This window comes from Christiangramia qingdaonensis, from assembly GCF_048381525.1.
GTDB lineage: Bacteria > Bacteroidota > Bacteroidia > Flavobacteriales > Flavobacteriaceae > Christiangramia.
Genome location: NZ_JBLWIM010000012.1, coordinates 294,196 through 351,866, shown reverse-complemented (window position 1 = coordinate 351,866; position 57,671 = coordinate 294,196). Strand labels below are relative to the sequence as shown.

The 57,671-nt window shown below is 39.9% G+C and carries 54 protein-coding genes and 3 pseudogenes (1 of these 57 running past the window's edge); 30 read left to right on the top strand and 27 right to left on the bottom strand.

What is annotated here, in order from left to right:
• The 4 genes in view from lolB1 to ACNI3T_RS06455 are tightly spaced (at most 52 nt apart) and all read left to right on the top strand, a layout consistent with a single transcriptional unit that may run on beyond the window.
• Positions 1–663: the 3' portion of a lipoprotein insertase outer membrane protein LolB1 gene (lolB1, locus tag ACNI3T_RS06470; RefSeq protein ID WP_418227126.1), read on the top strand. It extends 111 nt beyond the left edge of the window; the window shows 663 of its 774 coding nt (coding positions 112–774); the start codon falls outside the window, past its left edge; the stop codon is at positions 661–663.
• Between the two features lie 5 nt (positions 664–668).
• A complete protein-coding gene (locus tag ACNI3T_RS06465) occupies positions 669–1,883 on the top strand; it encodes a murein hydrolase activator EnvC family protein (RefSeq protein WP_418227866.1) in 1,215 nt (404 codons plus the stop codon).
• A gap of 52 nt (positions 1,884–1,935) precedes the next feature.
• Positions 1,936–2,637: a hypothetical protein gene (locus tag ACNI3T_RS06460; protein ID WP_418227125.1), complete on the top strand. Its 702-nt coding sequence runs from the start codon at positions 1,936–1,938 to the stop codon at positions 2,635–2,637.
• The gene (locus tag ACNI3T_RS06455; RefSeq protein WP_418227124.1) at positions 2,621–3,241 is read left to right on the top strand and encodes a hypothetical protein; all 621 of its coding nucleotides are present in this window, start codon (positions 2,621–2,623) and stop codon (positions 3,239–3,241) included. Before ACNI3T_RS06460 ends, ACNI3T_RS06455 begins: the two co-directional genes overlap by 17 nt.
• On the opposite strand, the gene ACNI3T_RS06450 is transcribed toward ACNI3T_RS06455, so the two are convergent.
• Together ACNI3T_RS06450 and ACNI3T_RS06445 are read right to left on the bottom strand one after the other, a co-directional pair.
• A complete protein-coding gene (locus tag ACNI3T_RS06450; RefSeq protein WP_141876468.1) occupies positions 3,238–3,753 on the bottom strand; it encodes an acyl-CoA thioesterase in 516 nt (171 codons plus the stop codon). The two genes, ACNI3T_RS06455 and ACNI3T_RS06450, sit on opposite strands and share 4 nt — an antisense overlap.
• 61 nt (positions 3,754–3,814) lie before the next feature.
• Positions 3,815–4,744: an HU domain-containing protein gene (locus ACNI3T_RS06445; protein ID WP_418227123.1), complete on the bottom strand. Its 930-nt coding sequence runs from the start codon at positions 4,742–4,744 to the stop codon at positions 3,815–3,817.
• A gap of 99 nt (positions 4,745–4,843) precedes the next feature.
• On the opposite strand from ACNI3T_RS06445, the gene dprA reads away from it, so the two are divergent.
• Positions 4,844–5,947, top strand: a complete 1,104-nt coding sequence (dprA, locus tag ACNI3T_RS06440; RefSeq protein ID WP_418227122.1) for a DNA-processing protein DprA — start codon at positions 4,844–4,846, stop codon at positions 5,945–5,947.
• A gap of 2 nt (positions 5,948–5,949) precedes the next feature.
• Here dprA and trpS read toward each other — a convergent pair whose 3' ends face one another.
• The gene (trpS, locus tag ACNI3T_RS06435) at positions 5,950–6,918 is read right to left on the bottom strand and encodes a tryptophan--tRNA ligase (RefSeq protein ID WP_322301640.1); all 969 of its coding nucleotides are present in this window, start codon (positions 6,916–6,918) and stop codon (positions 5,950–5,952) included.
• Between the two features lie 73 nt (positions 6,919–6,991).
• Here trpS and ACNI3T_RS06430 point away from each other — a divergent pair, with 73 nt between their 5' ends.
• Positions 6,992–7,735: a lysophospholipid acyltransferase family protein gene (locus tag ACNI3T_RS06430; RefSeq protein WP_418227121.1), complete on the top strand. Its 744-nt coding sequence runs from the start codon at positions 6,992–6,994 to the stop codon at positions 7,733–7,735.
• Here the strand turns inward: ACNI3T_RS06430 and ACNI3T_RS06425 are convergent.
• From ACNI3T_RS06425 to recA, 4 genes are all read right to left on the bottom strand, one after another.
• Positions 7,732–9,291, bottom strand: a complete 1,560-nt coding sequence (locus ACNI3T_RS06425; RefSeq protein WP_418227120.1) for a hypothetical protein — start codon at positions 9,289–9,291, stop codon at positions 7,732–7,734. The genes ACNI3T_RS06430 and ACNI3T_RS06425 overlap by 4 nt on opposite strands.
• The gene (locus ACNI3T_RS06420) at positions 9,288–9,830 is read right to left on the bottom strand and encodes an RNA polymerase sigma factor (RefSeq protein ID WP_418227119.1); all 543 of its coding nucleotides are present in this window, start codon (positions 9,828–9,830) and stop codon (positions 9,288–9,290) included. The genes ACNI3T_RS06425 and ACNI3T_RS06420 overlap by 4 nt, the downstream gene beginning before the upstream one ends.
• A gap of 21 nt (positions 9,831–9,851) precedes the next feature.
• The gene (locus ACNI3T_RS06415) at positions 9,852–10,286 is read right to left on the bottom strand and encodes a hypothetical protein (RefSeq protein WP_418227118.1); all 435 of its coding nucleotides are present in this window, start codon (positions 10,284–10,286) and stop codon (positions 9,852–9,854) included.
• An 84-nt stretch (positions 10,287–10,370) separates the two neighbouring features.
• Entirely contained in the window at positions 10,371–11,387 is a 1,017-nt protein-coding gene (recA, locus tag ACNI3T_RS06410) for a recombinase RecA (protein ID WP_418227117.1), read from the bottom strand.
• Between the two features lie 198 nt (positions 11,388–11,585).
• On the opposite strand from recA, the gene trhO reads away from it, so the two are divergent.
• The 6 genes from trhO (at position 11,586) to ACNI3T_RS06380 (ending at position 18,266) form a co-directional block, all read left to right on the top strand.
• Entirely contained in the window at positions 11,586–12,617 is a 1,032-nt protein-coding gene (trhO, locus tag ACNI3T_RS06405; RefSeq protein ID WP_418227116.1) for an oxygen-dependent tRNA uridine(34) hydroxylase TrhO, read from the top strand.
• A 205-nt stretch (positions 12,618–12,822) separates the two neighbouring features.
• Positions 12,823–13,998 (top strand): PSP1 domain-containing protein, encoded by a 1,176-nt coding sequence (locus ACNI3T_RS06400; protein ID WP_322301647.1) that lies wholly within the window; start codon positions 12,823–12,825, stop codon positions 13,996–13,998.
• Positions 13,991–14,473, top strand: a complete 483-nt coding sequence (locus ACNI3T_RS06395; RefSeq protein WP_418227115.1) for a gliding motility lipoprotein GldH — start codon at positions 13,991–13,993, stop codon at positions 14,471–14,473. Before ACNI3T_RS06400 ends, ACNI3T_RS06395 begins: the two co-directional genes overlap by 8 nt.
• Positions 14,474–14,487: 14 nt before the next feature.
• Positions 14,488–16,797 carry a penicillin-binding protein 1A gene (locus ACNI3T_RS06390; protein WP_322301649.1) on the top strand — a complete coding sequence of 770 codons (2,310 nt, stop codon included), beginning with the start codon at positions 14,488–14,490 and terminating at the stop codon, positions 16,795–16,797.
• A gap of 107 nt (positions 16,798–16,904) precedes the next feature.
• A complete protein-coding gene (locus tag ACNI3T_RS06385) occupies positions 16,905–17,606 on the top strand; it encodes a CoA transferase subunit A (protein ID WP_418227114.1) in 702 nt (233 codons plus the stop codon).
• A gap of 3 nt (positions 17,607–17,609) precedes the next feature.
• On the top strand, positions 17,610–18,266 hold the full coding sequence (locus ACNI3T_RS06380) for a CoA transferase subunit B (RefSeq protein ID WP_418227113.1): 657 nt from the start codon (positions 17,610–17,612) through the stop codon (positions 18,264–18,266).
• Between the two features lie 48 nt (positions 18,267–18,314).
• On the opposite strand, the gene ACNI3T_RS06375 is transcribed toward ACNI3T_RS06380, so the two are convergent.
• The 11 genes and pseudogenes from ACNI3T_RS06375 to hemA all read right to left on the bottom strand — a co-directional run bounded on the left by ACNI3T_RS06375 (position 18,315) and on the right by hemA (position 27,966).
• Positions 18,315–19,463: a serine hydrolase domain-containing protein gene (locus ACNI3T_RS06375; protein ID WP_418227112.1), complete on the bottom strand. Its 1,149-nt coding sequence runs from the start codon at positions 19,461–19,463 to the stop codon at positions 18,315–18,317.
• A gap of 18 nt (positions 19,464–19,481) precedes the next feature.
• Positions 19,482–19,953: pseudogene (locus ACNI3T_RS06370) on the bottom strand (methylated-DNA--[protein]-cysteine S-methyltransferase).
• Positions 19,934–21,064: a CNNM domain-containing protein gene (locus ACNI3T_RS06365; protein WP_418227111.1), complete on the bottom strand. Its 1,131-nt coding sequence runs from the start codon at positions 21,062–21,064 to the stop codon at positions 19,934–19,936. The pseudogene ACNI3T_RS06370 and the gene ACNI3T_RS06365 overlap by 20 nt, the downstream one beginning before the upstream one ends.
• Positions 21,065–21,183: 119 nt before the next feature.
• Positions 21,184–21,654 carry a hypothetical protein gene (locus ACNI3T_RS06360; RefSeq protein ID WP_418227110.1) on the bottom strand — a complete coding sequence of 157 codons (471 nt, stop codon included), beginning with the start codon at positions 21,652–21,654 and terminating at the stop codon, positions 21,184–21,186.
• An 80-nt stretch (positions 21,655–21,734) separates the two neighbouring features.
• The gene (locus ACNI3T_RS06355) at positions 21,735–22,079 is read right to left on the bottom strand and encodes a hypothetical protein (protein ID WP_418227109.1); all 345 of its coding nucleotides are present in this window, start codon (positions 22,077–22,079) and stop codon (positions 21,735–21,737) included.
• A gap of 62 nt (positions 22,080–22,141) precedes the next feature.
• Positions 22,142–23,110 (bottom strand): porphobilinogen synthase, encoded by a 969-nt coding sequence (gene hemB / locus ACNI3T_RS06350; RefSeq protein WP_418227108.1) that lies wholly within the window; start codon positions 23,108–23,110, stop codon positions 22,142–22,144.
• Positions 23,111–23,149: 39 nt separating this feature from the next.
• The gene (gene hemF / locus ACNI3T_RS06345; protein WP_418227865.1) at positions 23,150–24,052 is read right to left on the bottom strand and encodes an oxygen-dependent coproporphyrinogen oxidase; all 903 of its coding nucleotides are present in this window, start codon (positions 24,050–24,052) and stop codon (positions 23,150–23,152) included.
• 52 nt (positions 24,053–24,104) lie between these two features.
• Complete coding sequence (hemE, locus tag ACNI3T_RS06340) at positions 24,105–25,130, bottom strand: uroporphyrinogen decarboxylase (RefSeq protein WP_299152541.1); 1,026 nt, start codon at positions 25,128–25,130, stop codon at positions 24,105–24,107.
• Positions 25,127–25,792, bottom strand: coding sequence for a uroporphyrinogen-III synthase (locus tag ACNI3T_RS06335; RefSeq protein ID WP_418227107.1), 666 nt, complete (start codon positions 25,790–25,792; stop codon positions 25,127–25,129). Before ACNI3T_RS06335 ends, hemE begins: the two co-directional genes overlap by 4 nt.
• Positions 25,793–25,795: 3 nt before the next feature.
• Positions 25,796–26,713 carry a hydroxymethylbilane synthase gene (gene hemC, locus ACNI3T_RS06330; protein ID WP_418227106.1) on the bottom strand — a complete coding sequence of 306 codons (918 nt, stop codon included), beginning with the start codon at positions 26,711–26,713 and terminating at the stop codon, positions 25,796–25,798.
• A complete protein-coding gene (hemA, locus tag ACNI3T_RS06325) occupies positions 26,710–27,966 on the bottom strand; it encodes a glutamyl-tRNA reductase (RefSeq protein WP_418227105.1) in 1,257 nt (418 codons plus the stop codon). The genes hemC and hemA overlap by 4 nt, the downstream gene beginning before the upstream one ends.
• A gap of 199 nt (positions 27,967–28,165) precedes the next feature.
• Here hemA and ACNI3T_RS06320 point away from each other — a divergent pair, with 199 nt between their 5' ends.
• From ACNI3T_RS06320 to ACNI3T_RS06270, 11 genes are all read left to right on the top strand, one after another.
• The gene (locus ACNI3T_RS06320; RefSeq protein ID WP_418227104.1) at positions 28,166–29,056 is read left to right on the top strand and encodes an AraC family transcriptional regulator; all 891 of its coding nucleotides are present in this window, start codon (positions 28,166–28,168) and stop codon (positions 29,054–29,056) included.
• A gap of 87 nt (positions 29,057–29,143) precedes the next feature.
• On the top strand, positions 29,144–30,181 hold the full coding sequence (hemH, locus tag ACNI3T_RS06315; protein WP_418227103.1) for a ferrochelatase: 1,038 nt from the start codon (positions 29,144–29,146) through the stop codon (positions 30,179–30,181).
• Positions 30,181–31,521 carry an MATE family efflux transporter gene (locus tag ACNI3T_RS06310; RefSeq protein ID WP_418227102.1) on the top strand — a complete coding sequence of 447 codons (1,341 nt, stop codon included), beginning with the start codon at positions 30,181–30,183 and terminating at the stop codon, positions 31,519–31,521. Before hemH ends, ACNI3T_RS06310 begins: the two co-directional genes overlap by 1 nt.
• A gap of 61 nt (positions 31,522–31,582) precedes the next feature.
• On the top strand, positions 31,583–34,681 hold the full coding sequence (locus ACNI3T_RS06305) for a VPS10 domain-containing protein (protein WP_418227101.1): 3,099 nt from the start codon (positions 31,583–31,585) through the stop codon (positions 34,679–34,681).
• Positions 34,682–35,230 (top strand): CopD family protein, encoded by a 549-nt coding sequence (locus ACNI3T_RS06300; protein WP_418227100.1) that lies wholly within the window; start codon positions 34,682–34,684, stop codon positions 35,228–35,230.
• A gap of 41 nt (positions 35,231–35,271) precedes the next feature.
• On the top strand, positions 35,272–36,726 hold the full coding sequence (locus ACNI3T_RS06295) for a sensor histidine kinase (protein ID WP_418227099.1): 1,455 nt from the start codon (positions 35,272–35,274) through the stop codon (positions 36,724–36,726).
• A gap of 5 nt (positions 36,727–36,731) precedes the next feature.
• Complete coding sequence (locus tag ACNI3T_RS06290) at positions 36,732–37,514, top strand: enoyl-CoA hydratase/isomerase family protein (protein WP_418227098.1); 783 nt, start codon at positions 36,732–36,734, stop codon at positions 37,512–37,514.
• Between the two features lie 106 nt (positions 37,515–37,620).
• Positions 37,621–38,694, top strand: coding sequence for a PA0069 family radical SAM protein (locus tag ACNI3T_RS06285; protein ID WP_418227097.1), 1,074 nt, complete (start codon positions 37,621–37,623; stop codon positions 38,692–38,694).
• A gap of 62 nt (positions 38,695–38,756) precedes the next feature.
• Positions 38,757–40,307 (top strand): hypothetical protein, encoded by a 1,551-nt coding sequence (locus ACNI3T_RS06280; RefSeq protein WP_418227096.1) that lies wholly within the window; start codon positions 38,757–38,759, stop codon positions 40,305–40,307.
• Between the two features lies 1 nt (position 40,308).
• A complete protein-coding gene (locus tag ACNI3T_RS06275) occupies positions 40,309–40,866 on the top strand; it encodes a DNA-formamidopyrimidine glycosylase family protein (protein ID WP_418227095.1) in 558 nt (185 codons plus the stop codon).
• Between the two features lie 11 nt (positions 40,867–40,877).
• Complete coding sequence (locus tag ACNI3T_RS06270; protein WP_418227094.1) at positions 40,878–41,633, top strand: PoNe immunity protein domain-containing protein; 756 nt, start codon at positions 40,878–40,880, stop codon at positions 41,631–41,633.
• A 5-nt stretch (positions 41,634–41,638) separates the two neighbouring features.
• Here the strand turns inward: ACNI3T_RS06270 and ACNI3T_RS06265 are convergent.
• A pseudogene (locus ACNI3T_RS06265) lies at positions 41,639–41,829 on the bottom strand (HD domain-containing protein); the annotation flags it as partial.
• 195 nt (positions 41,830–42,024) lie between these two features.
• Here ACNI3T_RS06265 and ACNI3T_RS06260 point away from each other — a divergent pair.
• Both ACNI3T_RS06260 and ACNI3T_RS06255 read left to right on the top strand, forming a co-directional pair.
• Positions 42,025–42,807: an Fpg/Nei family DNA glycosylase gene (locus ACNI3T_RS06260; RefSeq protein ID WP_418227093.1), complete on the top strand. Its 783-nt coding sequence runs from the start codon at positions 42,025–42,027 to the stop codon at positions 42,805–42,807.
• A gap of 147 nt (positions 42,808–42,954) precedes the next feature.
• A pseudogene (locus tag ACNI3T_RS06255) lies at positions 42,955–44,990 on the top strand (alpha/beta hydrolase family protein).
• A 50-nt stretch (positions 44,991–45,040) separates the two neighbouring features.
• On the opposite strand, the gene ACNI3T_RS06250 reads toward ACNI3T_RS06255, so the two are convergent.
• The 3 genes from ACNI3T_RS06250 to ACNI3T_RS06240 form a co-directional block, all read right to left on the bottom strand.
• Positions 45,041–45,694 carry an HD domain-containing protein gene (locus tag ACNI3T_RS06250; RefSeq protein WP_418227091.1) on the bottom strand — a complete coding sequence of 218 codons (654 nt, stop codon included), beginning with the start codon at positions 45,692–45,694 and terminating at the stop codon, positions 45,041–45,043.
• Between the two features lie 2 nt (positions 45,695–45,696).
• Complete coding sequence (locus ACNI3T_RS06245; protein ID WP_418227090.1) at positions 45,697–46,428, bottom strand: lysophospholipid acyltransferase family protein; 732 nt, start codon at positions 46,426–46,428, stop codon at positions 45,697–45,699.
• Positions 46,429–46,523: 95 nt separating this feature from the next.
• Positions 46,524–46,934, bottom strand: coding sequence for a BrxA/BrxB family bacilliredoxin (locus ACNI3T_RS06240; RefSeq protein ID WP_141876506.1), 411 nt, complete (start codon positions 46,932–46,934; stop codon positions 46,524–46,526).
• 182 nt (positions 46,935–47,116) lie between these two features.
• Between ACNI3T_RS06240 and ACNI3T_RS06235 the strand changes: the two genes are divergently transcribed.
• Positions 47,117–47,851, top strand: a complete 735-nt coding sequence (locus ACNI3T_RS06235; RefSeq protein WP_141876507.1) for a TerB family tellurite resistance protein — start codon at positions 47,117–47,119, stop codon at positions 47,849–47,851.
• Here ACNI3T_RS06235 and ACNI3T_RS06230 read toward each other — a convergent pair.
• Both ACNI3T_RS06230 and ACNI3T_RS06225 read right to left on the bottom strand, forming a co-directional pair.
• A complete protein-coding gene (locus tag ACNI3T_RS06230; RefSeq protein ID WP_418227089.1) occupies positions 47,848–48,321 on the bottom strand; it encodes a thioredoxin family protein in 474 nt (157 codons plus the stop codon). The genes ACNI3T_RS06235 and ACNI3T_RS06230 overlap by 4 nt on opposite strands.
• Position 48,322: 1 nt before the next feature.
• Positions 48,323–50,623 carry a TonB-dependent receptor gene (locus tag ACNI3T_RS06225; RefSeq protein WP_418227088.1) on the bottom strand — a complete coding sequence of 767 codons (2,301 nt, stop codon included), beginning with the start codon at positions 50,621–50,623 and terminating at the stop codon, positions 48,323–48,325.
• A 96-nt stretch (positions 50,624–50,719) separates the two neighbouring features.
• On the opposite strand from ACNI3T_RS06225, the gene ACNI3T_RS06220 reads away from it, so the two are divergent.
• The 3 genes from ACNI3T_RS06220 to ACNI3T_RS06210 are packed head-to-tail and all read left to right on the top strand — an operon-like array spanning position 50,720 to position 52,694.
• The gene (locus ACNI3T_RS06220; protein WP_418227087.1) at positions 50,720–51,376 is read left to right on the top strand and encodes a metal-dependent transcriptional regulator; all 657 of its coding nucleotides are present in this window, start codon (positions 50,720–50,722) and stop codon (positions 51,374–51,376) included.
• Between the two features lies 1 nt (position 51,377).
• Positions 51,378–52,199 carry a ZIP family metal transporter gene (locus ACNI3T_RS06215; protein WP_295180601.1) on the top strand — a complete coding sequence of 274 codons (822 nt, stop codon included), beginning with the start codon at positions 51,378–51,380 and terminating at the stop codon, positions 52,197–52,199.
• 48 nt (positions 52,200–52,247) lie between these two features.
• Positions 52,248–52,694, top strand: a complete 447-nt coding sequence (locus ACNI3T_RS06210) for a hypothetical protein (RefSeq protein ID WP_418227086.1) — start codon at positions 52,248–52,250, stop codon at positions 52,692–52,694.
• Positions 52,695–52,888: 194 nt separating this feature from the next.
• Here the strand turns inward: ACNI3T_RS06210 and feoB are convergent, their stop codons facing one another.
• From feoB to ACNI3T_RS06195, 3 genes are all read right to left on the bottom strand, one after another.
• Complete coding sequence (gene feoB / locus ACNI3T_RS06205) at positions 52,889–54,991, bottom strand: ferrous iron transport protein B (RefSeq protein WP_418227085.1); 2,103 nt, start codon at positions 54,989–54,991, stop codon at positions 52,889–52,891.
• 1 nt (position 54,992) lies between these two features.
• Complete coding sequence (locus ACNI3T_RS06200) at positions 54,993–55,223, bottom strand: FeoA family protein (protein WP_026914792.1); 231 nt, start codon at positions 55,221–55,223, stop codon at positions 54,993–54,995.
• A gap of 74 nt (positions 55,224–55,297) precedes the next feature.
• Positions 55,298–55,969, bottom strand: coding sequence for an SCO family protein (locus ACNI3T_RS06195; RefSeq protein ID WP_322301681.1), 672 nt, complete (start codon positions 55,967–55,969; stop codon positions 55,298–55,300).
• 151 nt (positions 55,970–56,120) lie between these two features.
• Between ACNI3T_RS06195 and rseP the strand changes: the two genes are divergently transcribed.
• A complete protein-coding gene (gene rseP / locus ACNI3T_RS06190; RefSeq protein WP_418227084.1) occupies positions 56,121–57,437 on the top strand; it encodes an RIP metalloprotease RseP in 1,317 nt (438 codons plus the stop codon).
• The last annotated feature ends 234 nt before the right edge of the window (positions 57,438–57,671 follow it).

The window sequence follows — 57,671 nt, the reverse complement described above, 5'->3', positions numbered from 1 at the left end:
ATTAAAAAGCACTATGCTGAAGAAGCCGAATATAAGACCGCTTCCGGGAAATTAAGAGCAGTGTACCAGGACGATGAAAAAACACAATCTGTAAACCTTAGTTTTAGAATGGAAAAGGACAAGGCGATCTGGATGAGTGCGAGTATTCTCGGTTTTCCTGTTGCTAAAGTTTATATCACACCAAATAGTGTGAGCTATTATGAAAAGGTGACTCAGAGTTATTTTGATGGTGACTTCAGGTTAGTTAGTGATTTCCTTGGAACTCCGCTGGATTTTCAAAAACTTCAGAATTTGCTGATCGGGCAGGCGATCTATGATCTTCGTACTGAAGAATATGATTTCACACAATCTCCAAGAGGGTTTCAGTTCGTTCAGGAAGAAGAATCTGCTGATATGAAAAAAATGTTCCTGCTGGATAGTCGTACTTTGAAAGCAGCGGCTCAGCAACTGGCACAGGTTTCAGAAAACAGAAGTCTTACGGTTACCTATTCAGATTACCAGGTGGTAGATGGTATTGTCTTTCCTGAAGAGATTCGTATTATCGCCAATGAAGGAGGAAGCAGCACCAATATTGAAATTACTTACAGAAGCATCAGTTTCAATGAGGAAGTTAGTTTTCCTTTCGACATCCCATCCGGTTACGAAGAAATAAGCTTGAAATGATTAGAATGAAGGCTTCAAATGTATTGATTATTCTACTGCTTTGCATAGGTGGTATGCAGTTTAGCTATGCCCAAACAGATCGTGAAGAACTGGAAAAAAGGCGTATTCAGCTTAGAAATGAGATCACCAGGATCAATGAGCTTAGAATTTCCAACCAGAAGAAGCAACGCTCGGTGCTTGTACAGGTGGAAGATCTTGGACAACAAATAAGAAGCACCGAAGATCTTATAAAACTAACCAACCAGCAGGCGAATCTTCTCACGAGGGAAATTACTACGAATACGAATAAAATTGGTGCGCTTAGAAAGGAGCTGGAACAGCTTAAGGAAGATTATGCCCGAATGATCGAGAAAAGCTATAAGAGCAAGTCTCAGCAAAGCAGGGTGATGTTCTTGCTGTCTTCTCAGAACTTCCTGCAGGCATATAAACGAATTCAGTATATGAAGCAGTATACCAATTATCGTAAACAGCAAGGAGAAGAGATCAAGGCTAATACGATAGAATTGCAACAATTGAATTCCAGGTTGGTTCAGCAAAAAGAAGAAAAACAGAAACTAATTGCTGAAAATAGAAAAACCAGGGCTCAGTTAGAACAAAATAGAAAATCTCAGCAAGAACTTGTTTCCACGATCAAAAAACGTGAAGGTGAATTTGCGAGTCAGTTAAAAAGTAAACAGAGAGAGATCGACGAAATCGACAGGGCGATCGATCGAATGATTCGCGAATCCATTGCCAATGCAAATAAAGAGAGCGGTTCAAGCTCAAGAAGTACTTATGAACTTACTCCGGAAGCGAAAGCACTGGCGACTGATTTCAATAATAACAAAGGAAAATTGCCTTGGCCGGTGAAATCTGGTGTGGTGACCATGAAGTTTGGAAAACAACCACATCCTGTAGTAAGTTCGGTAATGGTTAATAACAATGGAGTACGAATTGATACTGATAAAGGTGGAAAGGCGCGTGCTGTTTTTAATGGAACTGTTAGCGAAGTGCAGGCGGTGAAAGGTGCGAATAAAGCGGTGATGGTTAGACACGGTGATTTTATTACGATCTATAACAACCTTGAGAACGTTTTTGTGAAAAAAGGGGACACGGTAAGGACAGAGCAGGAGATAGGAGAGATCGCAACCAGTAGAACTACTGGGAAAACGACTCTGCATTTTCTATTGTATAAGAACGATCAAAAAATGGATCCGGCAGGATGGATCTATAGAATGTAATTTCAACGCAACCTTATGGGTTTGAAAGCATCTAGTGAATAGAATCTAACCTATGAGTTCAGTAAAATTTGGTTACACGCGTGCGTTTATAGTGTTTATGCTTCTGTTACTACAGGGATGTACACCTGTTTCTATAGAAAATAATAAACGAATTCTGGTACAGGGAAAATTTGTAACTCCTGAAGGCAATGCTTTACAGGGAATCCGGGTAACTACAACAACAGATATCAATGGTTTTTTAAGCCGGGGACAGGGCACACTTTCTGAAGTTGTAAGTGATGAAAATGGTGATATTTCTATGGTCTCTCTGGATGTTAATCCTGGAATTTTGTGCCTGGATATTACAAATACTTCTAATGATCGAAGGTTGCAGAGTTTTACAGTTTGTGATTCGTCATTCAGCAGGAAGGAAACATTGTTGGATCTTGGTGAATTTGTGCTGAAAGAGATCATAGAAACAAGCATAGTCATTCGGCATGATTCAGATGTTTATTATACGTTGAGATCTGAAGCATCTTCAGTACAAATTGGTATCGAAGACTGGAATGAATTAAGCTCTTACGATGATTTAGACCTGGCTTCGAAATATACAACCCGAGAATCCTTTCTGAATTCTGAAAATCAAGTTGATACTTTAAGAGTCACCACCACTAATTATTCTACTGTTTATTTAAAATTACAAAGCGCTCAGGAAGAATATATTTATGAATTTGAGGTGAACGAAATCGATGCAAGCTATGAGATCGATCTTTAGGCTCATAATAGTGCTGGTTGTTTGTTCAACTGTTTCTTTGAAAGCACAGGAGCAGGACAGCACAAAATTTTCTGCACATCATTTCAATCGTATACAGTTGGATCCGGAACTTAGCATGTTTACAGCAATAGGAGATAACTTTTTAAAGGATGCTTATGATCTCAAAACCGGATCCGGCCTTACTGCCGACTTTTATCTCCACAAGAACTGGTACATAGGAACTCGATTTTTGAATATAAATACACAGATAGTCAAGCCTGAAAATATTGGTGACATCAAGAACACAAAAATCTTTACATTCGGTGTTCAGGGTGCTTATGTTTATGAATTTACCGAGCGTCTATATCTGGATCTAATTGCTGGATTTGGTTCTACCGGCTATTATCATGATTCAGAATTTGGAACGAACTTTAGAGATTCGGCCACCAGTATTTGGGGTGGGCCAAAAATCAATTATCGCATCAATAATTTCTTCGGAATATTCCTGGGAAGTGAATTTAGAAGAGATTTTATGAATATTGAAGTCACCGAACAGCTGGACGATTATTTTGGCAACGTAAACTTATTGAGTATAAGAGCAGGGGTGAGGTTTATCACGCACTAATCTTTGTCGAAAAGAGCCTTAAGTTCAGTAGCATCACTAGGTTTCATTTTACCAGCAAGCACAAGACTTAATTGCTTTCTGCGCAAGGCAGCGGCAAATCTTTCTTTTTCAAGATCAGTTTCCGGCTCTAGCTGTGGGATTTGAATTGGAGTTCCGGTTTCGTCTACCGCTACAAAAGTATAAATTGCTTCATTTGCTTTTGTTCTACGACCACTTTCACGGTCTTCCACCCAAACATCAATGAAGATCTCCATGGAACTCTTAAAAGCTCTTGAAACAGCTGCCTCAACTGTTACAACACTTCCTAAAGGAATCGCTTTGTTAAAAGCTACGTGATTGACTGAAGCAGTTACTACGATCCTACGACTATGACGTCTTGCGGCGATACTGGCTGCACGATCCATTCTTGCCAGTAGTTCACCACCAAAAAGATTATTCAACGGATTCGTTTCACTGGGTAAAACAAGATCTGTAAGTGTAGTACGAGATTCATTAGGTGATTTAGCCTCCATGTAAGATTTTTTGCAAAAATAGGGAGGTTAGCGGTAATTTCGCAGTTAACGAACTATTAAATTACAGTTCCTGAACCAATAACCAGGCTGCATCATTCGTTTTCTTAACCGCATAAAGTTTATTGATCGCCTCTCTTCTGGTTTGATGACTGGAATAAACTACCTGGTGAAGGCCATATTTATTAGCTCCTAGTAATCGGGCTTTGAAACCTTCTGCTCTAAGTTCATCAACTTTGGTTTGTGCGTTTTCTTCAACTCGAAATGCTCCTGCAACAACATGATAGTTCCCAGATTGTTTTTCTACTTCGAAAGTAACCGCTGGTAACGGGTTATCAATTACAAAGGTTGCCTGTTGTATTTGTTCCTGAAGCTGAGTTTCTGCCTCCTGCTGTTCAGCAATATTATGCTTTGTAACCTGGCTGCTGTAAATGTTAAGTCCGGCAAAACTTGAAACTCCAAGGGCTATTAGGCCAATCGCGGCATATTTCCAAATGGATGATCGCTTGCTTTCAGGAGTGAAAGTAATAGGGGCTTTTTCCTCAAGTTCTGATACCTGTTGTTTGTAAGCCTCTCTATTAACCGGCAAGGCTTTGTAAGTATCCAGACCAAAGGACTGCGTGAGAAAGTTTACATTCGTAACAGGTTCAAATTGCAGTTTATCCTCACTATCCAGGTAAAGCTCTCCAATGTTCTCGAGCCTGGCTTTAGAAGCATTTTGTAAAGAAGATTCCAGGTCATATACGTACTCCTGGATCATGTTATTTGCAGTCTGATATTTTACATTCTCGACCTCAGCAATATAATTTGCAAGTAGCCCATCATTTTTGATAAGCTGCCTGTTGAATGAGATCACCTTTTTTGGAGGAAAGAACTCATTGGAATTTTCATCGATAAAAGCTGATTGCTTCTGGGCCAGGAAGGCACCAAAACCGGGAAGAACTACACATTCATAACGGTAAAGCAGGTCCTGTATGTAATTGGAAATATTCATCGAGTGCAAAAATATAGGTTAAAGACAGTTAGTTAAAGTTACCTAAACAAATTTTATTAACAAATGTTTTTTTCTGTAAATTTCGTCAAATTATCCTGAATGGAACCTGATCAACTTTTGTATACCCTGGCACTGCAACATGTTCCAAATCTGGGAGATAGCACAGCTAAAAAATTAATAAGACATTTTGGTTCTGCGGAAAACGTCTTTAAAGCAAAAAAGTCTAGTCTATTGAAAATTGATGGTATTGGGAAGACCAGGATCAGTGAAATTGAGAACCCAATGCATCTGAAGGAAGCTGAAAAGGAACTTGGTTTTATTCACAAGAATAAGATTAGCGTAAGCTATTTCAAAGAAGATAGCTATCCTGAAAAGCTCAAACATTGCCAGGATTCGCCCCTGCTGTTATTTAGCCGTGGAACCATAAACCTCAACAGGAAGCGAATTCTCAGTATCGTTGGGACTCGACAGATCAGTTCACATGGAATCTCCTTTTGCGAACAGCTTATAGAAGATCTCGCACCTTTAGAACCGGTTATTATCTCAGGATTTGCATACGGAACCGATATTACGGCTCATAAAGCAGCCATCAGGAATAATCTACAAACCGTAGCCTGCCTGGCTCACGGACTGAACCAGATCTATCCAAAAGTTCATAAAAGGTATATGACCGAAATGGAGGAGAACGGAGGGTTTTTTACCGATTTCTGGAGTAGCGATACTTTTGATCGTAATAATTTCCTGAAAAGAAACCGGATCATTGCCGGCTTGAGCGAAGCTACTGTAGTAATCGAGAGTGCCGAAAAAGGAGGAGCATTGGTAACGGCCGATATTGCTAATTCCTATGATAGAGAGGTTTTTGCTGTGCCGGGTAGACCGGGAGACAAGTCAAGTGTAGGCTGTAATGAACTAATTAAAAGTCAGAATGCTAGAGTACTTACTTCCGCAGCAGATATTGCATATATGCTTAACTGGCGGAATAATGAAAATGATCTAAAACCAGTTCAGAAGAAATTATTTATTGATCTTGAAGCAGAAGAACAACTCTTATATGACCAGTTGCAACTTCAGGGAAAAACTGAATTGGATCTGCTGGCACTTCAGTGTAAAATACCAACTTTTAAAACGGCGTCATTATTACTGAGTATGGAATTGAAGGGAGCGGTAAGACCACTCCCTGGTAAGTTATTTGAAATCGCGTAGGCTTAGTAACCTAATTTGGTTCTAACTTTAGCCAGAACTTCATTCGCTACATTTTTAGCTTTTTCTGCTCCAATCGATAGTGCTTTGTCAACTTCTTCCAGATTATTGATATAGTATTCGTACTTCTCACGTGGTTCAGCGAATTTATCCCGAACAAGTTCGAACAATGCCTGTTTGGCGTGACCGTAACCATAGCCACCTGCTTCGTAGTTCTTCCTCATTTCAACTATTTGCTCTTCAGAAGCCATAATCTTATAAAGGGCAAACACATTACAGGTATCAGGATCTTTTGGTTCTTCCAGCGGAGTACTGTCTGTAGCAATTCCCATGATCTGCTTTCTTAGCTTCTTATCGGTCTGGAAAATATTGATCGTATTTTCTTTCGATTTGCTCATTTTCGCACCATCAGTTCCTGGAATGTACATGGTTTCTTCCTGCACATTACCTTCAGGAATTACGAATACATCTCCCATTTTCGCGTGGAAACGGGAAGCAACATCACGAGTCATCTCGATATGCTGCAATTGATCTTTCCCAACCGGAACAATTTCAGCATCATAAAGAAGAATATCGGCCGCCATAAGCATAGGATAGGTAAATAAACCACTATTCACGTCTTCAAGACGATCTGCCTTATCCTTAAAAGAATGCGCAAGGGTTAGCCTCTGGAATGGAAAGAAACAACTTAGATACCAGGAAAGTTCAGCAACCTGCGGGATATCAGACTGGCGATAAAATACACTTCTCTCAATATCAAGTCCACAGGCAAGCCATGTCGCTGCTACAGAATAAGTGTTTTGACGTAGCGTCTCAGCATCTTTGATCTGTGTAAGCGAATGCAGGTCTGCTATAAAAATAAAGGAATCATTTTTAGGATCATTCGCCATATTAATGGCGGGCATGATGGCACCTAGTAAATTCCCCAAATGCGGGGTTCCTGTACTCTGTACTCCTGTAAGTATTCTTGACATGGACTTTTCGAATTTTCCTGCAAAGGTAAATTTTTTATAGAACTCCTTCCTTTCATTTTACTACTTTTGACGCATGCGATACATCAAAATGGCAGGCATCCTTTTATGGAGAATCTGGTTCTATATTCTCCTCATCGTACCTATTGTGATAATGCTTCCCGTTTTGATCATTTTTACCACTTCTGAAAAGTTTTACCCTCAGTATTTCGTTTGCTCCCGTATATGGGCGAAATGTATCCTCTACGGAATGGGTTTCTGGGTTAAAGTTAAAGCTGAAGAAATTCCAGAAAAGCATAAAAGTTATATGCTAGTTGCGAATCATACCAGTATGCTTGATATTATGCAGATGCTGGTTATTATGAAGCAACCCTTCGTTTTTATTGGAAAAAAGGAACTGAGTAAAATCCCCGTTTTCGGATTTTTCTATAAACGAACGTGTATCCTGGTGGATCGAAAGAATCAGCAAAGCAGGAAAGCTGCATTTCTGGAAGCACAAAGAAGATTAAAACAAGGAAATTCAATTTGCATATTTCCTGAAGGTGGAGTGCCAGATGATCATTCGGTCGTGCTGGATCAATTTAAAGAAGGAGCTTTTAGGCTGGCCATTGAACACCAGATTCCAATTGTACCAATCACATTTCACGATTCCAAAAGAAGATTTTCTTATAGGTTCCTGTCGGGCAGCCCCGGGAAGTTGAGAGTCAGGATCCATCATTTTATTCCTACGCGTGGCCTGGAAATGAGCGATAGGAAGGAAATTAAGAACTCTACTTTCAATATTATTCATGATGAGCTGGTAGATCCTTCGGTTCATTAGAAAGTATAGCTAATCCCCGAGTAAACCCCGAAATTAACTGGACGTACATTATCAACATTATTAAAAGTGTTGACCTGGTATTTCATCATAGGTTCTACGCTAAGGCTTATTTTGTTGCTAATTTCATAATCCACCCCAATCCCAACATTCGTACTAAAACTTGTTTTATTAATATTAGAAGCTGTCCCAAGTTTGGTTCTGGACTCAGCTGTTACTAGATCTACACTGTTCTGGTCAAGGAAAAGTCCGCTTGCACCACCAATGAGATTTAATCCAAAGCGCTCATCAACCAAAGCGTATTCCACTTCCAGCGGAACTTCGATAAACCCAAATTGTTGATTGATCTCTCCAGGAGTGAATACAGTTGGAGAAATAATACTTCCGTTGCTGTTATCACTATTTCCGCCAAAACTAGGTAGACCACTATCATTAGGAGACTCAACCCTAATTTCGATGTTATCTTCCGTAGAATTTATATTTTCAAAGCCTGGATTCATTGCCGTTGGGCTATAAGATACATTGGCAATATTCTGACTCATATTCACTTTGCTTATTCCAGTTCTAATCTTGACATTTTTCGCGATGTCATACGCCAGCTTCACACCGTACGAGAAAGTCACTTCGGCACTGGTTGAATTATTTGAAAACTGGTTTGAAAGTTCATTTCCATCCCCAAGATTAGCATAGAAAACGGGTGCGGCAAAAGTTGACAAACGAAGATTTTTCTGGTTGAGGTTTTCATTCTCCTCGTTTTCTTTATTTTCTTCGGAAGTTTTTGCAGCTAATAACTCTTCGAGTTGGTTTAAGGAAGTATCCTGTAAAATAGCAGTACTTAGCAGTTCATCTGAAAGTTCAGGATTTCTTTCATTCCAGTAGTTTTTGAATATACTTTCTACGGTATTTCTCTTTGCATCTTCATCGGTCAAAGTTATTGCTTCGTTGGTGAGAGATGTAGTTGCTGAGGTACGATATTTATTATTTAAATTTTCTTCTGAATTGTTATTACCATTTTCGTGATGAGTATAACGGGAATCTTCTTTTGATCTTTGATTGGTCTGGGATTCATTTCTTCCCGAATCATCTAGATATTCTTGATCTTCAGCTGTGGTATTGCTGTTTTGATCAGCCATTGCTGCATTAGAACTGCTTGTTTCTTCAGAGTTGTTATTATTTTTTTGTTCGTTATGGAAAGCGGCACCAGATTGTTCTTTTTGATTGTTCCTATCCTCATTCACTATGCTTTCTTCTGAAGGAGATTCCTGATCAATACTTTCATTGTTTTCTGCTCCCGTTTCAATCGATTCGTTCACAAATCCAGGTTCTGAAACTTCCGTAGTAGAAAGGTTCATTTTCCAGATTCCCGTGGCTACTAAGGCTAAAATTGCAGCTGCAGCACTAAATTTAAGCCAGAGTGGAATTACCGGCTTTTTAGCAACCGGCGGTGTTCCGGCATCCAGTCGAGCCGATATTTGCTCCCAGTTTCTAGGAGAAGGTTCTTTCTCGAAGTCCTTGAACTTCTCCTGAAAGATCCTGTCTATGTTCTTTTTCTCTTTCATGATGATTTCACCGCTTTTGAGTTCTGTACCAATTCAATTTTCTCCTTTAGAGAAGTTCTGGCTCTGGCCAGGTTTGATTTCGAAGTTCCCTTAGTGATACTTAATAAATCTGAAATTTCCTTATGAGAATAGCCGTCCAGCACATACAGGTTAAATACCTGCCTGTATCTGTCTGGTAATTCCTGTACACATTGTAAGAGGAAGTCCACGGAAATATTATCTGTTTCAACTTCTATTTCATCCTCCTGCAGATCCTCTTCGTTGGTAATGCCGTAAACTTTCTGCTGTCTATGTTTTTGAAGGGAGGTGTTGATAAGGATACGTTTCATCCAACCTTCAAAAGATCCTTTATCCTGAAACTGACCAATCTTTTCGAAAATGGTCACAAACCCGTCCTGCAAATTATCTTCCGCCTGTTGATAGTTATCAGAATATTTCAGGCATACCCCAAACAACTTGGGGGAATAGAGTTTGTAAAGCTCTTCCTGAGCTTTTCTTTCTTGTTGTTTACAACGGTAGATGAGGTCTTTAGAACCCACGTATTCATTTTAGGTTAGTAGTTATGACTGCTCCGTTACAACAGGAATGGTAACTTCTTCATATATCGCTTCATCTCCATCCTGTCCTTTCCAGAATCTAAAAGTATAATCTCTTTCTTCATCGATGGTCACCACAAACTTTGTACTTGAAGATGTTCCAATAACATCTCTGGTACAGGAACTATTTTCGACAACCGCGGTAACAACCGAAATGTAGATCTGGCTTCTTTCTTCTGAAGTAGTGCCTGCTCTTCGAGCGTCCAGCGCCTGAAAGTTATTACAATCTGATGGAAAGACGAAATCTACTCTTACATCGTAAGTATTACCTAATACGAATTCATCTGGTAGATCGTGACTTGTAATACTTGCTAATTCGTAGGAGGTGATTTGGGAATCATTGTCTACTGAACAACTTATTAGCAGTAATGTTAGGGCTATTACAACCAATTTTCTCATATTCTTATTGCTTTTATAGTAGATGCAATAAGTGAGAAATGGTTGCGTAGGTATCAAAAAAAATCCCCGGATGGGGATTTTTAATTAAGCTTCTTTTGCGACCTTAATCGCTTCTTTAATCTTGATTTCCAGTTCTTCCATAAGATCTGGATTGTCTTTTAATAAAGTTTTGACTGCATCACGACCCTGTCCAAGTTTCGTGTCTTCATAGCTAAACCATGATCCACTTTTCTTAACGATCTCGTAATCCACACCAATATCAATGATCTCACCGATCTTAGAAACACCTTCACCATACATAATATCAAATTCGGCAGTTTTAAACGGTGGGGCAACCTTGTTCTTCACTACTTTAACCCTGGTCTTATTACCCATTACGTTATTTGCACTATCCTTGATCTGGGTAGATCTTCTAATATCCAAACGAACGGAAGCATAGAATTTCAATGCATTACCACCGGTAGTAGTTTCCGGATTTCCGAACATTACCCCGATCTTCTCTCTTAGCTGGTTGATAAAGATCACCGTACAATTTGTTTTGCTAATAGAAGAAGTAAGTTTTCTAAGTGCCTGCGACATTAATCTCGCATGAAGTCCCATTTTAGAATCACCCATTTCACCTTCGATCTCACTCTTTGGTGTAAGTGCCGCTACAGAGTCAATCACAATAATATCTATCGCACCAGAGCGAATAAGATTATCTGTTATTTCAAGAGCCTGTTCACCGTTATCTGGTTGAGAGATGATCAGGTTATCAATATCAACATCAAGCTTTTCGGCATAAAAACGATCAAAAGCATGTTCTGCATCAATAAAAGCAGCAATACCGCCTTTTTTCTGAGCTTCAGCAATTGCATGTAAAGTAAGTGTGGTTTTACCAGAAGATTCAGGACCATAGATCTCGATCACTCTTCCTCTTGGGTATCCACCTACTCCTAAAGCAAGGTCCAATCCAAGTGAACCTGTAGAAATTGCGTCTACATCTACGACCACCTGGTCGCTCATTTTCATCACGGTACCCTTTCCGTAGGTTTTATCCATTTTGTCAAGGGTAAGCTTTAAGGCTTTTAGTTTCGCTTCTTTCTCTTTATCGTTGCTCATGTATATGTATTAAAATATATCCAATTAAGGTGTGCTAAAATAATATAAGTTTTGTTGTAATACAATAAAAATGTAGGTGCAATTATGGAATTATTCCAATTTTTTGGATAAGTTTTAGAATAAGCTCAAATTTTCTCACCTCAGTTAAAAATGTATCTTTGCCGAAATTTTTCTTAACCCTTAAAATATTAGTATAGCATGCAACTGTACAATAAATTGAGCGCTAAGGAAAGGGAAGCACTATTAGAAGAAGCCGGTGAAGACAGGCTTACGCTCTCTTTCTATGCTTACGCAAAAATCGGAAACCCCGAACTTTTCAGAAATCATCTTTTTATCGCCTGGGACCAGATGGATGTTCTCGGTAGGATCTATGTGGCTCATGAAGGCATTAATGCCCAGCTTTCAGTTCCTGCCAGAAGGTTCAATGAATTCAAGAAATTTCTGGATGAAATCTATTTCTTGGAGAATGTTCGATTGAACATCGCCATAGAACATGATATTAAATCCTTTCTAAAATTGAAGGTGAAAGTGCGTAAGAAGATCGTAGCAGATGGTCTTAATGATGATACTTTTGATGTAACCAATAAGGGTGTTCACGTAGATGCTGCGAGATTCAATGAACTAATAAATGATCCAAACACGGTGCTGGTAGATATGAGAAATCATTACGAGAGCGAAATTGGTCATTTTCAGGGAGCGATCACACCAGATGTGGATACCTTCCGGGATTCACTGGATATTATCGAAGAAGACCTAAAAGATCATAAGGAGGACAAGAATCTGGTGATGTACTGTACTGGAGGGATACGTTGTGAAAAGGCAAGTGCTTACTATAAACATAAAGGATTTCAGAATGTTTATCAACTTGAAGGCGGAATTATCGAATATACCCGTCAGGTTGAAAATCAGCAACTGGAAAATAAGTTTATAGGTAAGAACTTTGTTTTTGATCATCGACGTGCCGAGCGAATTTCAGAGCATGTGATCGCACAGTGTCATCAATGCGGAAAAGCATGCGATACGCATGTGAATTGTGCGAACGAAGCTTGTCATCTGCTATTTATTCAGTGTGAGGAATGTGCTGAAAAAATGGATAACTGTTGTTCTACAGATTGTAAAGAGATCCATGCCTTGCCTTATGAAGAACAGAAAGCATTGCGAAAAGGAAAAGGAGCCAGCAACAAGATCTTCAAAAAAGGAAGATCTGAAGTTTTGCGTTATAAGCAATAGCTTCTTCTAAATGGTAGAGCCAATTAATATTGGTATATTTACTGTTGAAAATTTTTATGAACCTCAAGGAGGTACTTTAGGGAATGCCGAATGCCCGCTATTAGGGCTGTGAAGATGAAGGAGATCCTGCACCAGAAAGCAAAGCGCTTAGACAGGATGATGTTTTACAGGCTATCTAAAGCTACGCCCTCAATATATATAACATATGGCTTGCACAAGTTGCTCGACCGGCAAAGACGGTCAGCCGAAAGGATGTAAGAACAACGGAACCTGTGGAACAGACAGTTGTAATAAACTGAGCGTTTTCGACTGGCTTTCAAATATGTCTCTTCCGGGAGGCGTGGAACCTTTTAATATCGTAGAAGTACGTTTCAAAAACGGCCGTAAACACTTTTATAGAAATACTGAAAATCTAAGTCTTAGTATTGGCGATGTAGTTGCTACGGAAGCCAGTCCGGGTCACGATGTAGGACAGGTTAGTCTTACCGGTGAGCTCGTTCGCGTACAGATGAAGAAGAAAAAAGTTGCGCAGGATTCCGAAGAAGTTCTGAAAATCTACCGTAAAGCTTCTCAAAGAGATATCGATGTCTGGCAGGAAGGAAGAGAGCGTGAGGAAAAGATCAAACAACGATCAAGACAGATCGCTATCAGGCTTAATCTAAGCATGAAAATTAGCGATATCGAGTTCCAGGGAGATGGTTCCAAAGCTACTTTTTATTACACTGCGGAAGATCGTGTGGATTTCAGACAATTGATTAAGGAATTTGCACGGGAATTCAATACCCGTATTGAAATGAAGCAGATCGGACTTCGGCAGGAAGCGGCCAGACTAGGTGGTATTGGTTCCTGCGGACGCGAACTTTGTTGTTCTACATGGCTTACAGACTTTAGATCCGTTAGCACTTCAGCAGCGAGATATCAGCAATTATCCCTTAATCCTCAAAAACTTGCAGGACAATGTGGGAAATTGAAATGCTGCCTGAACTATGAATTGGATACTTATCTGGAAGCACTAAAATCTTTTCCAAAAACCGACGTTAAGTTAAAGACCAAGAAAGGAACTGCCGTATGTCAAAAAATTGACATTTTTAAAGGTGCTCTCTGGTATGCTTATGAAGGAGAATGGATGAACTGGCACCAGTTGAGTCCGGAACAGGCCAATAAGATCGTAGCACTGAACAAAAAAGGTGAAGCAGCTACTAGCCTGGAAGAATATGAAACAGAAGTGATCCTGAGCGAAGAAAAATCGAAAGGATTCAATAATTCAGGAGGTGAAGATAGTCTTACGCGTTTTGATAAACCAAAACAGCAACAAAGTAAGAAACGAAATAAGAAAAGAAAGAAACGCAAACCAAACCCTACAAAGTCTAAGAATGCGTAAAGTTTTTTGCCTATTAATTTTTGTTTCAGCACTTGTAGTTGGCTGTGATGAAAAACGGGTTTTTGATGAATACCAGGCGGTACAGAAATGGCATAAAGATTCACTGGTCACCTTTGAACTGGAGGAACTGGACTCTACAAAGGTGTATGATCTTTTTATCAATGTGCGGAACAATAACCAGTACGCTTACAGTAATTTGTTTTTAATAACCGAGATCAGGTTCCCGCAGGGAAAGGTGATTAGCGATACTCTCGAGTATGAAATGGCTCAGCCAGATGGGAAATGGCTAGGTGAAGGTTATGGAGATATCAAGGAAAGTAAACTCTGGTATAAGGAAGATGTGAAATTTGAAGAATCGGGTAATTATAAAGTGAGCATACAACAGGCGATGCGCAAGAATGGTGATGTGGACGGAATCGAAGAACTGGAAGGAATTACCGATATAGGATTCAGAATTGAAAAGAACGACAATTAATTTTTAGCATATAAATGGCCGCTACTACCAAGAAAACAAAGAAACCAGCGCATAGTAATCGCAAGTATATCGTAGGTTTCTGGACATTATTCGGAATTGGAATTCTAGCCGGAATTCTAATTTTTCTTTTTGCAGGTTGGGGATTCTTCGGAAAGATGCCTTCTTTTGATGAACTCGAAAACCCTGAAAACAACCTTGCTACCGAGATCTTTTCCGCAGATGGAGAAACCCTTGGGAAATATTACAGTGAGAACAGAACCCCGATCAAATATGAAGATCTGCCAGATCATTTGGTACAGGCTTTAATCGCAACTGAAGATGAACGTTTTTATCAGCATGCAGGAATCGACGCGAAAGGAACCGCCAGAGCTGCGGTTTACCTGGGAACAAGAGGTGGTGCAAGTACTATTACTCAACAGTTAGCAAAACAATTATTTACTGAAGATGTTGCGCAAAATGATGTGGAACGGGTGTTTCAGAAAGTAAAGGAATGGGTCATTTCAACGAGACTGGAGCGACAGTATACGAAGGAAGAGATCATTACAATGTACTTCAATAAATACGATTTTATCTACCAGGCGGTGGGAATTCGTTCCGCTTCCAAGATCTATTTTGATAAGGAACCTTCAGAATTGAAAATAGAAGAGTCGGCAGTTTTGGTAGGAATGCTTAAGAACTCGGCGCTTTACAACCCAATGCGAAGACCGGAACTGGTTAAATCCAGAAGAAACCAGGTTTTTGAGCAAATGAATCGTAACGGATTTATTTCTGAACAGGAAACAGATTCTCTGCAGAAATTACCTATGAAAATTGAATTTACACCGGAAGGGCATGATGAAGGAATGGCGACTTATTTTAGAGCTTACCTTCAGGGTTTCATGAAAGAATGGATCGAAGAAAATCCAAAACCTGATGGATCTGAGTACAGTTTATATCGGGACGGACTAAAGATCTACACCAGCATTGATTCTAAAATGCAGGAATATGCAGAGAATGCAGTTACCAGCCACATTGCTAACCTTCAGAAATCATTTGATCGCCAGAACGAAAAGAACCCAACGGCTCCTTTCCGCGATATTACAGAAGATGAGGTAGAGTCTAGTATTCAGAATGCGATGAGAGTTTCTGCACGCTGGAAGAAAATGAAAGCACAGGGAAAATCTGATGCTGAGATCAAGAAATCCTTCAAAGAGAAAGCGGAAATGAGAGTTTTTAGCTGGAAAGGAACTATCGATACAGTGATGACTCCGCGTGATTCAATCCTTTACTATAAAGCATTTTTGCAAGCAGGTATGATGTCTATGGTTCCTCAAACCGGCGAAGTAAAAGCCTGGGTAGGAGGAATTGACTTTAAGCATTTCAAATATGAGCACGTTAAGCAGGGGAAAAGGCAGGTAGGTTCTACCTTTAAACCTTTTGTGTACGCAACTGCAATAGATCAGCTTAAATTTTCACCCTGTGATACCTTACCAAGATCTAAATTTACGATCGAGGCCGGTAAACATGGGAACATGAAAGACTGGGCACCCAGAAACAGTGATAATGAATATTCAGGAATGCTTTCGCTCAAACAGGCGCTGGCGAGATCTGTAAATACCATTACTGCGCGATTGATCGATAAAACCGGTCCAGGACCCGTGATCGATCTACTTGGAAAACTGGGTATTGATACTGAAAATGTTCCTGCAGTACCTTCAATCGCACTGGGAACAGCAGATATCAGTCTTTTTGAAATGGTTTCTGCATACAGCACTTTTGCGAACCAGGGAGTTTATATCAAACCAGTAATGGTAAATCGTATTGAAGATAAAAACGGAACTGTGCTTTATCAAAATGTTCCAGAAACCAGGGATGTTCTTAGCAAAGAAGCGGCTTACGTGACTGTAAACCTATTGGAGGGCGTAACTCAGGGAGGTTCAGGGACCAGACTCCGTAATACCTGGGGAACCACCAATGCATTTTATAAGGATGTGATGACCGGTTATCCTTACGATTTTAAAAATCCGATTGCAGGTAAAACAGGGACCACTCAAAATCAAAGTGATGGTTGGTTTATGGGAATGGTACCAGACCTTGTCACAGGAGTATGGGTTGGAGCAGAAGATCGCGCAGTGCATTTTCCAGGAATACAGTACGGTCAGGGAGCCACCATGGCACTACCAATCTGGGGAATGTATATGAAAGATGTATATGCAAATCCAGATCTTAAAGTTTCCAAAGAAGCTTTTGAAAGACCGGAGAATTTGAGCATAGCAACAGATTGTGACAGCTATAATTCAGATAGTTCAAATGATGATTCGGTTCCAGACGAGCTTGATTTTTAATAATCTTCAGTAATTCAGTATAATAATTCTGAAATATTCAGTTGAGCCAACTTCAGTCGTTGTATTGACCTTTTAAATTTTGTATTTTCGGATTAAATTCTGAAAAAATGATCATAAAAACGGTTGATAGCGTACAGAAGGCTACAGAAGGTGTAGAAGACGGAATGACTTTTATGCTAGGTGGTTTTGGACTCTGCGGAATTCCGGAGAACGCCATTTCTGAACTGGTACGCCTTAATATTAAAAATCTAACCTGTATTTCTAATAATGCGGGTGTAGACGATTTTGGACTTGGCCAATTACTTCACAAGAAACAGATCGATAAAATGATCTCCTCATATGTAGGAGAAAATGCTATTTTCGAAAAACAAATGCTCAGCGGTGAACTTGATGTGGAATTAATTCCGCAGGGCACGCTTGCAGCAAGATGTCAGGCAGCACAACAAGGTTTTCCTGCGATCTATACACCAGCAGGTTATGGAACTGAAGTTGCAGAAGGTAAGGAAACCAGAGAGTTTGATGGAAAAATGTACGTACTTGAGGAAGCTTTCAAGGCAGATTTCGCTTTCGTAAAAGCCTGGAAAGGGGATAGAGCTGGGAACCTTATTTTTAAAGGAACAGCCAGAAACTTTAATCCGGTTATGTGTGGTGCAGCGAAGATTACCGTAGCTGAGGTGGAAGAACTCGTAGAGCCTGGAGAACTGGATCCTAACCATATCCACATTCCGGGAATTTTTGTACAAAGAATTTTCCAGGGAAAGGATTACGAGAAGAGAATTGAACAACGTACGGTTAGACAAAAAGATTAAGCGATGGCACTAGATAAAAACGGAATAGCACAACGAATTGCTAAAGAAGTAAAGGATGGATATTATGTAAACCTTGGAATAGGAATTCCAACATTAGTGGCAAATTTTGTTCGCGACGATATTCAGGTAGAGTTCCAGAGTGAAAATGGAATACTTGGAATGGGTCGTTTTCCTCTGGATGGAGAAGAGGATGCAGATCTTATAAATGCCGGGAAACAGACGATCACTGCCAGACCCGGAGCAAGTTTCTTCGATTCTGCCACGAGTTTTGGTATGATTCGAGGGAAGCATGTAGATCTTACGATCCTTGGAGCTATGGAAGTAGCTGAGAACGGAGATATCGCCAACTGGAAAATTCCGGGGAAAATGGTCAAAGGAATGGGAGGAGCGATGGATCTGGTCGCTTCAGCAGAAAATATTATTGTGGCAATGATGCATACTAATAAGGCTGGAGAGTCTAAGTTGTTGAAGAGATGTTCTCTGCCGCTTACAGGCGTTGGTTGCGTTACTAAGATCGTCACTAACCTAGCGGTGATAGAAGTAACCGATAAAGGCTTTAAATTGCTTGAAACGGCACCGGGTGTAAGTGTGGAAGACGTTCAAAACGCTACGGAAGGAAAACTCATCGTCGAAGGCGATATTCCTGAAATGCAGTTATAAAAAAAAGCCGGATTTATTCCGGCTTTTTTTATGTTCTAATCGTGAATATCACTGTTTACGATTCCCGATCATCTTGTAGGTGTCGTCTATATAGCGATAGAAATCTTCATAATGTTTATCATCATCTTTGCGAATAAGCTTTTCACCCAGCCTCACGATTACGAGCTCATCCTCAGGAATAACGATCACGTATTGTCCTAAAATACCCCGCATATAATAGATCTCTTTATCTTTATAATCGCTTAGCCAGAAGCCGTAGCCATAGTAAGGTGAATCTTCGAACCTGGGTTTAGAAAGCTGTTCGATATAGGCAGAATCCAATAGTTGCTCGCCATTCCAGTTACCGTTATTCAGTAAAAATTTTCCAAATTTCCCAAAGTTTCTCGCATTGGTGGCAATACAGCAGTAAGCTTTCTCCATGGCAGAATCTTTACTATCCAATTGCCAGAGCGCACTATCGTTCATTCCCATTGGTTTCCAGAAACTTTCGCTTAAGTAGTTACTCAGTGTTTTGCCAGTAGCCTTTTCAATGACCATAGCGAGCAATTGTGTATTCCCGCTTAGATATTCAAATTCCTCTCCTGGATTTTTGATCACTTTCAAATCCAAAACCTGCTCCCGAATATCTTTCCCAAAGTAGGCACGGGCAGTTGATGCAAATGGATTGTAATAATTTTCATCCCAGTTTAGCCCGGAAGCCATTGAGGAAAGATCTCCAATTTTAAGTTTCTTGTCAAACTGAGGAAAAAAGTTTTCTACGGGCTGCTCGATGTTTTCAAGGTATCCATCCTGAATCGCCTTATACATAAGTAAGCTAACCACACTTTTAGCCATGGAAAAAGAATTCGTCTGGCTCGCAGCACCGTATTCCTGATAGTATTTTTCGTAAACCAGGCTGTCATTCTGAATGATCAAAAATGCTGCGGTCTCCAGTTCCTTGTGCAAACTATCTAGACTTCTGGTCGCTTTGATACTATTATAATCTTTTGCCAGCGGCCATTCCTGAATGTCTTCTCCATTTTCTATAATGGCGTTTTCAAAGTAGGGGTGATCATCGATAAAAGCAGTTTTGTGTCCGTTCAAATAAGTGGTTTGGACTGCTCTCAAAATATATCCATAACCTGTCAAATAAAGACCTATGGATAAAACAACGATAAATAGCGTAATGTAAAGGAGTAGCTTGAAAATCTTTTTCATGTTCTGAAAATAGCAAATTTAGAACAGACTTTGTTGGGAAGGTGGGTTTTCCAGATCCAGTAACCATTTCTTACGATGCAAACCACCAGCGTAACCAGTGAGAGAACCATCACTTCCAATTGCGCGATGACAGGGAACAACGATCCAGAGCGGATTCTTTCCATTTGCAGAGGCCACGGCTCTAATTGCTTTCTCATCGCCTAGTTTACGGGATAGTTCAAGATATGATATTGTAGTTCCATAGGGTATATTTCTGAGTTCTTCCCATACTTTCTTCTGAAAGTCGGTTCCCTTCGGATTCAGTTTTAGAATCAAATTGCTGTCTTCGTCCTGAAAAATACTCCTGAAATTGCAAAATTGCTGTCTGAAGGATTTCAGGTATTTCGGAAGATTCATCGGTAGAATCATCAACTTTTATTTCCTGAACTCCATTTTCATCTCCAATGAACGTTGCGATACCAAGTGGTGTTCTAATGCTTGCCTGTTTCATCTCCATCAGGTTCATCACTATTATCTGAAGTAGAAGAGGTCTCCTGGTCCTGTTTTCTCTGGATGAGTCCGAGGCGTTTTGCGCGTCTTTCCCAGTTCTTTCTGGCAAGTACCTGCATGTCTTCCACACTATCGCTTTCGTCCATGATCTCCAGCCCTAAGAGTGTTTCGATAATATCTTCCATGGTTACAATTCCGGTGGTATTACCAAATTGATCCACGATCATGGAAATATGAGCGCGTTTTTCAACAAAGATCTCAAACAATTCAGGAATAGGCGTATTGTCATTCGTAACCAGGATATCCCTTTTTATGTTACTTAAAGGTTGCTCACCATGTTCATCGATCATCGCTTCAAGAACATCATCTTTCAGAATAAATCCAGACACGTTATTTGATTTCTCCTTATAGACAGGGATTCTTGAGAATTTCAGGTTCTTATGGTTAGAATAGAAATCGCTTAGACTCATACTTTCGTCCTCTACGATCGCTACTGAAAATGGGGTCATCACATCTTTAGCTTCAATAGATTTAAATACGAGTAAGTTCTTGATAACTGTCGTTTCGCTTTCCTCAAAAACACCTTCTTCTTCCGCAGCATCGGTGATTGCAGCGAATTCTTCACGGCTCATCGTACTTACATGCGCAGATTTTCCGATCAATTTTGTAGTAAGCATCATTAGCCACAAAATTCCCGTGTACTTAAGTGGGAAGATCATGATATTAAGTGCTTTGGCGGTGAAATTACCTAATGATTGCCAGTAGGTAGCTCCAATGGTCTTCGGAATAATTTCAGAAAGTACAAGGATGGCCAGGGTCATGAGCGCTGAAACGATCATCACAGAATTTCCGCCATCACCAAAAGTCTTTTCAGCCTGAACACCCACAAGAATAGCTCCCACGGTATGTGCAATGGTATTTATGGTAAGAATTGCGATAAGCGGCTTATCTATATCCTTCTTTAGATTTGCCAGATCTTTAGCGTAACTCTTTCCTTCCTTTTTCCTAATTTTTATATATGATGGTGTAATACTTAGTAATGTGGCTTCCAGAATGGAGCACATAAAGGAGAAAAATATTGATAATACGGCAAAAATGATCAGTAATCCCATGCACTTTAATAAGTTAGAATGGCTAATTTATGTATTCTCAATTCAAATATTTAAAAAGAAATTATAAAACAAAAAGGTCTTTCGTACTGGAAAGACCTTTCTGGATTTTTGCTGATGGTTTAAGCAGCGATCAAAGGAGTTATTTTAGTTTCCCATTTTCGTGCCTGCTGTAATCGTATTTCAGGAGCAATAATGTCACTACCGGCTTCATCGTAGAAGCAAATAGATTTTGTACTTTGCTTTTGCATGGCAGCGAAATTTAAAGCCAGAAACTGGATTTTCTTTGAATTCCCTGCCTGTAGATCCTGCTGCAAATGTATTGTAGCATATTGATTAAGATCAATGATCTCAAAATGATCCTCACTTCCAGCTTTGCCGAAAATTAATTTTTTATTGCTCACGTCCAGTGCTATAATCGTGTTGCCAATCTGTTCAAACTCGTCAATTTTCAGTTTATTTTGGGTAGCAAAATCATAAGCTCGTTGCTTCACTTTTGAAGTGTGAGCATTGCTTTTTAAAATAAGGTATATAATAGGTATTGCGAAAAGAGCCAGAAGTCCCAGCCCTAAAGTTAGAGATATAGTATCCATATTGATTTAGTATTTAAAATGAAATAAATGGTGCTTTTCAGGTATACAAACCTGAATTAGCGTGATGTAATTCATTCTATTTACCAAAAACTATGGAATGGATAGAGAATTTTCTTCAGGTGAAACTGAAACCTGAAATTTGTGAAAATCTGTAGACCTTCTTTTTCTTCTGAAGTTACATCTTCAAAACTATCAAGGCTTCCGAAGAATTTTGAAAAATCGGACTCTTCAGCATTTACTTTTTCAGAGTAAGAAAAAACTTCATCAGGTAGATAAGCATTCTTGTTACTATGCGCCTGATTACACTGAAATTCATCAGTAGGCTTTATTTCCGAAGAAACTCCGGTAGCATAAACATTTGTACCAGCTAGCAGGAATACCTGAAGCAGTATTAGGCTTATCCATAAAAATTTACTGGATTTCATACAACAATGTTAAGCCAAAAACTGATTGCAGAAACAGAAGCAGTCTTATATTTTTCTAAAAATCAGGAAATTAATTTCACGGCATCTTTTGCGAAATATGAGGCTATCATATTCGCTCCGGCACGCTTTATAGCAGTTAACTGTTCCAGGATCACAGCGTCGTGGTCCAGCCATCCTTTCTCTGCCGCAGCTTTGATCATGGCATATTCACCACTTACCTGGTAGACGGCAACAGGTACGTTTACAGCATTCTTAATGTCACGAACAATGTCCAGGTAACACAGACCCGGCTTCACCATCACGATATCTGCACCTTCCTCGATATCCATCAAAGTTTCCTTGATAGCTTCATCACGATTGGCTGGATCCATCTGGTAGGTTTTCTTATCCCCAAAGCCTGGAGCAGAATCCAGAGCATCTCTAAACGGACCATAAAACGCGGAAGCGTACTTCGCGGAATAGCTCATAATGCCGGTATCATGAAAACCTTCATCCTCCAGCAAAGTTCTCATTTCAAAGATTCTGCCGTCCATCATGTCACTGGGCGCTACAAAATCTGCACCTGCCTTAGCGTGAGACAAAGCCATCTCTGCAAGAATCGCGGTGGTATCATCGTTCAGGATCTTACCATCATTTACGATCCCATCGTGACCATAAGAGGAATATGGATCCAGGGCAACATCTGTCATGATGACCATTTCAGGCGCGACATCTTTCACGGTTTTCACAGCTCTTTGCATCAATCCTTCAGGATTTATAGCTTCAGTACCTTTATTGTCTTTTAATTCATCCGGAACCTTTACAAATAGTAAAACCGACTTTAAACCAAGGCTCCATAATTCTTTTATTTCCTGCTTTAGAAGATCAAGACTATATCTATAATAACCAGGCATGGAAGCGATCTCTTCCTTAACCTGTTTTCCTTCTACCACAAAAATTGGCACCAGGAAATCGTTTGGAGAAATAAAAGTTTCTCTAACCAGTGATCTTACAGATTCGTTCGTACGTAGTCTTCGGTTTCTTCTAAGCATTGTCTGAATTTTTTAGTATTGCTGCAGGCGCAGTGTATTTTAAACCCAGTTTACAGGTCTTTCAAGCACCTGTATGAGTTTTTCTTCTTCACTTTCAGGTTCAGGATGATGATCATAAACCCATTGTACGTGAGGTGGAAGGCTCATGAGGATACTTTCTATTCTTCCGTTGGTCTTTAGCCCAAACAAAGTTCCTTTATCATGTACGAGATTAAACTCTACGTAGCGTCCACGTCGAATTTCCTGCCATTTTCTATTCTCTTCAGAATAAGGCAAATTCTTACGTTTTTCCACGATCGGAACATAAGCCTGTAAAAATGAATCACCAACATCGGTCACAAAATCATACCAGTCGGCAATCTTCATACGGTCATTTTCCTTTAAATAATCGAAGAAAAGTCCACCTATTCCCCTGGCTTCATTTCTATGTCCATTCCAGAAATATTCATCGCACTTCTTCTTAAAATCTGAATAGAAAGAAAACCCATGAGGATTGCAAGCTTTCTTACAGGTATAGTGAAAGTGTTTAGCATCTTCTTCAAATAGATAATAAGGAGTGAGATCCTGTCCACCACCAAACCACTGGTCGATCACAGTACCGTCTTTCTCATACATTTCAAAATAGCGCCAATTGGCATGAACCGTTGGAACCATTGGATTTTTAGGATGAAGTACAAGGCTGAGTCCGCAGGCAAAAAAGTCAACATCCCCAACTTTGAAATAACTTTGCATAGCCGGAGCCAGTGGTCCGTGAACAGCAGAAATGTTCACACCTCCCTTTTCGAATACATTTCCATTTTCGATCACACGGGTTCTACCGCCACCGCCTTCATTTCTTTTCCAGATATCTTCTTTGAATTTGGCGCCGCCATCGATCTCCTCCAGTTTTGAAGTGATCGAATCCTGCAATTGCTCAATATATCTGTAAAATTGCTCTTTCATGCTCATGAAGACTTTTCTGCTTGGGTTAGATTCTTATAACTTTAATGTTGGCCTATTCTCTGTATTCCTTAACAGCGTCTACGAAAGCTTTCGCATTATCCACGGGAATATTTGGTAAAATACCATGTCCAAGGTTAGCGATATAACGATCTTTTCCAAAGGCTTTGATCATATCGTTCACCATGTATTTAATTTCGATTGGTTTGGAATAAAGCCTGGCAGGATCAAAATTCCCTTGCAAAGTGATCTGTCCGCCACTTAAATAACGAGCATTTCGCGCATCACAGGTCCAGTCTACTCCAAGAGCAGCTGCTCCAGATTGTGACATATCTTTCAAGGCAAACCAACACCCTTTTCCGTAAGCAATTACAGGAACTTCATCTTTTAAAGCATCGATGATCTGTTGCATATATTGCCATGAGAATTCTTTGTAATCATTAGGCTCCAGCAATCCTCCCCAGGAATCGAAAAGCTGCACGGCATCTACACCGGCTTTTACTTTTTCTTTCAGGTAAGCGATCGTAGTATCAGTAATTTTCTGAAGTAATTTATGCGCAGCGATAGGTTCCATAAAACAGAATCTTTTTGCCTTATCAAAGGTTTTAGATCCCTGTCCCTGTACACAGTAACATAGAATGGTCCATGGAGAACCGGCGAATCCTATAAGTGGTACCTCATCATTTAATTCCTGTTTTGTAAGCTTGATCGCGTCAAAAACATAGCCGAGAGTTTCTTGCACATCTGGTACGATTACCTGTTCCACTTTTGCGGGAGTATCTACTGGATTTGGCAACCACGGGCCAACACCAGGCTTCATCTCCACCTCGATGTTCATGGCTTGTGGAACTACAAGAATATCACTAAAAAGTATTGCTGCATCCGGACCTATCTGGCGAATAGGCATTACCGTAATTTCAGTAGCAAGTTCAGGAGTACGGCAACGGGTAAAAAAGTCGTATTTCTCTTTAAGCTTCATGAAATCAGGAAGATATCTTCCTGCCTGTCTCATCATCCAAACTGGTGGACGTTCTACGCTTTCACCTCTAAGTGCTTTTAAAAAAAGGTCATTCTTGATCATTGCTGATGTTTTAAGTCTTTTCTAAATGTTTTTGCTACCACGGCGATCAGGTTTTCAATGCCGGGAGTTCCCGGAGTCACGATGCTGGTAGTATGTTTTTTAGCTTCGGAAGCTGTAGTATCTCCAATACAAAACGCAATGGAGTCAATCGTATTTTTGCTGGTATAGCTTTTCACACCACTTGGGCTGTAAAATAGAATTCCGTCGTAATCTGAATGAAATTCCTGGATATTCAACGTAGTTTTATAAACCTTAATTTCCTTAAGTGCTATATTTTGCTGCTGAAGTATCTTCGGAAGTTCATCAAGTCTCGAGTGCCCACAGAATAACTGAAATTCCCGATCAGGATAATTGTGGATGATGTTATTTGCCAGTTCATGAGCATAGGCTGTAGTTTCCAGAACATTATAACCCATCTGCTTCGCCAATATTGCAGTTTTCTTCCCCACACAAAAGCAATTGATAATATTCAGATTTTTTGATCTAATTGCTTTTAGTGAATTCTTGCTGGTAAAAATGGCATTCTGGATAGTTTGTTCAGGCAGATCAAAATTCAGAAATTCTATGTTGATCGCATCATACTCCGCGAATCCAATCCCACTAGTTAAAAGTAGTTCCTTCTGGTTGAGTGCTAGTTTTTTCGTGGAAAGTACGGTAGGCATTCATCAATTATTTAAAGCAGTTTTAATATGCTGCATCAATTCACGACCTCCATTATTTAAAACTTCCTGAGCGCAGATCGTTCCTAATCCATTCACTTGTGAAACCGGAACGCTTTTTTCTACTTCTATTTTCTTAGAACCATCAAGACTAAAAAGTGCTCCATGAAAATGAATATGACCATCGTGAATTCTGGCTAAGCCTCCAATTGGAGCGGTACAACCACCTTCAAGAACTTTAAGGAATTCACGTTCAACGTGTACACAGATTTGAGATTCCTGGTGGTTTAAAAGAGCCAGTGCTTTACGGCTTTCTTCGTCTTTCTTCATAGCTACGATTAGCATCGCTCCCTGAGCCGGTGCCGGGATCATCCAGTTTAGATCAATAAAGTTCTCTGGTTTGATCTCGATACGCTCCAGTCCGGCAGCTGCGAAGATGGCGCCATTCCAGTCATTATCTTCAAGTTTTTGCATGCGGGTATTTACATTCCCGCGAAGATCCACGACCTCGTGATCTGGATATTTGTGCAACCATTGAGCTTTTCGGCGTAAGCTACCCGTAGCGATCTTTCCTTTCTTGCTTTCCAGAAATTCAGTTCCTTTATGAACCAGAATATCCTTATTGCTCGCTCGTTTCATCACTGCTGCTTCCACGATTCCTTTTGGTAGTGCCGTAGGAACATCTTTCATGGAGTGAACCGCAATATCTACTTCGCCTTTGATCATGGCAACATCCAGGGTTTTCGTAAAAATCCCCGTGATTCCCATTTCATATAAAGGTTGATCTAAATTTAGGTCGCCAGTAGATTTTACAGGAACCAGTTCACTTTTATGACCAGTTCGCTCCAGTGCGTTCTGTGCGGTGCGTGCTTGCCACATCGCTAATTCACTATCGCGAGTGCCAATTCGAATTACTTTGCTCATTTGCTAACTTCTTCGAGTTGAAAGACCTTGTGGATCAATTCCAGGCTTTCATTCGTGGTTTCAGTATCTCCTTTGAGGTGATTTGCAAAATGTTTCATGATCTTCTGGATGATACGATTGCTTACTATTTCAGCATGTTCATCATTAAAATCCGACATTTTTTTACGCTGGAAATCCAGTTCATCATCCTTCATAGATCTTAGCTTTTTCTTCAAAGCTTTGATCGTTGGTGCAAACTTTCTTGTTTCCAGCCATTGATTGAAGTCGTTTTCAACTTCAGCAATGATCTCTTTTGCCTGTGGAATGAATTGTTTTCTTCTTTCCAGGGTTTCATCGGTCATTTGCGATAAATGATCTAGATGAATTAATTGCACGTTCGGCAATTCTTCAACATCTTCTGAAACGTTCTTCGGAATAGAAAGATCAAGGATCAAAAGATCTTTTTTAGAATAGATAAGTTCTTTCGAAACTGTAGGATTCTGAGCTCCGGTAGCAACGATCAAAATATCACTATTCCTGATCTCTGCCTGTAGATCTGCATAATCCTTAACGATAAGATCAAACTTACCAGCAACTTTTTCAGCTTTATCCTTTGTTCTGTTTATTAAGGTGATATGGTTATTACGGGTATGTTTTACCAGATTTTCACAGGTATTACGACCTATTTTCCCTGTTCCAAAGAGAAGAATGTTCTTATCTGAAACATTCTCTATATTCTTTAATATATACTGTACAGAGGCAAATGAAACTGAAGTCGCTCCACTTGAGATCTCTGTCTCGTTCTTAATTCTTTTACTGGCCTGGATGACAGCATTTACCAATCTTTCCAGGAATGCATTTACCAAACCAAGTTTCTTGGAACGTACAAAGGCAACCTTTAACTGACTTATAATTTCAAAATCACCTAGGATTTGGCTGTCCAGTCCTGTTCCAACCCTGAACATATGAGTAATCGCCTGTTTGTTCTTATAAACGTAGGCAACCTTCTCAAATTCTTCAACCGTTCCATGAGTATGCTCACAAAGCAATTTGATCAACTGGAAAGGATGTTCTGCGAAACCGTAAATTTCAGTACGATTACAGGTGGAAGTTAAGAGAATATCATCGATACCTTCGCGGCCAGCCTGTTTCAATAAATTTTCCTTCGCCTGTTCCGTAAGACTGAAATGTCCCCGAATCTCGGCATCAGCCTTTTTGTAGCTTAAACCTATCGTATAAAAATGCTTACCTCTTGAAATGTGATAATCTTCCATGTATCGATTTGGAAATACGTTTGCAAAAATAGCAGAAGAGTATTTCAAAAAATAACGCTAGAGGCACTAAATGTGTCGATAGATGATATTTATCAGCTTTTTAAAGTCCGAATCTTCAAAATGCGCTATTTTTGTAGTAAACAAAGCTGTTGTGAATAGATTTGTTTAGACTGATTCTAAATAAATAAATTTTCCGAGGATGGATGAAAGCAAAAAAAATAACGCTGTAAGTATTTCAGAAGAAATCAAGATCGAGGATGGTTTCTATATTCTGAAGTTTCAGAATGACACAGATGAGAATAAGATCATATCCCGCGAAATAGATAATAGTTTTATTCAATTTCACTTTAATGTGAAGGGAAACAGCAAGTTTCTATTCAATAGCGGAAGTTATGAATTACCACTTCCTGAAGAGAATTCACTTTTACTGTACAATCCTCAGCGCGATCTACCACTGCATTTATCCATGGAAAAGGAGAGCTGGCTGATTTCTTTGGTTATCTCCATTAAGAAATTTCACGCTTTATTTTCTCAGGAAGCAGATTATATCACCTTTTTGAGTGGTGACAATAAGGATAAAAAATACTATAAGGATGCTCAGGTGTCGCCTTCAACCGCGGTGGTATTAAACCAGATCATGAATTTCAATCTGACTCCCAGTATCAAAAACCTTTATTTTAAAGCGAAAGCTTTTGAGTTATTAAGTCTGTACTTCAATAAAGCGGAAAATCCAGATCTGGAACAATGTCCGTTTTTGAGTGATGAGGAGAATATTAAGAAGATAAGGAGAGCTAAAGATATCGTGATCGCAAGAATGGCTGAACCACCATCCCTGCAGGAACTTTCAGATGAAATTGGGCTTAGTCTTAAAAAGCTAAAAGAAGGTTTTAAACAAATTTATGGCGATTCGGTTTATAGCTTTCTGTTCGATTATAAAATGGAATATGCACGTAAGCTTCTGGAAACAGGTGAATATAATGTAAATGAAGTAGGACTGAAGGTTGGTTACAGTACGGCGAGTCACTTTATTGCCGGTTTTAAAAAGAAATTTGGAACCACGCCGAAGAAATATACATTGTCGGTTAGCTAACTGATTATTGAATCATAGAGAACACTAATTATAAATTGTATTTCAATAGACTTGTTAGTATTATTTTTGAGTTGAAAAAGAAAAATTATGAGTAAAGGCGTATTGCTGGTAAATCTGGGTTCTCCAGACAGTACCGACCCCAAAGATGTCAAGAAATATTTAGGTGAATTCCTTATGGATGAGCGAGTGATCGATGTGCCTTACTGGGCGAGAACACTACTGGTGAAGGGAATTGTATTGAACACCCGGCCTAAAAAATCTGCTGAAGCTTACCAGAAGATCTGGTGGGATGAAGGTTCTCCGCTAATTGTACTTTCAGAAAGACTTCAGAATAAGATTGATGAAAAGACATCTGTTCCAATTGCATTGGCAATGAGGTATGGAACTCCAAATATAAAACAAGGCTTACAGGAATTAAAGGATAAAGGAGTGGACGAAGTACTTCTATTTCCTTTATATCCACAATTCGCTATGGCTACTACTGAAACTATTCTTGTACTGGCTGAAGAGTTACGAAAAGAATTTTTTCCGGAGATGAGCTTCACGACGGTGCCACCATTTTATAATCATCCGGATTACGTACGAACACTGGCAAATAGTATTGCTGAAAATCTTGAAGGAAAAGAATATGAGCATTTATTATTTTCTTATCACGGTGTTCCCGAGCGACACATTCGCAAAAGCGATGTCACCAACTCACACTGTAAGATAGACGGCTCATGCTGCCAGACAGCATCAACTGCTCACCAGTTCTGTTATCGCCACCAGTGCTTTGAAACCACAAGGTTGGTAGCGGAACATTTGGGAATGAAGCCAAATACCTATAGCGTTTCCTTCCAGTCAAGATTAGGATTCGACCCATGGTTAAAGCCATATACAGACAGGACCATTGAAAGATTTGGAAAACAGGGAATGAAGAAGTTAGCCATTGTAACTCCGGCATTCGTTTCAGATTGTCTGGAAACACTGGAAGAAATTGCCATGGAAGGCGAAGAAATTTTCCATGAAGTTGGTGGGAAAGACTTCTCTGTTGTTCCATGTTTGAACGATCGTGAAGATTGGGTAAAAGTATTATCCAGATGGATCGATGAGTGGGCAACCCAGCAAACTCCGGTTGAGGCTTAATGGCCGTTCGAAATTCTAAGGAACTGGGTGATAAACCCATTGGTAAACTTCTTATTCAACAAGCTTTACCAGCATCTGTAGGAATATTGGTGATGTCCTTGAACATCCTGGTAGATACTATTTTTGTTGGAAACTGGATAGGCCCGATCGCAATTGCGGCCATCAATGTTGTTTTGCCTGTCTCTTTTTTTATAGCTGCTTTGGGTATGGCTATCGGAATAGGTGGAAGTTCGATCATTTCCCGGGCGCTTGGAGCAAATGAAGATTCCAAAGCCTTACGAACCTTTGGAAACCAGATCACGCTAACATTAGTTTTATCGATAGGCCTGGTCATCCCGGGATTGATATTTGTTGATGATCTCATTCCTGCATTTGGAGGAATGGGTGAGATCTTCGATCCTGCAAAGATCTATTATATCATCGTGCTCTGCGGTGTTCCTATGCTGGCATTGGCCATGATGGGGAACAACGTAATTCGGGCTGAGGGAAAACCTCGTTTTGCCATGATCGCAATGATCATTCCCTCTGTAGTCAATCTTATTCTGGATTATATTCTTATCAATAAGCTGAATATGGGAATGGAAGGTGCCGCCCTGGCAACAACTGCATCCTATTTCTTTTGCATGGCTTATATTATCTGGTTTTTTCTTTCGAAAAACTCAGAATTAAAGATCAGTTTCTCTCATTTCAACATGGATTTTCCTATTCTGAAGGAAATTTCAGCATTGGGAGTTGTCACGCTGGCCAGGCAGGCAGTAGTGAGTGTGACCTACCTTTTAATGAATAACATTCTTTTTGATCTTGGAGGAGAAGAATCTATCACCGTATATGCGATCATTGCGCGTATGCTTATGTTCGCACTCTTCCCGGTACTTGGAGTCACCCAGGGATTTTTGCCTATTGCTGGATTCAATTATGGCGCAGAGAACTTTAGTCGGGTTCGAAAAAGCATCAATACGGCCATTTTATACTCCTTCCTGATGGGGCTTTTGATCTTTGCCGGGATCATGATTTTCGCACCAGATATTGTCGCAATATTTACCACGGAACCAAGTATTCTGGAGCAAACACCTTCAGCAATGCGTTGGGTTTTTGCAGCGATTCCAATTGTAACAATTCAATTAATTGGAGCTGCTTATTTCCAGGCCATCGGGAAAGCTATGCCTGCATTTTTGCTAACCCTATCGCGGCAGGGATTTATTTTTATTCCGCTGGTTCTAATTCTTCCGAAGTACTATGGAGAACTCGGCGTCTGGATCTCTTTTCCAATTGCCGATGTACTTTCTACCATCATTACTGCCTATTTCTTGAATCGTGAGATTCGGCACACGCTCAAGTAAACTTCAGAAGCTTGAAAATTATAGTAAATCCTTATCTTTAAAGCAGACTAAACGATTTTCTATGAACCAATCTCTACTCAGGCTGTCAGTTTTTTTACTGCTCGCCATTCTTTTCAATTCACAAAAACATTTTGCACAGGATAATTCCGAAGAACTTTACGGCGCTCTGGAATATCGTCTAATAGGTCCTTTTCGAGGTGGACGAAGTGCTGCAGTAACCGGTGTTCCCGGCAAGCCAAATCTTTTCTATTTTGGAGCCGCAGGCGGTGGTGTCTGGAAAACAACGAATGGAGGTCGCAGCTGGAGCAATATATCTGATGGTTATTTTGGAGGTTCCATAGGAGCTATAGAAGTAGCAGAAAGTGATCCAAATGTGATGTATGTAGGAGGTGGAGAAAAAACGGTTCGTGGAAATGTCTCTTCTGGCTACGGAATCTGGAAAACCGAAGATGCCGGGAAGACCTGGACTTCCGCTGGATTAAAAAACAGTCGGCATGTTCCAAGAATCGTAATTCATCCGAAGGATTACAATACCGTATATGCAGCGGTTCTCGGAAATATTTACAAACCTACCGAAGCGCGGGGAGTTTATAAATCTACAGATGGAGGTAAGAACTGGAAAAAAATACTTTTTTCAAATGCAGATGCCGGTGCAGTAGATCTGATTATGGATCCCAACAATCCGCGAGTTTTATATGCGAGTACCTGGAATGTTCAGCGAACACCATATAGTCTTAGTAGTGGAGGAGAGGGATCAGCTTTATGGAAAAGTACAGATAGCGGGGAAACCTGGAAGGAAATTTCAGAAAATAAAGGTTTTCCAAAGGATACTTTAGGGATTATTGGCGTGACCGTTTCTCCGGCGAATAGTGAACGAGTATGGGCTATTGTTGAAAATAAAGAGAAAGGAGGCGTTTATCGCAGTGACGATGCCGGTGAAACCTGGAATTTGATCAATGATGATCGCAGCCTGAGACAACGTGCCTGGTATTATACACGTATTTATGCCGACTCAGAAGATGAAGACAAGGTATATGTGCTCAATGTGAATTATCATACAAGTACCGATGGCGGTAAGACTTACAGTTCTGCCAATGCACCACACGGCGATCACCACGATCTATGGATCGCTCCGGAGGATCCTCAGCGTATGATCATGGGTGACGATGGGGGCGCACAAATTACTTACGATGGTGGGGAAACCTGGAGTACGTACCACAATCAACCGACTTCTCAGTTTTACAGAGTAACTACTGATAATTCATTTCCGTATAGAATATATGCGGCACAGCAGGATAATTCTACGGTTAGAATCAGGCATAGAACAGAAGGTGGAAGCATTGGCGAAGGTGACTGGGAATCGACAGCCGGAGGAGAAAGCGCGCATATTGCCGTAGATCCTGAAAATCCTGAAATCGTTTATGGTGGAAGTTATGATGGATTTCTAACCAGGTATAATCATGAAACCGGGACTGTGAGAAGTATTAGTGTTTGGCCAGATAATCCAATGGGTCATGGAGCCGAAGATCTCAAATATCGTTTCCAGTGGAATTTCCCTATTTTCTTCTCTCCACATGATCCTGATAAATTGTATACCGCGTCCAATCATTTGCATATGACTACGAATGAGGGGGAAAGCTGGGAAGAAATTAGTCCTGATCTTACGAGAAATGACAAGTCTAAACAAAAGTCTTCCGGAGGACCTATTACCCAGGATAATACTTCCGTAGAATATTATAGTACTATTTTCGCTGCAGCAGAGTCGCCTTTAAAGGAAGGTTTGCTCTGGACTGGTAGTGATGACGGCCTGGTACATGTTTCCAGAGATGGCGGTGAGAATTGGGAAAATGTAACTCCTAAAGGAATGCCGGAGTGGATGATGATCAATAGCATTGAACCTTCTGTTTTTGATGAAGGCACGGCATATATCGCGGGAACCAGGTACAAACTGGGAGATTTCGCTCCTTATTTATATAAAACGACCAACTATGGAAAGTCCTGGAAAAAGATCACCTCTGGAATTTCTTCGGAACATTTTACAAGGGTGGTTCGTGAAGATCCTGAGAAGCAAGGCTTGCTTTACGCAGGAACTGAAACCGGAATGTATATTTCATTTGATGACGGAGCGAACTGGAAAACTTTTCAGTTGAATTTGCCAATAGTACCAATCACCGATCTTGCCATCAAAGAAAATAACTTGATCGTGGCTACGCAGGGAAGAAGTCTCTGGATCATCGATGATCTAAGCCTGTTACACCAGTTGGACTCAGTTGAAAAGGATCAGGATCATTTATTCAAGCCGAAAAATTCCTATAGAATGGATGGCAGATCCCGGGAAAGTGCTACAGCCGGGACGAACCATCCCGCGGGAGTAATGACCTATTTTTTTCTGAAGGATCCTGAAGGGAAGAAAGTCAAATTAAGCTATTTAAATACTGAAAATGATACTATTCAAAGCTTCTCTTCTGAAGCAAAAAAGAACAAACTGGAAGTAAGTAAAGGAGCCAATCAGCATGTTTGGGATATGCGTGGTGAAGGCGCTGAACGACTTGACGGAATGATCCTTTGGTGGGCAAGTACAGATGCTCCACAGGCGGTTCCCGGAAATTATAAAGTAGTTCTGGAAGTGGATGATGAGGTGATGACTCAGGACTTTGAAATCCTTGCAGATGCCAATGCCGAAACCGACCAGGCAGGTATGCAAAAACAATATGACTTCATTACCAGCGTGAATAAAACCGTAGACAATGCTCACCAATCTATCAAAAAGATGAGAAAGGTCGATGCACAACTGAAGGATTTTCAAAAGCAGTATAAAAACAATGAGCAGGTAAAACCCTTGCTCGAAAAAGCGAAAACCCTTAGCGAGCAACTTTCAGAAATAGAAAATGCGCTTTACCAGACCAAGAATCGTAGTAACCAGGATCCGCTTAATTTCCCGATAAAACTCACCAATAAACTGGCGCATTTAAACAGTCTCGTAGGAATGGACGATTTTCCACCAACTCAGCAGGATATTGCAGTTAAAGACCAACTTACTGCCAGTATCAACGAAGAATTGAATAAATTTGACCAGCTTTTAGAAGAAGAAGTAAAAGCTTTTAATAAGGAATTTAATGCGATGGATCTTAATTATCTATTCGTGGAGACTGAAGACTAAATGGAGTACTATAATTATATCAAAGCCCTGCACCTTATTTTCGTAATTACGTGGTTTGCCGGGCTTTTTTATATTCCGCGCTTATTCGTCTACCAGATCGAAGCTGCAGAAAAGCCGGAACCGGATAGAACGATTCTCGGAGATCAGCTGAAACTGATGGCGAAAAGGCTCTGGTTCATTATTACCTGGCCTTCTGCGATCCTGGCGAGCGCTTTCGCCATTACGTTACTGGCGATGGTTCCTGGCTGGCTCGAGCAACCCTGGATGCATGTGAAACTTGGTTTTGTAGTGCTACTATTTGCCTATCATTTCAAGACCCATCTAATTTTTAAAGAACTGCAGAAAGGGATTATTAACTGGACTTCAAACGGAATGCGAATCTGGAATGAGGGAAGCACGCTTATCCTGTTTTCAGTAATTTTCCTGGTCATCGTGCGGGATGCTATTAACTGGATCTACGGAGTTCTTGGAATTTTTCTACTCGGGATCATGTTAATGCTAGGGATCAAATTATACAAAAGAATACGCTCAAGGAACCCCAATGCCTGAAATGGTTCGATAATTGTTGCCTTGAAGCGAAGCCTGCCTATATGAAGATGCTAAAATTATCCTTACGAACTAGAATTTTTATCTCTATGATCCTGCTGGTTCTGGGGGCATCTATTCTAATTTTTGGGGTTACCGTGTACCAATATAAACAGGAAGCCGAAAGTTATCACGAAGAACGGCTGGAGCGTAAGCAAAGAGCGATCCTTGAAAATATCAAATTTGTACTTGCCAGTACAACTTATGTTGTAGATACAGAAAACCTTGAACCTATTTTTACTGAAAGGGATAAGATCGATGAGATGGCCGAAGTTCACGAAATGCAGATCCATATTTATGATCTCGACGGAAGCCTTATTATCAAGTCCAACGAATCCTTTTTTAAAGATTCCACTTCCGTTAGTATTCCGGAAAGCGTACTAAGTAAGCTGGATGCTACTACTACCAAGCATTATTTGAAGAAAACTGAAGTCAACGGACAAAAATACCAGTCGTCATACAGTTATATTACCGATGGAAAATTTAAACCACTGGCGATTCTGTATTTACCATATGTTCAGGATGATAGTCTGCTGAACAGGGATTTAAACAATTTCCTTGTGCGCATGGCTGAGGTCTATCTTTTTATGCTGTTGATAGCCATTATTCTGTCCTTCTTTCTTTCAAAATATATCACCAAATCGCTGAAGATCATTTCTGAAAAAATCAACCAGACCAGACTGGATAAGCGAAACCAGAAGATCGAACTCTCTAATGCAACAGAAGAGATCTACGCGCTGGTTTCGGCATATAACAGTATGATCGATGAGCTTGAGGAAAGTGCTGTAAAACTTGCTACCAATGAGCGGGAACAAGCCTGGCGGGAAATGGCCAAGCAGGTAGCGCATGAGATCAAGAATCCGTTAACACCTATGCGCTTGAGCGTACAAAGTTTTCAGCGTAATTTTGATCCGGAAGATCCCGAAATTCATCATAAAGTTGACGAATACAGCGAAACACTCATCAACCAGATCGATACAATGAGTTCAATTGCTTCGGCATTCTCGAACTTTGCAAAAATGCCTGCACAACAAAATGAAACTTTGAATGTGCCCAAGATCGTAAAGCTGGCACTGGATATTTTTAATGAGAAATACATTGAATTTCAATGTGACCAGGAAGAGATCCTGGCAAAATTTGATCGTACGCAACTAATCAGGGTAGTGACAAACCTTGTTAAAAATGCTACTCAGGCACTTCAGGATGTAGAAGATCCTCGAATTATGGTGTCGGTCGAAGAAGAGGAAAATACCGTTCTTATTTCGGTTTCCGATAATGGAATGGGTATTTCCGAAGAAAATAAAACAAAGGTTTTTGAACCTAAATTCACCACGAAATCAAGCGGAATGGGATTAGGCCTTGCCATGGTAAAAAATATCGTGGAAACTTATAAGGGGACAATTAGCTTCGTTTCCAAACAAAATAAAGGCACTATCTTTAACGTACGATTTCCAAAATAAAGATTATGAGTTATCAGAACATTTTAGAAGAGATTGAAAACGAAATATTAACGATTACTATAGATCGACCAAAGAAGCTAAACGCTCTTAATAGAGAGACGATTCTTGAGCTTCACCAGGCTTTTAAAGCGGCGAAGGATAATGACGAGGTAAAAGTCGTAATTATAACGGGAAGTGGAGAGAAGGCTTTTGTAGCTGGAGCAGATATTAGTGAATTTGCCGACTACTCACCAAAAGAGGGGAAGAAACTTTCAGCAGATGGACAGGAAAAGCTTTTTGATTATGTAGCTAATTTTTCTAAACCTGTTATTGCAGCTGTAAATGGATTTGCTCTTGGTGGCGGACTCGAACTTGCTATGGCAGCTCATTTTAGAATTGCCAGTGATAATGCCAAAATGGGATTGCCGGAAGTATCTCTTGGAGTGATCCCGGGATATGGTGGAACTCAAAGATTACCACAACTGGTAGGGAAAGGTCGCGCGATGGAAATGATCATGACCGCGGGAATGATCGATGCAAACCAGGCTTTGCAATACAACCTGGTAAACCATGTAACTTCCCAGGAAGAATTAATGGAACTGGCTGTAAGTCTGGCTCAGAAGATCATGAAAAACTCCATGGTTGCTATTTCTACGGCGATCAAAGCGATTAATGCAAACTATGAAGATGGCGTTGATGGTTTTGAAGTGGAAGTAAAAGGTTTTGGAGATAGTTTTGGTACTGAAGACTTTAAAGAGGGAACTTCAGCATTTCTAAATAAGCGCAAAGCCGACTTTCCAAATAAATAAAATACAGGCTCCTATCTAAAAATTTAGATTTGAAGATGGAGCTTTTCCTTTGAATTTTAACTAGGATAAAATCCATTAAAAAGGAATAATTCCATAATTTTGAATTATGAGTTATGAGGATTTTATCAAAGGCCGAGGTGCCCAGAAAAACAGCAGTAATAAGTTTGATGCGCATAGTCATGAAACCAGGGACGACTTTCTAAATTATTGCAATGCGGAAGGGGAAGAAGCGGTTAATTTTAAAACCACAACTATTGAAACTTTCCCGAAGAGTATCGTAAACAAAGTAACCAGTCCCGATGTTGGGATGGACTTTTCATTAAATCCCTACCAGGGCTGTGAACATGGCTGTATTTACTGCTACGCCCGTAACAGTCACGAATTCTGGGGTTATAGTGCGGGTCTGGACTTTGAACAGAAGATCCTGGTCAAAAGAAATTCGGTTGAACTTTTAGAGAAAAAGCTGAAGAGCAAATCCTGGCAGGCGCGACCTATCGTCCTGTCTGGAAATACCGATTGTTACCAGCCAATTGAAAAGGAACTCAAAATTACCAGAAGTTTGCTGCAAACCTTTCTGAAGTACCGGCACCCGGTTGGTATGATCACGAAGAATTCCCTCATTTTACGCGATCTGGATATTCTAAGAGAACTGGCTCAGGACAGGCTTGTACATGTAAATATCAGTATCACCACCCTACAGGAACATACGCGTAGAGTGCTGGAGCCAAGAACCGCCAGTATAAAAAAAAGATTGGAAACAGTAGAAAAGCTGGCGGCAGCAAATGTTCCTGTAAGTGTGATGATGGCGCCTATCATACCATCAATCAATAATCACGAAATTATGCCGCTGGTAAGGGAAGTGGCTAATCGAGGTGCTCGCGGTGTAGGTTATACGATCGTGAGACTGAATGGAAGCATTGGAGAGATCTTTACAGACTGGATAAGGAAATCCATGCCAGACAGGGCCGATAAGGTTTTAAACCAGATTGCCAACATTCATGGAGGTAGTCTGAATGATAGCAGGTTTGGTACTCGAATGAAGGGAGAAGGCCAGTTTGCAGAACAGGTAAAGCAGCAGTTTAAAATCGCCCGTAAAATGTATCTGCAGGATCGTAAAAAGCCTAGTCTCAACTGTAAGTTGCATGAGGAATATAAAGATGGACAGACGAAGCTTTTTTAGATGCAAACGTTATTTTCGTTAAAATTGAATATTTTAGTAGATACGAACTAAAATCAGTAAAAATGAAAAAGCTTTTCATCTTGTTTATTATTGTAACAGGGGCAGTTACCGAATTTACAGCTCAAAATATAGCGACTCCAATTGATGTAAAAATATCGGAAACATTTAAGGATAGTAAAAAGATGACTACGCTGGCATTTTCTGTTGAAGATGGTAAAGGAGGTGTTATAATTGGCAGAAATTATAATAAGGGCTGCTATATTGAACATTACAACGAGCAGCTAAAACTTGTTGAAGAATATGAAATGCAAATGGATAATAAACGGAGTAGAATTCTTGATGCATTTACTAAAGATTCGAAGTTAATGCTTGTCGAGTATCTACAAAATGCAGATGCCGAAGAACTTCAATATGTGATGCACAAAACCGATATGGATAAGTTTGCATTTGAGAGCTCAGTTCTTTTCAGTATTCCATTCTCTGAGTATAAGAAGAATATTCTAGAAGATATTTGGAGTAAGAGCATATTTGGAATGGGCAAGGAAGATCAGGACGCTTCCGGAGAAATGAGTGTTTCCAGAAATAGAAATTATATTGCATTTTATCAGGACATTAAGGATAATGAGAAAGAAAGCCACAGCATTTACGTCTTCGATAACAATCTGAAGAAAATCTATGAGCACTCCTTCAGCAGCGATATTCCTGACCGGAAATTTACGATTCAGAATGTTGATATAAGTGATGAGGACGGTACCGTTTACCTATTAGGTAAGACTAGCCCAAAAGAAGCAAAAAGTAAAGAGGATGGAGGAAAGTATTTCTATGAGCTCTTTAAGATCGATGCTTCAGGAAAGAAAAGTTTGCAGTTTGATAGCGACGATAAATTTGCAGCTTCCTTGACTACGGTAATCGGTGAGAATAAGATTATATGTGCTGGATTTTACTCAGATCGTAAGGATACACGTTACAAAGGAGTGGTTCATTTCAGTATAAACCCAGACGATCTTAGCATTCAAAGTTCAAAATACTCGCCATTCTCAGACCAGTTCATTATCGACAAATACGGGAAGGATAAAGATAAAGAGCTAAGAAATATCGTTTTTAGAAATTCACACATAGATGCTGATAACAATTTGATCTTAGCTGGAGAAGAACATTTCGTGAGATTTGTGAATGGTGGCCAGATGGGTAATTCTTATATCAATTATTTTTTCATGGATATCATAGCTGTTAAACTTGATCCAGAAGGAGAGTTGATCTGGTCAAGAAATATTAATAAAGGCCAAACCGCTCTGGTACTCGATCCAGCAGCATCTTACTCTAGTACCTATAAAGATGGAAAACTTTTATTCTTTATAAATGGGAATGACAAAGTAAAAAAAATGAGTAAGGATCGTATTGGTTTTCCAGATGCGAGAAATAAAAATATGAATATGTTTGCCATAGAAATCGATAAAAATGGTGATTTCAATTATCAGATCATTGTTCCTGAAGACGATGCCGATGTTGCATTTGGTGTGTCTGAAGGAATATTTCTGAATAATGGAGAACAGATTATTTTTCAGGGTAGATTAAAGAGAAAGAAACAAATTGCTAAATTAACTTTGAAATAAGATGCCAGAATTACCAGAAGTCGCCTATCAAAAATTATATATTGATTCCACCAGCCTTCATCAGAAGATTGTAAAGGTGGATACGGGTGCAGATAAGATCTTCCAATCACCTAAACAAGAATTTAAGGATAGACTTCAAGGAAATGAGATCAAAGCGGTTTCTCAAATTGGAAAATATCTTTTTCTGGAACTTAAAGAGCATGGTTTTCTGGTAGTTCACTTCGGAATGACGGGTAGAATGGACTTTTTCCAGCACGATGATTTCCACAAGCATGCGCAGCTAACGCTTACTTTCGACAACGGAGGTAAACTGTCTTTTATCTGTCCGCGGAAATTTGGGAAACTATTTCTTACTGATGACATTGAAGACTTCAGAAAAGAGAAGAAACTTGGACCTCATGCAACTGAAGTTTCAGAAGAAGAATTCATAGAGCTTTTCAACAACAAAAAAGGTAATGTGAAAACTGCATTAATGGACCAGGCTTTTATTGCAGGTCTGGGAAATCTATATGTTGACGAGTCAGGCTACCCTATAAATCATTATTATCCGGATCTTTAAATATTATAAAAATGGAAAAATTTGATTTTCAAAGCACTCTGGATAATTTTAGTATTTTAAATGAAATCAATATACAAAGCTTAGATAAAGATTTGAGTCCTCACAGGAGAAACCTAAATAATTTTGCAGTCTTCAGTATAGCTTTAAAATCATGGATTGCTAGGTATTCAAAAGGAGAAGATATTACCGAATTAAGCATTTCATTCGAAGAACTGAATAAAACATTGAAGAACAGATGGAATAAAGAAGCCATAAAGGTATATGTGGGTAGAAATCGAGAGGAATTAAATCAGTTACATTATGATAATTATGTGAATATACTTTGGTTTTTTAGTATCTCTATTCTTTTAGAATCTGAAAAAGGAAACAAAACGGTATCTACCATCATTAAAGAGTGTGAGGTACAAGACTTGATTTTCAACTATTACATTAATAATGTATTTGATGAAGATCAAAATTTGGTTGAGGAAAGTTATACCCGTTTTTTTATGATTCCTCAAAAATTTAAAAGATTAAGAGAGATTATTTTAGAACAGAATTTAGATACCTGTAAAATAATGATCGAGCAATACTTAAAAAAATACTGGCTTAAGAGTTATAATAAGTATGGAAGTGAAATGGGGCTGGAAAGCACAAAAACAAGAGCTGAAGGAAGGTATTTTTATGGTTTTTGGGCTTTTGAGGTAGCTGCTGTTGCTAAATTAAAGGGATTTGGAGAAGAGGAGTTTAAACATCTACCTTACTTCCCAACCTTTAATGATAGATAAAGGTTTTAAACTTCTCCATTCCACTCCTTATAGAATTGCTGAAGATAGTCTTCCATAAAACGATGGCGATTTTCAGCAAATTTTTTTCCTGTTTCGGTGTTCATTCGGTCCTTCAGCAACAACAGTTTTTCATAAAAGTGGTTGATAGTTGGAGCTTCGAAGCTGTATATTCTTCCTTGCTCATCTGCAGGTTTGGCACCCGAATGAAAGGCGAAGGCCAGTTCTCGGAGCAGGTAAAGCAGCAGTTTAAAATTGCTCGAAAAATGTATCTTCAGGATCGTGAAAAGCCCAGTCTTAAATGTAAGTTGCATGAGGAATACAAGGATGGGCAAACGAAGCTTTTTTAATTTTTCTGAAATTTCTATTTGTACTAACTTGAAAACAAAAAGCTATGCCAGAATTACCAGAAGTCGCCTATCAGAAATTATATATTGATTCCACCAGTCTTCATCAGAAGATTGTAAAGGTGGATATGGGAGCAGATAAGATCTTCCAGTCACCTAAAAAAGAATTCAAGGACAGACTTGAAGGAAACGAGATCAAGGCGGTTTCTCAAATTGGTAAATATCTTTTTCTGGAACTTGAAGAGCACGGTTTTCTGGTAGTTCACTTCGGAATGACGGGTAGAATGGAATTCTTCCAGCATGATGATGTTCATAAACATGCGCAGCTAACACTTACTTTCGACAACGGAGGTAAACTGTCTTTTATCTGTCCGCGGAAATTCGGGAAACTATTTCTTACTGATGACATAGAAAACTTCAGAAAAGAGAAGAAACTTGGACCTCATGCCACTGAAGTTTCAGAAGAAGAATTCATAGAGCTTTTCAGCAATAAAAAAGGCAATGTGAAAACTGCATTGATGGACCAGGCTTTTATTGCAGGTCTGGGAAATCTATACGTTGACGAGATGCTGTTTCAAACAGGGATTCATCCAAAATCGAAATGCGAGAATCTCGGTGACAAGGATCTAAAGGCTATGTTCAAAAAGATGAATATCATCCTGGAAACTGTTACAAAAAGCAAAACCGAAGATGAAAACATTCCAGATTCCTACCTGCGTGGTCATCGCGATACAGGTGGAGAATGTCCTAATGGCAAAGGCAAAATTGAGATGATAAAAATAGGAGGAAGAAGCACCTATTTCTGTCCCGATTGTCAGGAGATTAGATAGTTTACATTTATATCAAGCATAGGCCTACTCGGCTGCCAGATGCTTTATATCAAAATCCTAATATTTTATTAGTACTACCGGGCTTCCGAACTTGATTCGGTAGTTTTGCAGGAAGACATTCTAAACATTGCTTCATCCAGGTTCCCTATGACCTATGTGGGAACGTTGAAAGATGAAACAATAAAGGGAATAAATTAGCAATCCGGGCCGGAATCCCGTTAAAACTACATAAGATCGTGAAAGAAAAACCAGGAAATACCACATTACCATCAAGTAAGGAAGAGCTCGCCAAACTGGCCGCTTTGGAATCCGGGAACTATAAATATTCAGTTGAAGATTACTTTAAAACTCCGGAAGCAATTTCGTTCAAATTATCTCCAGATGGAAAATACATTGGATATATGAAACGAAGAGCTTCGGGAGAACGGGATCTTTACCTGAAAGAAGTTTCTTCAGAAAAAGAAATGTTGCTAAAAAAACAGGGAGAGGACCTTATTCGTGGATTTGCATGGGCTACTAAAGACCGTATTGTCTATATGCAGGATAAAGGCGGTGATGAAAATTACCATATTTATGGGGTGGATATTTCCGGAGCAAATGATGTAGACCTTACTCCGTATGATGAGGTGCGTGCCAACATCTTATCTTCTTTAAAAGAAGATAAAGATCATATGATCATCCAGATGAATAAAGACAACTTGCAGCAGGAAGAGCCTTATCTATTGAATGTGAATAATGGAGAGATCACAAAACTTTACACAGTAAAAGAAGGTGATGATCCAGTAGCAGGTTACAACTTTGACAGTAAAGGAAATCTTCGTGCAATTACAAAAATCAAGGACGGGGTTAATACGGAATTACTATATAAGATCGATGGTGAATTCAAGCAGTTAAAATATACAGATTTTAGTGATGCCTTCAGTATTTCTTCATTTAATGTAGATTCTGAAAATCCAGATCTTGCTTATGTAGTTTCCAATCTGGATGGTGATAAGACCGAAATACAGATATATGATCTTAAGCAGAATAAGAAGATAGAAACCATATTCAGTAATGAAACATTTGACGTTTCAGGGTTGACGCTGTCGAGAAAGCGTGATTACGAAATTGACTACTTCAGCTACACCGGTGAAAAAACCGTAGTGGTTCCTGTAAGTGAAACCTATAAAAAAATCTACGTAAGACTAAAAAAGGAGTTTGGAGACAAACAATTCTATACAGCTGGCAGAACAGATGATGAAAGTAAATATATGATCGCTGTGACCAGCGATAAGATCGTTGGCGAGTATTACCTGTACGATGTGGAGCAAGACGAAGTAACTTTGCTATATAAGTTATTACCGCAATTAAAGCCGGAGGATATGGCCTCTATGAAGCCGATCACTTTTGAAAGCCGGGATGGCAAAACCATTTATGGATATATCACGCTTCCGCAAGACTATAAAGCGGGACAGAAATTACCACTTATAGTGAATCCTCATGGCGGCCCGCAGGGAATTAGAGATTACTGGGGTTTTAATCCTGAAGCTCAGCTTTTCGCCAGTCGTGGTTATGCTACCCTTCATGTGAATTTTAGAATTTCGGGTGGGTACGGAAAAGAATTTTTAAAAGCTGGGTTTGGCGAAATAGGCCGTAAAGTAATGGATGATGTCGAAGATGGAATAGACTTCGTGATCGATCAGGGGTGGGTAGATAAAGACAAAGTTGCTATTTACGGTGGAAGTCATGGTGGTTATGCGGTGCTTCGCGGAATGACCAAAACTCCTGAGAAATACGCCTGTGGTGTGGATTATGTGGGAGTAAGTAATCTAAACACGTTCATGCAAACCATCCCGCCATACTGGGAAAAATACAGGGAGATCATGTACAAGATCTGGTATAATCCAGACAATCCTGAAGAACAGGCTATCATGAATGAAATTTCACCTGCCCTGCATGTGGATAAAATCAAAAGGCCACTGTTCGTAGTGCAGGGTGCAAATGATCCACGGGTGAATATCGATGAAGCAGACCAGATCGTGGAAAGCTTGAGAGCACGCGGAGTGGAAGTGCCTTATATGGTAAAGTATGATGAAGGCCACGGTTTTGGGAAGGAAGAAAACCGACTCGATCTTTACAAAGCCATGATGGGCTTCTTTGCGGAACATCTAAAAGATAAAGAAGTTGGTCCGTTAAAGGGTTAATACTTGCGGAAATTGATTTATTAGAGGTCGATACAGGAATGTGTCGGCCTTTATTTTTTACCATCCCATTCAGCATAGAACTGGTCAAGAAAAACTTCCATAAAAGCGTGACGCTGTTCAGCGATCTTTCTACCGGTAGCCGTATTCATACGCTCTTTAAGCAAGAGAAGTTTCTCATAAAAATGATTGATGGTAGGAGCCAGGGAAGCCTTATATTCTTCCTTGCTCATATTCAGGTTAGGTTTGATCTCCGGATCGTAAAGTGGTCTGTTCTTAAAGCCACCATAATTGAAAGTTCTGGCGATCCCAATAGCTCCAAGTGCATCCAGCCTGTCGGCATCCTGAACGATATCAAGTTCGATAGATCGAAATTGCTGTTGAACATTTCCGCCTTTAAAGGAAATATTCTCAATGATCTTTACCACGTGATCTATGATAGCTTCTGAAACCTTTTGAGTTTCTAAGAATTTTCTTGCCTTCGCCGGGCCAACGGTATCATCTCCACCATGAAATTTAGAGTCGGCAATATCATGTAGTAATGCACCTAATTTCACGACAAGAAGATGTGCTTCTTCTGAAGCTGCAATATTCAGACTATTCTTATAAACTCTTTCAATATGAAACCAGTCGTGACCACCTTCAGCATTTTGCAATGTTTCCTTCACATAAGCGATCGTATGCTCGATCAGCAATTCTTCGGTCATAATCATTTAATATCTGCAATAATGGTTCTTTCAATTTTGGCAATAAGACTTTCAGCATCCATAGAGGATATTTCTATTGGGTCATGTGCTTTTAAAGTCATATTTACGCCTATTCCCATCGGGAAATTTCCGTATTTGAAAAGTTTCCAGGAGTTATTGATGGTAATTGGAACTACGAGTGCTTCCGGATTCTTTTTGAAAAGCATCAACATCCCGTTTCTTCGAAATTCCTTGGGTTCTCCAGTTCTACTACGCGTTCCTTCAGGAAATATTACAGCAGATCGTTTTGTAGTTTTTAGATAATCTCCAAATGCCGACATTTTTTGCAGCGATTCTCTTCTGTTCTTGCGATCTATTAGTACTGAACCGCCATGTCTTAAATTGAAGGAAATACTTGGAATACCGTGACCTAATTCTTTTTTACTAACGAATTTTGGATGATGTTTTCTAAAATACCAGATAAGTGGTGGAATATCATACATTCCCTGGTGGTTGGAAACAAAGATCACTGTGCGATCTGTTGGGATATTTGCAGGTTTCTGAATATCGAAAGTAGTTCCCAGAAGATTCAGGCAACGTAAGAGGAAAAGATTGAAGATATCCACACTTTTTTTATGTGATTCATATCCTCCAAGTTTCAGGCATACCCATTGGATAGGATGAAAAAGGAGTAGATTCAGAAAAAAGAAGAAATAGAAAATTACCGTAAGCGGGTAAGCAAGAATTTTTTCCATAGGCTATAAAAATACCAAAAATAGCGAAATCTAGAACTGAGGTATAAAAAAACCACGCCGGAAACTGCGTGGTCTTAAATTATATGAGGTGATTCTTAGCAGAACTCGTTATAAGCTCCAATAAGATTTTCAGCGATCATATCTGCAGGGCGACCTTCAATATGGTGACGCTCTAGCATGTGTACTAACTCACCATCCTTGAACAATGCCATAGATGGCGAAGAAGGAGGGAATGGTACCATAAGATCTCTCGCTTTATCTGTTGCTTCTTTATCTACACCTGCAAAAACAGTTACCAAATTATCTGGTTTTTTGCTATTCTGTAAAGACATTCTAGCTCCCGGTCTTGCGTTCGCTGCTGCACAACCACAAACAGAATTCACTACTACCAGAGTAGTTCCCTTCTTTTCCATAGCCTGCTCAACATCTTCTACTGTGTGTAACTCTTCAAAACCAATACTAGTAAGATCCTCTCTCATTGGTTTTACTAAATCTGCTGGATACATATATCAATTCTTTTTATTAAACTTTATTGAAGCACAAAGGTACCAAATTAAGTTCAGCTTACATATCTCAAATTACTATGTGTTAATAGGTTCAGTTTATGACCAGTTCCTCGCGAACTCATAAAGCCAATTATAGATTACAACACTAAAATGCTATCTTTGCGGCTAAAGAAAATTGCCCAATGATCAAATGGCTTGCCGCAGTTCTGGGATACATGTACTTCAGGTTTCCCGGTGCTATTCTTGGATTTATAGTAGGTTCCCTACTGGATAATTACATACGCACCTCTGGTGGTCTGTTTAAATCCATGGCTGGTGGACAAAAGCAAACAGTTTCACCTGGAGACTTTGAACTTAATTTACTTTCCTTAAGTTCCATTGTGATCAAGGCAGACGGGAATGTCTCCCAGCAGGAACTTGATTATGTTCGCGCGTATTTTATACAGGCCTATGGAAAAGAGCGTGCGAATGCCACTTTTCGAACTTTCAACGAAGTAGTTAAGAACAGGCAGGTTTCGGCTTATAATATTTCCAGGTATCTCGCTGCAAGAACAAAGTATCCAACCAGGCTTCAAATTATTCATTTTCTCTTCGGAATTGCCCAGGCCGATGGTCGCGTGAGTGAAGCTGAAGCGGTTATTATTAAAGAGATCGCCGGTCATCTTCAAATTGGGGCCAGAGATTTTGAAAGTATCAAGGCAATGTTCTTTAAGAGCACTAACAGCGCTTATACGATTTTGGAAATCGAGAAATCTGCGACAGACGCTGAAGTTAAAAAGGCTTACCGAACCATGGCGAAAAAATATCATCCAGATAAATTAGGGGATATGGATGAAGCCTATAAAAAAGGAGCTGAAGAGAAATTTAGAAAAGTGCAGGACGCCTACGAACAGATCCAGAAGGAACGCGGACTTTAATTCTCCAGTATTTCCAGGAACTGCTCTTTGTTGAGATATTGAAAATACCTTGCCGTGGCTTTGAAATTTTCATCTAGAAATACCATTGCCGGTAGTGAAAATGGCCTGTTCTTACGTATGGCCATGAGCAGGGCGATCTGGTGAACGGGATTTCTTCGGTTTAGTCGTTCATTTACAAACACCTGATCCCCAAAGCGGACAGTATCCTCACTTTCCACATCAAATTTTACTGCGTAATAATCTTTTCTTAATCGCTTCTGAACTGCTTCGGAAGAAAAAACTTCTTCATCCATTCTTTTGCAGGGCGCACACCAGTCGGCATAAAAGTCTATAAAAACCTTTTTCGGTTTCTGTTGAAGGGAATCATACAACTGTTCAAAAGTGAGCCAGTCTACTTCAGACTTCTTTTGTGCTGAAGTTTCCGCAGAAAGAACAAAGAGTAGAGCAGCAAGGATTACCGAAAACTTCATATTATAAGGATTCTATTTTGAGACCTATGAATACAGAACGAGGATTCCCGGGTCCGTATACGTAATTACTATCACGGTTCTTCCCGATATCAAAATCATCCTGGTAAGCATTGGTCACGTTTTTGACCCCACCAAAGATCTCCATATTGGAATTCACTCTATCCAGTGGAATGTTATAACCCAAACGCAAGCTTAACTCAGCAAAACTGGGCGTGATATCATATTCATCTACATCCTGTCCGGTTCCTTCCCCGGCAAAATGTACAATATCCATCTCTCCTGTATAAACGAGGTTAGCACTTGCATTGAAGCGTTTGCCTGGAGTGTAGGTAAGCGTTGCGTAGCCATAATCGTTCGGTGTACGAAGAAAATCTCTTTTCGCTTCCAGTCCTTCTATGTTTTCAACAGGTTCTTCAAATTTGCTGGATTGTAGTGTGAATCCTGCTTCTAGTTCAAATAGGTAATCAAAATTAGCCCTGGTTTCCAGTGTAAACCCTTTCACAGTAGCGCCCGCACCATTACGTTTTTCAAAACGTTCACCAAACTGATCCTCTCCTAATGGGAATAAATAAAAGGCATCGTTCAGTTTTGTATAAAAACCTTCCAGGGTATAACCCCAAATAAAATGCTCGGTAGCTCGATCGTAATTAATAGATGCAGTGAAACTATTACTTCGCTCTTCGAACAGGTCTTCTGCCAGTGAAATTCTGGAAATTCCGCCGCCGGCAAACGCGATGTGCAGATCTGTGTCAAAAGCCTGCGGAGCACGGAAACCTGTTCCCCAACCCAGTCTAAACTGCGTGGTTTCTTTCAGTTTATATAACAACGAAAGACGCGGACTCACAATTGCATCATCTACCAGATTATGTTTATCGACTCTAAAACCCGAAAGGAAATTGAGATTCTCGGTGACATCCCAGTCATTTTGAAAGAATGCTCCAAAATTTCTGGTCGTTTGATCGATGAGGTAATTGTAAGAAGGGATGATATCGTACACATCATCATATACGAATTCTGCTCCCGTAGTAAGGGTAGTGGTTCCGCCAAGAAAATTGTCGATTCGCTGATTAAATTGTCCACCTCCCTGGTGCGTTTCCACTTCTGAAGTTCCGTAAGGAGGATTGGCAAAAAACTGCTGTTTTTCGATTTCGTCATCTGGAATGATCCCGGTATAATGATCCCGCTTTGTGGATTGACCACCATAATAGAGGATAACCGAACTCTTATCGTCATTAAAATTTACCTGGTAATCAAGGCTTCCCATTAGAACATTATGAGTTCGCTCTTCACTCTGTTGAGCCAGATATGCGGGCCCTTCCACCATTTCACCACCATAACGGTATTCATACAAACTGCTCAGGCTTAAATTGATCTTGGAATCTTCAGTTGGAAGATAAAAAGCATTAACCCCAAAAGCATTGTCCTTAAGTTCCGGCAACTCAGAATAGTTATCACCATTCGCATCATATAATTCCCGGGTTCTTCGATTAACGAAAAAATTTGCTCCAGCTTTATAATCTTTGGAGACTACTGTTGCGTTCCCGTTTAAAACATCCTGATTTGCATCGCCATCAATGTTCTCGAAAGTATAGCTAAGACTGTAGGAATTTTTCTTCGGAATTTTGGTAATTACGTTGACTGTCCCACCAATGGCGCTGGAACCATATAACGCTGAAACTCCACCGCGAACAACCTCTATACGCTCGATCATATTCACCGGAATTTGTTCCAGACCATATAAACCGGTTAACGGACTTAAGATTGGACGACCGTTCACCAGGATCTGTGAGTATCCGCCTTGCAATCCATTCATTCTTAGTTGGGTGTAATTACAGGTCTGGCAATCTTTTTCAATTCTCAGCCCCGGCTGAAAGCGCAACCCATCAGAAAGATCTGTTGCAACGACCTGTTCCAGGGTTTCACTATTAATAAGATTTACGATCACTGGAGAATCTGTACGTCTTTTAGCAGTTCTGGTCCCGGTAACTACAATTTCGTCCAGTCCGTTTGGATCTATTTCCATTTCGATGTTAAGAATCTTTTTTCCCTTTACGAGCTTGATATTCCTGTAAACTGTCCTGTATCCCTGGGACTTTACAATTACCTTATACTCACCGGCCGGAAGCTTCAAGCTATAATCACCATTTTCATCTGCACTTGTACCATAAGATTCATCTGAAGTATAGATACTTGCAAACGCTACGGTACCTTCAGAAGAACTAATGGTTCCGGTGATTTCAGAATCCTGGGAAAAACTGGAAATGGATATAATTCCGAAGAGGAGAAAGGATATTATTCGCATAATTTTTTTACGAAGATATAAAATATATTTAGACGAGCCTAAAAAACAGATTTATTGAATAAAAAATGTATTTTTGATGCTATTAAAATGTTATTTATGTTTAGCTTATCTGAAGAGAATTATCTCAAGGCCATATTTCATCTGCAGAATTCCTATAAAAATGGGGTAAGTACGAATGCACTCGCCGAAGACATGCAAACCAAAGCCTCCTCGGTGACCGATATGATCAAGAGACTTTCAGAAAAGGGCCTGGTGAATTACAGGAAATATCAGGGTGTAAAACTTAGTGAAGTGGGTAGAGCTGCCGCAATAGAAGTGATTCGAAAGCATCGCTTGTGGGAAGTATTTCTCGTGGAAAAGCTCAATTTTAACTGGGATGAGGTGCATGAGGTGGCAGAGCAGCTGGAGCATATAAAGTCTGAAAAACTAACTGCAGAACTTGACAGGTTTCTGGGATTCCCACAGCGAGATCCACATGGAGACCCTATTCCAGATTCAGAAGGGAACTTTTCCGTAGCTAACCGCGTCTTACTATCTGAACTTGAAACTGAAGAAACCGGGATTTGTGTGGGAGTGAAAGATTCGTCTACAGAATTTTTACAATACCTGGACAAGAATAATATTTCTCTGGGAGCGACCGTAACGGTGAAGCAAAAAGAAGAATTTGATCAATCAATGTTGATCGAAATGGACGATAATGAGTTGATGATCTCAAACCAGATCTCAACCAACTTATATATAAAAACAACTTAGAATGGAAGCATTAATTAGCTATTTCGAACAATTGGATCCGGTACTTGCAGCATTATATGCGACCCTTTTTACCTGGGGGCTTACGGCGTTAGGAGCATCGCTGGTTTTCCTGTTTAAAGGAATGAACCGTGCTTTTTTTGATGGAATGCTAGGTTTTACCGGTGGTGTCATGGTTGCAGCGAGTTTCTGGAGTTTGCTGGCTCCAGGAATCGAGATGAGTCCCGGCGAAGGATTTGAAAAGACCATCCCTGCGCTGGTAGGATTTGGGCTGGGAGCACTGTTCATCTTTGGTCTGGATAAGGTACTTCCCCATTTGCACGTAAATTTTAAAATGAGTGAAGCTGAAGGTGTCAAAACTCCGTGGCATAAATCTGTATTATTAACGCTGGCGATCACCCTGCATAATATTCCTGAAGGTCTTGCCGTAGGTGTTCTGTTTGGTGGTGTTGCCGCAGGATTTGAAGGTGCCAGTATTGGTGGTGCGGTTGCATTGGCCATTGGTATTGGATTGCAGAACTTCCCTGAAGGATTTGCAGTAGCCATGCCTTTAAGAAGACAGGGATTGAGCCGATGGAAAAGTTTTAATTATGGTCAGCTTTCTGCGATCGTCGAGCCTTTTGCAGCAGTACTTGGTGCCTGGGCCGTAATGACCTTTGAACCAATTTTACCGTATGCTTTATGTTTTGCTGCGGGTGCGATGATCTTTGTAGTGGTAGAGGAGGTGGTGCCGGAAGCACAGCAGGGAGACTTTACCGATATTTCAACTCTTGGATTTATTGGAGGTTTCATGGTAATGATGACGCTGGACGTAGGTCTCGGTTAGTATTTTGCAACAGGTGCTATTTCCGGTCGTCTTTTTTAAAAAGGCAATATGCGATTTCTCATTATTTTTATGGCATTATACATTTCTTTTCAATCTACTGAAAAGCATAAAAATGCTACAACTTTAGAAACTAAAGAACAAAAACCGGAAGTAGAATTAAACATTTTCTCGGCATCATTATGCCTTGGAGATGAGCTTAATTTTGGAGACCGCCAAATAAAATTCAGGGAGATCATTTCAGATTCCCGGTGTCCCAGTAATCCTATTGTTATGTGTATCTGGGCAGGACAGGTGCGAGTAAAAGTAGATGTCTTTGAAAAGCGGAAGTTTGTTGGAAGTGTGGAATTTTCAGGTACTCGATCGATTGACCATCTTTTTTCTAATTCGAAAGAATTGAAGATAAGCCTGGTAAATGTCAAACCTTATCCAGTGAATCCCGGTAAGATTCCTGCGGAAGATTATATGGTAAGTTTTCGGCTTACCGAAGTAATATGATTAATCACTACAGCCACAACCGGAAACTCCGCATGCAGACGTGCTATCCTTCTTTTTGGATCCTCCAACAAAGGAAGGCTTCCAGATAAAACGCGTGACCACATAACCCAGAGCTATTAAAAAGGTGATTAAAACCAATATTTCCTGAAGTATTTCCATATCAATTCAGTCGTTTTATAATTTTAAACTTACTCTTATTTCAGTACTTGGAATGCAATAAGTGCGACTACATAAGCAAAAGCAGTCATGATCACTAATTGTAAAATAGGCCATTTCCAGGTGTTTGTTTCTCGTTTCACTATAGCCAGCGTGCTCATACATTGCATCGCGAAGGCGTAGAAAAGCAACAAGCTTATACCACTGGCAAATGTAAATAATGGACCGCCCAGGACAGGATTGGTTTCTGCAGCCATTCGGTTTTTGATAGTTTCCTCTTCGTCACTTCCCACACTATAGATAGTTGCCAGGGTTCCTACGAAAACCTCTCTTGCAGCAAAGGAACTTATGATCGCGATCCCAATTTTCCAGTCGTAACCTAATGGAGCAACAGCAGGTTCTATTCCGCGTCCCATGATGCCTATATAGGAATTCTTCAATTTATAAGAAGCAATTGCTTCTTCTACACTTTCGCCTTCTACATTCTCGGTGTTCTCATACTGAGCGGTAACGATCTCTTCAGCATTGTTAAAATCATCTCCAGGCCCGTAACTGGCCAGCACCCATAGAATTACAGAAATAGCTAAAATGATCTTTCCGGCGCCAAAAACAAAAGATTTTGTTTTTTCAACCACGTTGATCGCAACATTCTTGGCCATAGGAAGCTTATAATTAGGCATCTCTATGACGAAGTAAGATTTTGTACTGGTCTTCAATATTTTATTCAGTAACCACGAGGAAAAAATAGCCATACCGAAGCCGAGCAAATAAAGTATCATCAAGGTTAATCCCTGGTAATTGAAACCAAAGAAACTCTTGTTAGGAATTACGAGTGCTATAATGATGAGATAAACTGGTAATCGTGCGGAGCAGGTAGTAAACGGAACTACCAGAATAGTAATTAGTCTTTCTTTCCAGTTCTCAATATTCCTGGTAGCCATTACTGCCGGAATCGCACAGGCTGTTCCTGAAACCAATGGCACCACACTTTTCCCACTAAGACCAAAACGTCTCATGATCCGGTCCATTAAAAAGACCACCCGGCTCATATAACCCGATTCTTCCAGAATGGAAATAAAGAGGAATAAAAATGCGATCTGCGGAATAAATATAACAATCCCTCCAAGCCCGGGAACAATCCCTTCTGAAATTAAACTGGTAAAAGAGCCCGGCGGCAGGGTGTTTTTGGTCCATTCGCTTAGCGAAGCAAATGCGGCATCGATCATATCCATAGGATAGCTCGACCAGCTATAGATTGCCTGGAAAATTAAAAGTAAGATTCCGAAGAAAATAACATAACCCCAGACCTTATGGGTTAGAATACGGTCAAAACGAGAACGAAGATCTGTAGCCGCATTCTTGTCTACGGTCATAGTCTCTTTCAGCACACCATTAATGAACTGGTATCTTAAAATTGTTTCTTTTTGCTGAAGCCTCTTCAGGTCACTAACAGATTTTGTGTTAAAATCTGAACTACGGTTGATCTCACCACGGTTTATATTTCCGAAGTTGACATCCTGGGTGATAACCAGCCAGAGTTTGTATAAAGATTGATTTGGAAAGGTCTTGCGTAAGTTTCCGAAGTATTCCGGATCAATAACAGAGGCATTTACACAGGGATCTACCGTCATGTGCCGGTAATTGATAATCAATTCCTTTAGCTCATCAATCCCCATATTTTTACGGGCACTTACAAGCGCAATCTTAGTCTTTAAGCGTTCTTCCAGTAATTTAATGTCCAGGCTAATTCCTTTGCGATCCATCCTGTCTGCCATATTAATCGCAAGAATGGTAGGAATTCCAAGGTCTTTGATCTGGGTGAACAACAGCAAATTCCGCTTAAGATTTTCCACGTCACTTACTACAACGGCAACGTCTGGATAATCTTTATCGTTTTTATTGAGAAGCAGTTCAATGACGACATTTTCATCAACAGAACTGGCGTTTAAACTGTAAGTACCTGGAAGGTCAAGAATATGAGCTTTTAATCCGCGTGGAAGTTTACAGATTCCTTCTTTTTTCTCAACGGTGATGCCGGGGTAATTCCCAACCTTCTGGTTGAGTCCGGTAAGCTGATTGAAAACAGAGGTCTTTCCAGTATTGGGATTTCCTATTAAAGCAACATTAATTTGCTTTCCCATATTAGCCTATTAATTCGATTTCTATAAGCAAAGCGGTTTCTTTTCTTATGGCCAGATGACTTCCATTTATGTTTAAATACATAGGATCATGGAATGGCGCAGTTTGAACAAGTTCTACTTCGTTTCCGGGAAGGCAACCCATTTCGAGCAATTTCAGGGGGACCATATCTGCAGAGAACTCCTTAATGATTCCGCGTTGGCCTCGCCTAAGATTTGCAACCGTCACCTTCATTTTTATTTAGATTGATTTTAAACAAGACAAAAGTAATGGAATTTGGCCCAATACAAAAGATTAGCCTTAAATAATTAGCGATCCTCTTTCTTCAGTATTTCAATATCGTGCATGAGATCTTCTATAGCTTCCGGCTGCGTGCCGTCGTAAAAACCTCTAATTTGTTTCTTTTTATCTACCAGCACGAAATTTTCGGTATGAATCATATCGTATTTCCCACCATCGCCGGTGGATTTAGTAGCCAGGTAAGATTTTCGAGCCAGATCATAGATCTGCTTTTTATCACCGGTCACCAGGTTCCATTTTTCATCGAGCACACCTTTTTCTACGGCATATTCTTTTAATACAGGAACGCTGTCTGTTACGGGAAACACAGTATGGGAGAGAAGTAAAATGTCCTCATCATCTTTGATCTTTTCCTGAATCTCGATCATATGATCAGTCATGATCGGGCAAATGGTAAGGCAGGTGGTAAAAAAGAAGTCGGCTACATAGATCTTATCATCATAAAAATCTTCAGTAATAGTATCCCCATTTTGATTTACGAGTTTAAAATCTGCGATCTTATGATATTTTCTAACAAACTGTACAGTAGTATCAACCAGTTCAGCGTTTACCATATCGGGTTGATAAACGGGTAATCGCTCCTCAGGTTTTAGCAGAGTATAAATAACATACATGATGATTACCGAAAGAACAGCCAGTACGATGGCGAACGGTTTATAGCGGGCAAAGAACTTAAGCATTGGCGCAATTTTTTACAAAGTTATGGCCTGAGGCTCAATTAGTCCAATTTCTTCTGCGGAATTTTTCGCGGTTGCTTACTCGATCAAACTAAACTTTTCTAGAAGCTTTTAAAAACTTACTTTTGTGCGATTTAAAATTTGAAGTTAGCTGATGGATCCATTTCTAGTAAAAGCCATACAATTAATATTAAGCCTTTCCCTACTTATTGTTCTCCACGAATTAGGTCATTTTATTCCGGCCAAGTTATTTAAGACCAGAGTTGAAAAGTTCTACCTGTTCTTTGATGTGAAATTTTCGTTGTTTAAGAAGAAATTCGGGGAAACCACCTATGGAATTGGTTGGTTACCGCTTGGAGGATATGTGAAGATTGCAGGGATGATCGATGAGAGTATGGACAAGGAGCAAATGTCCAAACCGCCACAACCCTGGGAATTTAGAAGCAAGCCGGCATGGCAGCGATTAATTATCATGCTGGGTGGTGTAACTGTAAATCTTGTGCTTGGTTTTCTTATTTACATGATGATCATGTTCGTTTGGGGATCTGCTTACGTAGGGCCAGATGAAATGCCAGATGGATTTGCAGTGATCGATGATTTTAAGGAATATGGTTTCGAGGATGGAGACAGGATCCTAGAGGTGAATGGAAATGAGTTCCAGAATAGCCTGGATATCAATAAGCATCTTTTTATGAGAGATGTTCAGAATATTACGGTATTACATCAGGATGGTTCAGAAGAAACTATTGAGGTTCCAGAAGAAATTGGTACACAGATGTTTGAAAAAGGAGTAATGCAGCCATTTGTTCCAATTCAGTCTGCAGTACTTGATACGGTAATTGCAGAGCATGCAGCATCAAAGGCGGGTCTTAAAAAAGGAGACAGTATTATTAGCCTGAATGATGTTGAAATTGGTTACTGGCACGAAATCGCCCCTGCTTCCATTGAAAACAAGGAAAAGGCTATTGAAGTTGTTTTTGAACGAAATGGTGAGATCATGAGCACAGAGGTCACTCCAGATGAGGATGGATACCTGGGTGTTGGGCCAGCCTCAGAGATCGAGATAAAACGCAATAAGTACGGTCTTGGTGAAAGCATAAGTAAAGGTTTTGATTATGGCTATTGGACATTGAGAGATTATGTGTACCAGTTCAAATATGTATTTACAAAAAAGGGAGCTACGCAACTTGGAGGATTTGGAGCTATTGGTGGTTTGTTCCCGGATTCCTGGAACTGGTTTGGGTTCTGGAATACCACGGCATTACTTTCAATTATCCTGGCATTTATGAATATCCTCCCAATTCCGGCACTGGATGGAGGACATGTGATGTTCCTGTTGTATGAAATGGTTACAGGTAGAAAGCCGAATGATAAGTTTATGGAGATCGCCCAGATGGCTGGTTTCTTCTTATTGATAGCGCTGGTGCTTTATGCAAATGGAAATGATATCTACCGCTGGTTATTTGAATAATCTCTGCGGAAGAATTTATATATACAAAACAGTCCTTCGGGGCTGTTTTTTTATATAATATCATCTGTAGAAATATAAAATTCATCATTACTGAAAATTTTATCGATCTGTAATTAATTGACTTTCTGAAGGATTCGTAATCGAAGTGAAATTCTTCGAAAAAAATCTGAAATTTGTTTTGACAGCATTTAAAAATTGATTTATATTTGCAACCGCTTTCAAAGCAAAACATTC

Coding starts and splice junctions, on each gene's coding strand:
- ACNI3T_RS06465 (WP_418227866.1), top strand. CDS start 669: ATGAAGGCTTCAAATGTATTGATTATTCTACTGCTTTGCATAGGTGGT.
- ACNI3T_RS06460 (WP_418227125.1), top strand. CDS start 1,936: ATGAGTTCAGTAAAATTTGGTTACACGCGTGCGTTTATAGTGTTTATG.
- ACNI3T_RS06455 (WP_418227124.1), top strand. CDS start 2,621: ATGAGATCGATCTTTAGGCTCATAATAGTGCTGGTTGTTTGTTCAACT.
- ACNI3T_RS06450 (WP_141876468.1), bottom strand. CDS start 3,753: ATGGAGGCTAAATCACCTAATGAATCTCGTACTACACTTACAGATCTT.
- ACNI3T_RS06445 (WP_418227123.1), bottom strand. CDS start 4,744: ATGAATATTTCCAATTACATACAGGACCTGCTTTACCGTTATGAATGT.
- dprA (WP_418227122.1), top strand. CDS start 4,844: ATGGAACCTGATCAACTTTTGTATACCCTGGCACTGCAACATGTTCCA.
- trpS (WP_322301640.1), bottom strand. CDS start 6,918: ATGTCAAGAATACTTACAGGAGTACAGAGTACAGGAACCCCGCATTTG.
- ACNI3T_RS06430 (WP_418227121.1), top strand. CDS start 6,992: ATGCGATACATCAAAATGGCAGGCATCCTTTTATGGAGAATCTGGTTC.
- ACNI3T_RS06425 (WP_418227120.1), bottom strand. CDS start 9,291: ATGAAAGAGAAAAAGAACATAGACAGGATCTTTCAGGAGAAGTTCAAG.
- ACNI3T_RS06415 (WP_418227118.1), bottom strand. CDS start 10,286: ATGAGAAAATTGGTTGTAATAGCCCTAACATTACTGCTAATAAGTTGT.
- recA (WP_418227117.1), bottom strand. CDS start 11,387: ATGAGCAACGATAAAGAGAAAGAAGCGAAACTAAAAGCCTTAAAGCTT.
- trhO (WP_418227116.1), top strand. CDS start 11,586: ATGCAACTGTACAATAAATTGAGCGCTAAGGAAAGGGAAGCACTATTA.
- ACNI3T_RS06400 (WP_322301647.1), top strand. CDS start 12,823: ATGGCTTGCACAAGTTGCTCGACCGGCAAAGACGGTCAGCCGAAAGGA.
- ACNI3T_RS06395 (WP_418227115.1), top strand. CDS start 13,991: ATGCGTAAAGTTTTTTGCCTATTAATTTTTGTTTCAGCACTTGTAGTT.
- ACNI3T_RS06390 (WP_322301649.1), top strand. CDS start 14,488: ATGGCCGCTACTACCAAGAAAACAAAGAAACCAGCGCATAGTAATCGC.
- ACNI3T_RS06385 (WP_418227114.1), top strand. CDS start 16,905: ATGATCATAAAAACGGTTGATAGCGTACAGAAGGCTACAGAAGGTGTA.
- ACNI3T_RS06380 (WP_418227113.1), top strand. CDS start 17,610: ATGGCACTAGATAAAAACGGAATAGCACAACGAATTGCTAAAGAAGTA.
- ACNI3T_RS06375 (WP_418227112.1), bottom strand. CDS start 19,463: ATGAAAAAGATTTTCAAGCTACTCCTTTACATTACGCTATTTATCGTT.
- ACNI3T_RS06365 (WP_418227111.1), bottom strand. CDS start 21,064: ATGGGATTACTGATCATTTTTGCCGTATTATCAATATTTTTCTCCTTT.
- ACNI3T_RS06360 (WP_418227110.1), bottom strand. CDS start 21,654: ATGGATACTATATCTCTAACTTTAGGGCTGGGACTTCTGGCTCTTTTC.
- ACNI3T_RS06355 (WP_418227109.1), bottom strand. CDS start 22,079: ATGAAATCCAGTAAATTTTTATGGATAAGCCTAATACTGCTTCAGGTA.
- hemB (WP_418227108.1), bottom strand. CDS start 23,110: ATGCTTAGAAGAAACCGAAGACTACGTACGAACGAATCTGTAAGATCA.
- hemF (WP_418227865.1), bottom strand. CDS start 24,052: ATGAAAGAGCAATTTTACAGATATATTGAGCAATTGCAGGATTCGATC.
- hemE (WP_299152541.1), bottom strand. CDS start 25,130: ATGATCAAGAATGACCTTTTTTTAAAAGCACTTAGAGGTGAAAGCGTA.
- ACNI3T_RS06335 (WP_418227107.1), bottom strand. CDS start 25,792: ATGCCTACCGTACTTTCCACGAAAAAACTAGCACTCAACCAGAAGGAA.
- hemC (WP_418227106.1), bottom strand. CDS start 26,713: ATGAGCAAAGTAATTCGAATTGGCACTCGCGATAGTGAATTAGCGATG.
- hemA (WP_418227105.1), bottom strand. CDS start 27,966: ATGGAAGATTATCACATTTCAAGAGGTAAGCATTTTTATACGATAGGT.
- ACNI3T_RS06320 (WP_418227104.1), top strand. CDS start 28,166: ATGGATGAAAGCAAAAAAAATAACGCTGTAAGTATTTCAGAAGAAATC.
- hemH (WP_418227103.1), top strand. CDS start 29,144: ATGAGTAAAGGCGTATTGCTGGTAAATCTGGGTTCTCCAGACAGTACC.
- ACNI3T_RS06310 (WP_418227102.1), top strand. CDS start 30,181: ATGGCCGTTCGAAATTCTAAGGAACTGGGTGATAAACCCATTGGTAAA.
- ACNI3T_RS06305 (WP_418227101.1), top strand. CDS start 31,583: ATGAACCAATCTCTACTCAGGCTGTCAGTTTTTTTACTGCTCGCCATT.
- ACNI3T_RS06300 (WP_418227100.1), top strand. CDS start 34,682: ATGGAGTACTATAATTATATCAAAGCCCTGCACCTTATTTTCGTAATT.
- ACNI3T_RS06295 (WP_418227099.1), top strand. CDS start 35,272: ATGAAGATGCTAAAATTATCCTTACGAACTAGAATTTTTATCTCTATG.
- ACNI3T_RS06290 (WP_418227098.1), top strand. CDS start 36,732: ATGAGTTATCAGAACATTTTAGAAGAGATTGAAAACGAAATATTAACG.
- ACNI3T_RS06285 (WP_418227097.1), top strand. CDS start 37,621: ATGAGTTATGAGGATTTTATCAAAGGCCGAGGTGCCCAGAAAAACAGC.
- ACNI3T_RS06280 (WP_418227096.1), top strand. CDS start 38,757: ATGAAAAAGCTTTTCATCTTGTTTATTATTGTAACAGGGGCAGTTACC.
- ACNI3T_RS06275 (WP_418227095.1), top strand. CDS start 40,309: ATGCCAGAATTACCAGAAGTCGCCTATCAAAAATTATATATTGATTCC.
- ACNI3T_RS06270 (WP_418227094.1), top strand. CDS start 40,878: ATGGAAAAATTTGATTTTCAAAGCACTCTGGATAATTTTAGTATTTTA.
- ACNI3T_RS06260 (WP_418227093.1), top strand. CDS start 42,025: ATGCCAGAATTACCAGAAGTCGCCTATCAGAAATTATATATTGATTCC.
- ACNI3T_RS06250 (WP_418227091.1), bottom strand. CDS start 45,694: ATGACCGAAGAATTGCTGATCGAGCATACGATCGCTTATGTGAAGGAA.
- ACNI3T_RS06245 (WP_418227090.1), bottom strand. CDS start 46,428: ATGGAAAAAATTCTTGCTTACCCGCTTACGGTAATTTTCTATTTCTTC.
- ACNI3T_RS06240 (WP_141876506.1), bottom strand. CDS start 46,934: ATGTATCCAGCAGATTTAGTAAAACCAATGAGAGAGGATCTTACTAGT.
- ACNI3T_RS06235 (WP_141876507.1), top strand. CDS start 47,117: ATGATCAAATGGCTTGCCGCAGTTCTGGGATACATGTACTTCAGGTTT.
- ACNI3T_RS06230 (WP_418227089.1), bottom strand. CDS start 48,321: ATGAAGTTTTCGGTAATCCTTGCTGCTCTACTCTTTGTTCTTTCTGCG.
- ACNI3T_RS06225 (WP_418227088.1), bottom strand. CDS start 50,623: ATGCGAATAATATCCTTTCTCCTCTTCGGAATTATATCCATTTCCAGT.
- ACNI3T_RS06220 (WP_418227087.1), top strand. CDS start 50,720: ATGTTTAGCTTATCTGAAGAGAATTATCTCAAGGCCATATTTCATCTG.
- ACNI3T_RS06215 (WP_295180601.1), top strand. CDS start 51,378: ATGGAAGCATTAATTAGCTATTTCGAACAATTGGATCCGGTACTTGCA.
- ACNI3T_RS06210 (WP_418227086.1), top strand. CDS start 52,248: ATGCGATTTCTCATTATTTTTATGGCATTATACATTTCTTTTCAATCT.
- feoB (WP_418227085.1), bottom strand. CDS start 54,991: ATGGGAAAGCAAATTAATGTTGCTTTAATAGGAAATCCCAATACTGGA.
- ACNI3T_RS06200 (WP_026914792.1), bottom strand. CDS start 55,223: ATGAAGGTGACGGTTGCAAATCTTAGGCGAGGCCAACGCGGAATCATT.
- ACNI3T_RS06195 (WP_322301681.1), bottom strand. CDS start 55,969: ATGCTTAAGTTCTTTGCCCGCTATAAACCGTTCGCCATCGTACTGGCT.
- rseP (WP_418227084.1), top strand. CDS start 56,121: ATGGATCCATTTCTAGTAAAAGCCATACAATTAATATTAAGCCTTTCC.